This window comes from Flavobacterium gillisiae (genome assembly GCF_900107635.1).
Classification (GTDB): Bacteria; Bacteroidota; Bacteroidia; order Flavobacteriales; family Flavobacteriaceae; genus Flavobacterium; species Flavobacterium gillisiae.
On the sequence record NZ_FNRD01000010.1, the window covers coordinates 1 to 57,671 of the forward strand.

Here is a 57,671-nt window from a genome sequence, read left to right on the forward strand (position 1 = left end):
ACAATGATTTCAGGTAATAATAACTTGATTAGTTCGCTATATGAATCTTGCATTTGGTATAATTTGGAAACACAAATATCTAGATTTTAATATTTTCTCACAACTTTTTGTCTTGATCTCTTTTTAGTCTGTAGTAAAGTCAATGGATTAATTAATCTGTCTTAGGGGAAGTTTTAAATCATTTTTTTTTGTGTGTTGACAATAATATTGTTAATTATATATTAAAATTTTATTGTCTTAACCAAAATAAAACTTTACTTTTATTTTTTTAATTCAACGATTGGTGTTGTAAAATATTAATCTTATCTTATAATCTACTAAAATATATTATATGAAAAATAAATTACTTTTATTTTTATTGTTTTTTTCATTTATGGGAATTAATGCTGGTGCTCAAAATCCCATAAAAATTAAATCTAATACGAGTTTAAATTTGAAGGCGCCAAACACACTTAAAACGGGCAAAGCAAAGGCTTTAATACCACCCCCTTTAGCGACGGCAGGTAGTTCATGTAAGGAAGTGTCGGCTGCTAATACGACAGTTGTAATGGCTGCTTCTGGAGGAAGTGGAGATATTATAGAGTGGTTTAGTGATCAGACCTCATCTACTATTTTACATTCAGGGCCGATATATGGGCCAAGTATTAGTAAGACAACAACCTATTATGTTTGGAGTCATTCAGGAGCTGATTATAGTATTAGGGTGCCTGTAGTAGCATCAGTATTTGTAGCTCCACCAACAGTTACTCTAACAGTTTCTCCTAGTGATAATCCTATCTGTGAAGGGACCTCTGTCACGTTTACTGCCAACGGAGGTGCTGATCTGTTTGAATTTTCAGTTAATGGAATCGTTACGCAAGCCATGTCCTTAGCTAGAACATACACGACAAGTATATTGAAGAGAGGTCAAACTGTAAGTGTTAGAACCAGATATGGTGTAACCTTAGATGGAGTAATAACCGAGACAGCTTGGGGTATAGGATTAGCGGAAGATAATTTTCAATCTGCATCTTTGTCGGCAGGCGCTTTAGATGGCTATGTAAATGGTATTAAAATTAGTCCGACAGAAAAGGAATTAATATTTGGATTACCAGGAAAGTTGCAAAATAATGGTAGTATTTTATTGTTTTTAGATACAAAACCAGGGGGATTCAATTTATCGAACTTTGGAGATGTTGCAAGTTCGTCACCAACTGTGAGAAGCTTTAATTTTTTCAATAACAATCCTAGTACGTTTGATTCTTATTTTGAAGCTGACTATTGTCTTGTCATTGCAAAAGATAATGCGGGCACAAGCTATCTTTCGGATGTTATAGAACTTAAAACAGGAAACTCTATTATTGGTTCTCCAAATCCTATATTTAGTGTTAATGAAGGTAATTCTGGTAGTAATGATTATGATAATGGTTTTGAGGTAGCAGTTCTTAAATCACTGATTGGCTATAAGCAAGGAGATATTAAATTTTTTGCATTTACAATGCAAAACGATATTGTTACAAATTCATTTTTAAGCCCGGAATTAAGTAGTTCGGTTGATTATGGAAATGGCTCTATAGATTATAATTTTAGAAATCCAAATCCTGTAGTTGTTTCTGCTGATGCTTTAAACCCATGTTATAAGGAAGCAAGTTTGGCTATTAATTTAGTAGAGCCGCCAACGACCGCAACTGTAGGAGCAGATCAATTTAATTGTACTTTAAATAGTGGGTCATTTGGAGGGAACACTCCAACCGTTGGTTCGGGGGTTTGGTCATTAAAATCAGGGCCGGGCTTAATTAGTTTTAGTAATGCTGCGAGTGGGTCTTCGACTGCTACAGTTGATAAGGAAGGGAGTTATATATTTACCTGGACGATATCAAATAGTGGTTGTCCTTCTTCTTTTGCTGATATTAAGGTGGAGTTTCTTAATCCTTTGATTGATCCTGTTGTAACAAGTGTAACTCAGCCCACTTGTGCTGTTCCATCAGGAAGTATTTCTGTAACAATGCAACCAGGTGTGTCTTATAGTTTGGATGGTAATACTTATCAATCATCAAATATTTTTGAAGGGTTAGCACCCGGTAGTTATACGTTATATGTTAGGAAAGTAGTAAATAATACTTGTATTTTGAATTCATCATCAGTAACTGTTATCGATGCTGTTCCATTACCTCCTACAGTGCCAACAGCATCAAGTGTAACTCAGCCTACATGTGCTGTCCCGTCAGGAAGCATCACAATAGCTGCCCAGCCAGGTGTAGAATATAGCTTGAATGGTACTACATATCAATCATCAAATACTTTTACAGGATTAGCACCAAATAATTATACATTCTACGTTAGAAAGCTAGCAGATAATACTTGTGTTGCGAATTCAGTAGCAGGAACTACTATCAATGCTATTCCGCTACCTCCGGCAGTGCCAATATCATCAAGTGTAACTCAGCCTACTTGTGCTGTGCCAACGGGGAGTATCATTATAACAGCTCAATCAGGAGTAGAGTATAGCCTAGATGGTGCTGTTTATCAGTCGTCAAATACATTTGCAGGTTTATCACCAAATAATTATACTTTGTTCGTTAGAAAAACAATAGATAATACTTGTGTTGCGAATTCTTCTTCAGCTACGATTATTAATGCAGTTCCATTACCTCCTGCTATTCCTACAGCTTCGAGTATAACTCAGCCTACGTGTGCTGTATCAACAGGAAGTATCACAATAGAAACTCAATCAGGTGTAGAGTATAGTTTGAATGGTTCTACTTATCAATCATCAAGGATCTTTTCAAGTTTAACATCGGGTAATTATACATTATATGTTAGAAAGTTGGCAGATGATACTTGTTCTACGAGTTCTTCATCAACAACTACTATCAATGCTGTTCCGCTACCTCCGGTAGTACCAATATTATCAAGTGTAACTCAGCCTACTTGTGCTTTGCCAACGGGGAGTATCATTATAGCAGCTCAATCAGGAGTAGAGTATAGCTTAGATGGTACTATTTATCAGACGTCAAACACTTTTACAGGTTTAGCACCAAATAATTATACTTTGTATGTTAGGAAAACAGCAGATAATACTTGTGTTGCGAATTCATCGACAGCAGCAACTATCAATGCGGTTCCACCTCCTCCTGCTGTTCCGACTGCATCAAGTGTAGCTCAGCCTACATGTGCTGTACCAACAGGAAGTATCATAATAGTAACTCAGTCAGGTATTGAATATAGTGTGACTGGTACTACTTATCAGTCGTCAAATACTTTTACAGGTTTAGCGCCAGGTACTTATACACTTTATGTCCGAAAATTAGCAGACAATACTTGCGTTGCTAGTTCGTCATCAGTTACTACGATTATTACGGCAACTGCCCCTGCTGTTCCGACAACTTCAAGTGTATCGCAGCCTACATGTGCCGTTTCAACAGGAAGTATCTCTATAACAGCTCAAACAGGCGTAGAATATAGTTTGAATGGTACTACTTATCAGTTATCAAACATATTCTCAGGTTTACTACCAGGTAGTTATTCATTATATGTTAGGAAAATAGCAGATACAACTTGTTTTACGAGTTCTCCATCAGCAACTAGTATTAATATAGTTCCGCTTCCTCCTGCGGTTCCAGCAGCTTTAAGTGTAACTCAGCCTACATGTGCCGTTCCAACAGGAAGTATCACAATAGCAACTCAATCAGGTATAGAGTATAGTTTGGATGGTATTACTTATCAGACGTCAAATATTTTTACAGGTTTAGCGCCAAAGAATTATACTTTGTATGTTAGAAAAGCGGTGGATAGCACATGTGTCACACAAAGTGTATCAACTACTACAATTAATGCTAGACCAAATTTACCAATAGTTCCTACTGCGTCCAAAATAGTTCAGCCAACTTGTTCACAATCAACGGGAGAGATTTCAATTGTAATCCAATCAGGTGTTGAATACAGTGTTGGGTCGGGATTTCAAGCAAGTAATGTTTTTCAAAACTTAATACCAGGAAATTATACTCTTAGTGTGCGATTCGTAACTAGTCCTGCATGTATAAGTACAGGATCGGTCGTAACAATAAATCCAATTCCTCAACAAATTCAATTTGAAATCGTCGGCGACTGCACAAATAAAGAATACGTGGCTATAGCTAGTCCATTGGCAAATTCATACAATCCAAATAATGTAGATTATCAATGGAAAGATAGCTCAGGTTCTCCAATAGGGACAAATTCAAACATTTTAAATGTTTCTGATTTGATTGAATCAACTTCTGCAAAAGAAGTTTTTCCTTTAAACTATACTTTAACAGTAGTGTCAACTGCAACAGGTTGTGAAACAACAAAAATGATTACAGTTGAAACCATTTATTGTAATATACAGAAAGGTATTTCCCCAGATGGTAATGGATCAAATGATTATTTTGATTTAAGATTAATGGATGTGAAAAAACTGGAAATATTTAACAGATATGGAATTAAAGTTTATGAACAATCTAATTATACAGATCATTGGAAAGGACAGTCAGATAAAGGAGATAACCTTCCAAGTGCAACTTATTACTATGTAATAGAACTGAATAAAGGCGTAACAAAAACAGGTTGGATCTATCTAATCAGAGAAAAGTAGTAAATTAATTTATTTTTGAAATCCATGTTAATTTCTGGATGGATAAAACGAAAAACAAATAGATATGAATAAAATATTTTTGACCTCTCTTTTAGTTCTTATTGCCTATATTGACTCAAATGCGCAACAGAACCCTCATTATACGCAATATATGTATAATATGAATATTGTTAATCCCGCTTATGCAGGTTCCAAGGAAAGTATATCTTTTGGAGCTTTATACAGAAAGCAGTGGGTTAATATTGAAGGAGCTCCCACTTCTTTTACTTTTTCTGGACATGCACCAGTGGGTAATAATGTTGGAGCAGGTTTGTCTTTTATCTCAGATAAAGTAGGGCCAGTAACTGAACAGAACGTATTTGGAGACTTTTCATATACTTTACAATTAAATGAGACCAGTCGACTTGCTTTAGGAATAAAAGCTGGCGTGTCGTTTCATCAAGTTGGTTTAAGAGACATTCAATCTTCCTTGCCAGATCCTTCAGAAGGAATTTTTGGCGAAGATATTAATGATGCATCATTGAATTTAGGAGCTGGTGCGTTTTATTATACAGAAAATTATTATGTAGCTTTTTCAATTCCGAATTTAGTAAAGTCTGCACATTTAGATTATAATGGACGTGAATATGGTTCAGATGTATCTCATTATTTTTTAACTGCAGGGTATGTATTTGATGTTAATTATGATTTAAAATTCAAGCCGTCATTTATGCTTAAATCTGCAGCTAATGTGAATCCTTCTTTGGACTTATCTGCAAACTTTTTGTATAAAGAAAAATTTGAGATAGGAGCTACTTATAGATTAGAAGATAGTTTTGGTGGTATGGTAAATTTTGCTGTAACACCAGAATTAAGAATAGGTTATGCGTACGATCATATTATTTCAGATTTGAAAGTAACTAGTCCGTCTTCGCATGAATTTATTCTCTTGTATGATATATTTGTTCCGAAAAAAGTGTCTCGTTCTCCAAGATTTTTCTAATATTAAACTTTACGATTAATGAAAAAAATTACTATACTATTGTTTTTGGTGGTTTCGAGTATCTCACTGACAGCACAAAATAAAGATACAAAGATTGCTGATAAATTGTTTGGACAGTTTGAATATGTTCAAGCAACTAAGGAATATCTGTCGTTAGTTGAAGATGGAAATACAGATTCGTACGTTTATAAACAGCTTGGCGATTGTAATTTCAATATGGCCAATACTGTAGAGGCTGAGAAGTGGTATGCAAAAGCTATACTGGGTAAACAAGACGCGGAAGTATATTATAATTACGCACAAGTGTTGAAATCGAATGGGAAGTATGCGGAGTCTAATATTCAGATGAAGCAATTTGCAAGTATGAAACCAAATGATAAAAGGGCTATTGATTTTATAGCTAATAAGGACTATTTGTCTGAACTTTTGAAGAAGGAGAAGTTATTCATGGTTAATAAATTAGAAATTAACTCTGATAAATCTGATTTTGGAGGAGTAATGCATGGTAATGCCTTGTATTTTACTAGTGCTAGAAACGTAGGGGGTAAAACTTATGGTGTGAATGATGAACCATTTTTAGATATTTATCAATCTACATATAGTAGTGATGGTAACTATTCTGAACCAATTTCTGTTTCAGAATTAAACACAAGGTTTCATGAAGGGCCGGTGTCGCTATCTAAAGATGGAAATACTATATATTTTTCCAGTGAAAGTTTTAATGGTGATTTATATGAAAAAGACAAGGTTAATAAATTAAAAATTGGCCAAGTTAATTTATATAAAGCAACGAAGGAAAATGGAAAGTGGACTAGAGTTACGCCACTATCATTTAACAGTGGTAGTTATTCAACTAGTAATCCGTCAATAGATAACGAAGGAAAGATGCTTTATTTTTCTTCAAATATGCCTGGATCAATAGGTGGTATTGATATATGGAAAGTTAAAGTGAATAGTGATGGGAGTTTTGGAACTCCCGAAAATCTTGGGAGTACTATAAATACTGTCGGTGATGAAAGTTTTCCTTTTATTTCAGATGATAATGTGTTGTATTTTTCCTCAAAAGGATTAGCTGGTTTTGGAGGGTATGATATCTTTTCGGTAGATTTGAATAAAGTGAATCAACCTTATAATATTGGTGAGCCAGTTAATTCAGCGAAGGATGATTTTGCTTTTACTTATAATAAAGATAATAATATTGGATTTTTATCGAGCAACCGTTCTGGTGTTGATAATATATACAGTGCGATTCCAATATGTAAATCACAAATAGTAACAGTAGTTAAAAACTCCAAGACAGGTAATTTATTATCTAATTCTAGAGTGGCTTTGTTAGATAGAAATGATATTGTAGTTGATAGATTATTGTCTAATGAGAGTGGTGAGGTAAAATTTGATGTAGATTGTAGTAAAGAGTATTTTGTTGAAATAAATAAAGATGGTTTTATTTCTCAAAAAAGTGTCGCTATAAAAACTATCAAGGGGAGTTTAGTTGTTAATATTTCTTTGGATCCTATGAAAGAGGTTGTTGTTACGGAAAGAGAAGTCGTTTTGAACCCAATCTATTTTCCTTACGATAAAAGCAATATAACCAAAGAAGGTGCTGCTGAACTTGATAAGTTAGTTTATGTAATGTCTAAAAATGAGGATCTAGTTATTTTTGTAAAATCGCATACTGATTCGCGTGGAGATGATAAATACAACCTTGATCTTTCCGATAGAAGAGCTAAGTCGACTATAAACTATATCGTTTCTAAAGGAATTAGTGCTGATAAAATAGATGGAAAGGGATTCGGTGAATCTGAGCTAAAGATAGATTGTCAACTTAATTGTAGCGATGAAGAGCACGCTACAAACAGACGTTCAGAATTTATGATAGTTAAAAAATAATAGGATGTTTTATAATAAAAAAAAGGATGATCGAAAGACGGGGGCACTGAAAAAGTCCCTGTTTTCGAAAACTCGCTAAAAGATCGATTAAATAAGAGTTTGATTTAATTTGATATCTTTTTTTTAATCAAATTTGATTTTCTGAGTTTACAGAGGTTTATAATAATGAAAAAGAGCATAAACATTACTGTTTATGCTCTTTTTTTGTTTTTTACGATTTTTACATTTTAGGGACTTTTTCAGTGCCCTCCGAAAGACATCCCTTTTTTTTATTTGTTTTTTTTTGATTCACTATCCGTGGATAGTTTCATTTTTTCCGTAGTTGATAATGATGGATGTTTCAAAATCAATCCATTCTTGCCAACGTTTGTCTACATCAACGTTATCGGCATATTTTCTAGCAAAGCCTAAAAATGTAGTGTAATGCCCTGCTTCGGATATCATTAGGTCTCTGTAGAATTTTGCCAACTCAGTATCTTTAATGTTTTCTGAGAGTACCTTGAATCGCTCGCAGCTTCGTGCTTCAATCATAGCTGAAAATAATAATCGTTCGCATAAAGCATCATTGCGACTACCGTCTTTTTTCATGAATTTGAATAGTTCATTTACATAATGGTCTTTACGTTCACGTCCTAAACTTAGTCCTTTGCTTTTTATTAGATCGTGCACCATCTGAAGGTGTTCTAGTTCTTCTCGGGCTATTATCATCAATTCGGTTACCAATTCTTCTTTTTCGGAATTTTGTGTGATAAGGCTAATGGCATTCGAAGCTGCTTTTTGTTCACACCAGGCATGGTCGGTTAAAATTTCTTCAATATTTGACTCTACTATATTTACCCATCTTGGGTCTGTGATTAATTTTAATCCTAACATGGTATATTGTTTAATTAATGCAAAATTAGTGTTTTCTTTCTGATTTCTTGTTTAAATGATGGTTTAGAGCTATAAATTGTATTATTTTGTAAGTGAAATTATTTACAAAGATGGATCAGTTTAAAAAGCTTTTAATAATAGGTAGTGTTTGGCCAGAACCTAATTCTTCGGCTGCGGGGACAAGAATGCTACAGTTGATTTCTCTTTTTAAGGAGGAAGGATTTGTTGTAACATTCGCAAGTCCTGCGATGGACAGTGATTTTATGGTTGACTTGGAGTTAGAAGAAGTAATAAAAAAAACAATAACATTAAATTGTTCGAGTTTTGATGTTTTCGTAAAAGAACTAAATCCGTCGGTGGTGTTGTTTGATCGGTTTATGATGGAAGAGCAGTTTGGCTGGCGTGTAAGTGAAAACAGTCCAGAAGCCTTGCGGTTATTAGATACCGAAGATTTGCATTGCTTACGGGTAGCTCGTCAGAGAGCATTCAAAGAGAAACGAGCTTTTGTGGAGGCTGATTTATTGGTGGAAGAAGTTGCCAAAAGAGAAATAGCTAGTATTTTGCGTTGTGATTTGTCTTTGATGATTTCAGAATATGAAATGCAGCTGCTTACCGAAACATTTAAAATTGATAGTTTACTATTGTTTTATTTGCCTTTTTTATTGGAAGAAATATCTAATGCCGACATAGACAAATTGCCTTCATTTGAAGAAAGAAAGAATTTTGTTTTCATTGGTAATTTTCTCCATGAACCCAATTGGAATGCGGTTCAATATTTAAAAGAAACTATCTGGCCTCTTATAAAAAAGCAGTTGCCTAAGGCTGTTTTAAATGTTTATGGTGCTTATCCATCGCAAAAAGTGTTGCAACTCAATAATGTCAAGGAAGGTTTTATAGTAAAGGGCCGTGCCGCTAATGCGAGTGAAGTTGTGCAAGAAGCTCGAGTAGTGCTAGCTCCTTTGCGTTTTGGCGCTGGAATTAAGGGAAAGCTATTAGAAGCTATGCAATGTGGTACTCCAAGTGGCACTACCTCTATTGGAGCAGAATCGATGTATGGTGATTTGGATTGGAATGGTTTTATAACGGATGATCCAGAAGTTTTTGCAAAGGAAGCGGTGGCGTTATATCAAGATGAAAAGCTTTGGCTGGAAGGTCAAAAAAACGGAGTTGAAATAATTAATCACCGGTATTTAAGAGGATTTTTTGAGGATGATTTTATGAAGAAGATAAAATGGCTACAAGCTAATTTACAAGAACATCGTTTGAATAATTTTATGGGGTCATTACTGCAGCATCATGCTTTAAAAAGTACCAAGTATATGTCGATGTGGATTGAAGCTAAGAATAAAATATAGGTTAATTTTTGTAGCGTGTCGTTTTCGCATGAGGGATGGAAGCGGCATCCTTTTATGGAATGAAATGGAATAAAAGATATAGCGAACAGCCCGACGCCGCTGAAACTTTAGTGGAAGCGGGGACATGCCCAAATAAAAAACCCGTCAAGATTACTCAAGACGGGTTTTGGTTTTATATAAAATCAGTAATTATGCAAGCATCGTCACTGGATTTTCTATATATAGTTTCAATGTTTGTAAGAACTGAGCTCCAGTTGCTCCATCGATAGTACGGTGGTCACAAGCTAGAGATAGCATCATGGTGTTTCCTACTACAATTTGGCCGTTTTTAACCACTGGTTTCTCTACAATTGCTCCTACTGAAAGGATAGCAGAGTTAGGTTGGTTGATTATAGAATTGAATTCTACAATACCAAACATTCCTAGGTTAGAAACAGTAAAAGTACTTCCTTCCATTTCTGTTGGTAGTAGTTTTTTGTTTTTTGCTCTTCCAGCGAGATCTCTTACGCTTCCACCAATTTGAGATAAACTCATTGCATCTGTAAATTTCAAAACAGGAACAACTAATCCATCTTCTACAGCTACAGCAACACCAATATTAACATGATGGTTGATTGTAATTGCATCTTCTTTCCATTGAGAGTTAACTTTTGGATGTTTTTTTAATGCCATAGCACATGCTTTGATGACCATGTCATTGAAAGAAACTTTTGTATCAGGAATACTGTTGATTATAGCTCTAGATTTCATTGCGTCATCCATCGTAACTTCGATAGTTAAGTTATAATGAGGCGCAGTAAATAAAGACTCTGCCAATCGCTTGGCTATAATTTTTCGCATTTGCGAATTCTTAATCTCTTCTGTAAATACTTCTCCTGCAGGAACAAATACTTTTGGAGCTGTTGCAGCAGCAGTAGTTGCTTTTGCAGCAGTAGCAGCAGCGGGTGCTGTGCTAGTTGGTGCAGCAGGAGTGAAATTTTCAATATCACTTTTCACGATACGTCCGTTTTCACCTGAACCTTTTACTTGTGTCAATTGAATTCCTTTGTCACTTGCAATTTTCTTTGCTAATGGCGATGCTAAAATTCGCTGTCCATCAGTTGAAGCTTCTTGAGTAACTGGTGTTGCTGCGTCTGCTGGTACTGATGTAGCTTCTACCGTTGCTACGGTAGATGAAGTTGAACCTTTAGCGCTATAATTTTCAGCAATACCTGTGATGTCTGTTCCTGCAGGTCCAATTATTGCTAGTAAGCTATCAATTGGTGCAGCATTTCCTTCTTCGATACCTATGTACAATAAGGTACCTTCGTTGAAAGATTCAAATTCCATCGTCGCTTTATCTGTTTCGATTTCAGCTAGGATGTCACCTTCACTAACTTTGTCTCCTACCTTTTTTAACCAAGATGCTACTGTGCCCTCTGTCATAGTATCACTTAAACGTGGCATAGTAACTACAACAACTCCTTTTGGTAAAGATGCTGCTGCTGATACTTTTTCTTCTTTTGTAGTTTCAGATGGAGTAGGAGCTTTTTCAGTTTCAGATTTAGCTGCTTCGGTTTCAGGTGCTGATTTTCCTGCAATTAATGCAGCAACGTCTTCTCCTTCTTTTCCTATAATAGCAAGTAAAGAATCTACTGGTGCAGTTTCTCCTTCTGGAATTCCTATATATAGTAGCGTTCCTTCGTTAAAGGATTCAAACTCCATTGTTGCTTTGTCGGTTTCAATTTCAGCTAGGATATCTCCTTCGCTAATTTTATCGCCTACTTTTTTAAGCCAAGTCGCTACCGTTCCTTCCGTCATAGTATCGCTCAAACGAGGCATTGTTATAATTGTTGCCATAATTGATTTATAGTTTATGAGGTATGAATGGATAGTTTTCTTGATCGTATACTACGTCGTAAAGTTGTTGCACTGGAGGGTAATCAGATTCTTCTGCGAATGTTACACATTCTTGGACTAAATCTTTTACTCTTTGGTCAATTGCAGCAATTTCTTCTTCGGTAGCATATTTTTGATCTTTTATCAAGTCTAAAACTTGAGTAATAGGGTCAATTTTTTTATATTCTTCTACTTCGTCTTTAGAACGGTATAGCTGAGCGTCAGACATTGAGTGTCCTCTGTAACGATATGTTTTCATTTCGAGGAATGTAGGTCCGTCTCCACGTCTTGCTCTATCGATCGCTTCTGTCATCGCTTCCGCTACTTTTACAGGATTCATTCCATCAACTGGTCCACAAGGCATTTCGTACCCTAAGCCTAGTTTCCATATATCTGTGTGGTTTGCTGTTCTTTCTACAGAAGTTCCCATTGCGTAACCGTTGTTTTCAACGATAAAGACAACTGGCAATTTCCATAACATAGCCATGTTAAAAGCTTCGTGAAGTGATCCTTGGCGAGCAGCTCCATCTCCAAAATAGGTCATGGTTACTCCGCCTGTTTCAAAATATTTATCTGCAAAAGCTAATCCTGCTCCTACAGGAATTTGTCCTCCTACAATCCCGTGACCACCATAAAAACGGTGTTCTTTAGAGAAAATATGCATAGAACCACCCATTCCTTTTGAAGTTCCGGTAACTTTTCCTAAAAGTTCAGCCATTACACGTCTTGGGTCTACACCCATTCCGATTGGTTGAACGTGATTCCTGTACGCCGTAATCATTTTGTCTTTTGTCAAGTCCATCGCATGCAGAGCACCTGCAAGTACGGCTTCTTGACCATTGTATAAATGTAAAAATCCTCTGACTTTCTGTTGTATGTATAATGCTGCAAGTTTGTCTTCAAACTTTCTCCAAAGGAGCATATCTTCATACCACTTTAAATAAACCTCTTTTGTAACTTCTTTCATCTCAATTGTTCTTTTGCTAAAGTTTTTATTGTGTTATCAACTAGTACCTATAACGCAAAATAGTCTCCTCACACAAATTTGCGAATCGCAAAAATAAGACATTCCATCTAAGAAGTAAAATTAAAAGGCTTCTTTTTAGGTTTTTTACAAGAATTTTTTGTCGAACATAAATGGTAGCAAGTTTTTTAGCGAATCTGATTTGTAAATATCGCCTGTTTCTCCCATGAAATAAATTTCTATCGGAGTCTCTTGTCGGGTTTCATATTCGGCTATTGATTGCCTACAAGCTCCACAAGGTGGGATTGGTGCGATTGTTTTATTTGTATCTGAAGCTGCGGTGATTGCCATCTTTAGAATTTTCGCATTAGGATATACAGCACCTGCGTGAAAAATAGCGACGCGTTCAGCGCATAGGCCTGAAGGATATGCGGCATTTTCTTGGTTTGAGCCTAATACAATTTTTCCATTGTCTAATAAAAGAGCGGCGCCTACCCGAAATTTTGAATAAGGTGCATAGGCGTTTTTTCTAACCGCGACAGCTTGTTCCATCAAATCTTGGATGTCAGTAGGTAATTCTTGAAGTGAGTTATAAGCCGAAAATTGGCTGGTAATAGTAATTTTTTTCATCGGTTTTTAAGGAAAAAAAATCCAAATTTCATGGTGTTGAAATTTGGATTGTTAATTTGATTTTAGATATCGCTAATATACATCATATTTGTCTCCAAAATTAAAGGTAAGAGAGAAACGTAATGTATTTTCTAATGGATTTTTAACTTTTGAAGCTGAAAACAAATAAGAGACGTCTACTTTGACTACATTATATTTAAAGCCTGCACCCATAGAAAAGAATTTTCTAGCGCCTTTTAATGGACTTTCATTAAAATAACCCACGCGCATAGAAAAGGAGTCTTGGTATGAATATTCAGCTCCTACCGCATAAGTTACTTCTTTCACTTCTTCGCTAAAACCGTCCGGAGCATCTCCAAATGATTTAAATACACCGGAAACCCAGCCAATAGAACGATAATTATCTAAATTTTGTGCTCTTTCTTCAGGTGTAATTGTTCCGTCCCCATTTAAATCGGGGTCTTGCGGTGTGGGTACTAATAATTTGTTGAATTCTACATTTAACGCTACTTTGTTGTAATCGTCTAAAATAAAGTCAAATCCTGTTCCTACTTTTAAATTTGCCGGTAAAAAGTTAGTGCTTATTTCGTCATTATCATAACTGATTTTCGGACCTAAATTCTGAATATTAAATCCTGCTCTCCATCTTCCATTGAATTCAGTGTATGCCATTTCTTCTGATTGGTAAAACCCTGCAACATCTATTGCAAACGAATTAGCTGCCGAAGCATCTCCATTATCGGTTACTACTTTTAAATTGGAGTGAATGTATCTACCGGCAACGGCCATAGAGAATTTTTCGCTTAATTTTAAGGAATAAGAGCCATCCATTGCAAACTCATTGGGTGAAACTGTTCTAGGAACCTCAGTTGGATCTCCGGTTTCACGTAATTCGATTTCTCCGAAACCAAAATAACGGATGCTACCTGCAAAAGCACTTCGGTCGCTTATTTTATTGTAATATGTTAATTGCCCTAATGAGATGTCATTTGCTAAGTCCGTAAGATAGGGCGTGTAGCTTATGGAAAATCCTTGCTTGTCAGTTGCAAAGGCATATTTTGCTGGATTCCATTGTTGCGAAAAAGCATCTGCTGATGTAGCAACTCCTATATCTGCCATACCTGCAGCCCTGGCATCAGCCGAGACTAATAAAAAAGGGACAGCGGTTGTAATTACTCTGTCTTGAGCATTTGCAAAAGAAATGGCGAGTAAGCAGCTTGTAAAAAGTATTAGTTTTCTCATTTTTTGTAGGAATTCATTAAACAAATATAGTGTTTTATTAAAGTATCACAAGCTTTTCAAACTTTTCAGCTTTTTGATTGGTTAGGGTTGATTTGACGGTGAGTTTGTATATGTACACTCCTTTTCCTATTCTATTTCCAAAATCATCTTTCCCATCCCATGTAATCTCTTTTGATAAAAAACCTTCGGTTGAAATGATTTGGTTTGTTGTCCAGACCACTTTACCTGTTATTGTCATAATTTGTATTTGCGTCATTAAAGGCTCAAAAGGCCTGTTGTGTGTAAACCAAAATTCAGTGTAATTAACAAATGGATTTGGATAATTTAATACATGTGTCAAAGTTATTGTTTCGTCCCCAACGACCAAAAACTGTATTTCTGTAGTTATTGGATTATTGTAAACGTCCCACGCTTTAAATGTAATGGTATGTAAACCAACCGCTAAATTACGCAAAGGAAATCGGAGGCTTCCTTTGGTGTAATCATCAAGATTTGTTTGATAGTAATCATTTAATATAAATGGATTGCTTACATCTCCGTCTAAAATCGCCACAATATCATGTCCTATGCCGCTAGCAGTATTGATACCGTTTTCATCCTCGAGAAAAGCCAATAGAAATGGGGATGAATTTGTTATACTGCCAGAAACAAAAGTTTCATCATTCATATATAACTTAACTTTTGGGCTAATATTGTCTTCGGTGGCATTTTCATTAATTCCGCCTATCTGGATACTGGTGTCAAATCCAGTTTGGTTTTCTAAGGCTTGGTCTTTTTTAGCATAGAAACTCATTTTTCCGTTTGCCAAGGGAATGCGAATGTCTCTAGGGACAACGAAACTAAATTCAAACAAACCATTTGCAACAGAAGCATTTCCTCTAAAAATAGTTTCGCCTATAGTGTTGAATTTTATTGGCGTGCTATTGCCGTCGTTATTTAATGTTGTCCTTGGGATGGTTTTGTCAAATATTGTAGTAGACACTTCTCCGTTGTAATTGGTTAGGCGCATGTCGTTTTCATCGGTTAATTCTCCGCTTACTTTCATGCGAGCTAATGATTTGAAGTCGTCTGTTGTTTCTGATACTGGAATGTCATTTACTTTTGTAAGCTTTATTTTTGCTTTAGGTATCGCTAGGACTAACGCGGGATCACCTATGTAGAAAACTACATTTGTAGCACTGTTTGGATTACTGTTTTTTGATATTCGAAGCGCTTCAGCAATAGAAGTGTATTGGCTTGAGCCAAAAGAGAACAGTTTTTCAGATAAAATATCATTGAAGTTTTCAGCGCTAAATTGCCCGATAGAACGAATCGTGGTAATCATTGCAATGGCGCCACCTTTTGGATTCCAATACGTGTATTCCCCAGCTGTGGGTCTCGAAGGGTTATCAAAACGGGAGAATTCGCAGGTAATAGTTATAAATAAGGGGTATTTGTATTGGTTATTTAAATTTTGTCCGTCAGATTTTTCCCAAATCCGTTCAGACGATAATCCATCTTCGCCACCATGTCCCAGATAATTGAAAACCAAAGCACCTTTTTCAAATGCATTGAACAAATCTGTTCTGGCCTTTGGATATCTAAAACCTCCCGCAGACGCTTCTTGAATGTAAGAGTCTAAAATAATTTTATTGATATTAAAAAATGGTTTTTGAGTGGTGATTATATCGGCTAATGTATTTTGTCTGCTTTGTAAATTGGCATCGGAGGTCGCGTCTGAATCATCGCTAATCATCACGAAGTTGTTTCTCCAGCTTCCATATGATTTTATGTCATGGTATTCAATTACCTTATTTACCATTTCTTCAGCCTGTTGTGGATTGTTTACAATCATTCTTCCAACTGCAATATCAATACCTCCAAAAAAAGAAATAATATTTCCCTCATTGCTATCCATTAAACCATAAAAATCATCAGATGCAAATGAAGCTTCTCCTGTTGTGCGGCTGTTAAGTGCGTGATATGTGGGTACGATATTAGTGTTGTTCGCGATTCGGTTCTTATAGTCATAAGAAGCATCGCCAAAAAGGTTTACGTATTTTATTCTCTTAGCAGCGGTCGAAGCATTTTCATAAATATATTTTATGCAATTTCTAATTGCCGCGATATCTTGCTTTCCTGAAGAAAATTCAGGGTATATTGATTCTGTTGTAATTACTTTTACATTTAGTTTCGAATAGGATCTATGGAAATTGGCTAGTTTTTCAGCTTGCGTAATTAAAGAATTCGGAGTGATAATTACATAGTCTATATCTTCAAATCGACCTTGATTATTTTTGAAAATGGTTCCTTTTATGTTTTGGTTAAGTACTTTAGGTTTGCTGTCTTTTTTAGGGGTGTAATAGTCAGAGGCGTCAATTGCAACATATTTCCTGAGTTCTCCTAAATTTGCTTTGAATGAAAAACTCGTTTGATTGGTGTTTTCAGATTTACTTACATTATATAGGTCGGTAATATCCCAAACCTGACTAATTCCTCCTGCGTTTGAAATGGTGTAATTAACGATTCCTAAGCTAGCAATTGAAGCGTCGTATTGAAAGTTGAATTGTTTTGCATACCCTTGAAGTTTTCTTTTTGCAATTAATTGGATGTTATCCAGAAAGCCTTTTGAACCGGGAACGCTGTTGTTGTTATAGGTGAGTTTTATTTTTATATTTTCAGATCCATTAAAGGAGGTGTTGCTCGGTAAAGTACCAGTGTTGAATTCAGTTTCTGAATTAGTATTTATCGCAGGAAAGGATATGGTACCAATGTTTTGGCTATTGGAACTTATTTGAAAAGAAGTAGGTGTATAAGCTGCAGAAGCTACGGTAGTTTTAATTTTTATAGGTGTGGTGACGTCTATGTTTGGAAAATTAAATTCAAATTCCTGATCTTGCTTAATGTCAAAAGATTCCCCAAACCATTGTCTACCTAGTTTTGCAATATTTATTAAATCTAATTCATGAAATTGATAGTCGTCAAAAGTGTTTAAGTTGAGTGTGCTGTTGCCGGCGGGTTGGTTTGTTTCTTTAATTCTTTTTCCGTCTTCTGCTGAAGTCGTGATGTAGTAATAGGATTTACTTTCATAAAGATTGCTGTAAGTTTGACTTTCTATATTGTATGTGTCAAGGCCTTCGGCATAGAATAAAATGTAGTCGTCATTGTCGAAGCTTTCGTCATTTTCTCCAATAATTTGGATTGCATTTTCGGTTAAATCAGAAGGGTAATAAATATTGTTTGACAAGGGTAGCATTCTTCCTCCATTTCCATATAGTTTTATTTTTTTTGGATTAACGGTATTAGTGTTAAGGCCCATGTCTTGTAAAAAACTTTTAGAAATTTTATAGACTCCAGATTTTTCAATGTAAAAACGATACCAGTCTCCGCTCCCTAAAATAGAGTTGGAGATTGAATTTATTGTTTTGTTAGACGGCGAGGTCTTTGCGGTTGTATTATTGATATTATATGAAAAAGAGTTGATTCTTTTATAGCCATATTCATCTTTTACTATGGGGGACAAACTGAGAAAGGATTGGGTGATGCCTCGTGATTGTGTGTTTCTTAGTGAAGGCGTTATTTTTTTCGGGATATTTTCAGGGGCTAGATCTCCAAGTTGATCAGTGGTGATTGATTCGTAAACAACATTGGTAATTTGGATGTTATTTTCGTCAAAAAGGACCGCTGTCTTTAATTGAGTCGTAAACATAAGTTTTTGTTCGGATGGATCATAGTGGTAGCTATTTCCTTTGAATTGCGGGATATTAATTTTATAAGTTCCAGGCGAGAATTCAGTTTTTTCTATCCATGTAATAGTTACATCAGCTGTAGTCTGTCCATATGATATATAAGAAAGTAGTAATAAACTATAAAGTAGTAGTTTTTGCATTTTTTGCTTAAATTGCATGAATAGATAATTGTTATATAAAGTAAAAATATATGTTTTAGTATAAAAATAAATAATAAATAGTATAAATTTGCGTTTGATTTGTATAATATGTTTTATATCAATCATCAGAATAAAATTATCAAAAACGGTGTTGCGGGTTAATTGTTAATTATTATATTGCAACACTTAAATTATTACCTTTAAAAGAGTATGAAAGTAAATAAAATTACAGCCTTGCGATTGCTGCTATCGATAACAATGATTATTGGTTTTGCCAGTTGTAGTAAAAAATCGAGTTCAAAAAATGCGTCAAGGGGTACTGGCTGGAATGTCGAAAGTAAAAAAGCTGCTAGTAGTAAAAAACAAGTAGCTGGACCTGGATTGATTTTTGTTGAAGGAGGAACTTTTACGATGGGTAAAGTCCAGGATGATGTTATGCATGATTGGAACAATACTCCAACGCAACAACATGTTCAGTCTTTCTATATGGACGAAACTGAGGTTACTAATTTTATGTATTTAGAATATTTAGATTGGTTGAAAAATGTATTCCCGCCTACCGAAGATAATTACAAATATATATATGAAGGTGCTTCGCCGGATACTTTAGTGTGGAGAAATAGATTGGGTTATAATGAAACTATGACTAATAACTATTTAAGACACCCATCTTATGCAGATTATCCTGTAGTTGGTGTGAATTGGATTCAAGCGGTAGAATTTAGCAAGTGGAGAACAGATCGCGTTAATGAGGCCTTATTAGAAAAAAATGGGTATTTGAAAAAAAATGCTAAAACGCAGGATGTTACTGCTGAGAGTTCGTTTAGTACAGACACGTATTTAGCAGCTCCTAAGATGACTTATGGAGGAAATGAAGAAATTGTTTTACCAAAAGGAGCTAAGAAAAGCCCTAAAGCTGGTAAAGATGGAAAAGTTGTTGAACAAAAAAATGTGTACGCACAACGTTCATCAGGTATTATTTTGCCAGAATACAGACTACCTACTGAGGCTGAATGGGAATATGCAGCCGCTGCTGATGTAGGGCAGAGAGAATATAATATTTATAAGGGACAGAAAAAATATCCTTGGTCTGGTAGTTATACCCGTTCTGGAAAAAGACAAAGTAAAGGAGATCAGTTGGCTAACTTTAAACAAGGTAATGGAGATTACGGTGGAATTGCAGGTTGGTCAGATGATGGAGCTGATATAACTAATGCAGTTAAAAAGTATCCGGCAAATGATTTTGGATTGTATGATATGGCTGGAAATGTGGCCGAATGGGTTGCCGATGTTTACAGACCTATAATAGATAACGAATCAAATGATTTCAATTATTTTAGAGGAAACCGTTATACTAAAAATAAAATTGGAGCAGATGGTAAAGTAGAAATTGTCACTTTAGAGACAATGAAGCATGATACTTTAAGTAATGGGAAAATTATAGTAAGAAGTTTTCCAGGTCAAATTGCGCAAGTTCCAGTTGATGAAAACGAAACGTATTTGAGACAAAATTTTGATAAGAGTAATAATATCAATTATAGAGATGGTGATAAACAGTCGTCTAAATATTATGATTTTGGGTCTTCTGAGTCAGATACTGATAAAGTAAAAGGGGATAAATCAATGTATAATTCACCTAAGCACAATGTAACAACAGATAGCTTAGGATCAATGGTTAGAAAATACGATAGATCTAATAAGAGAACAACTTTGATAAATGATGATGTAAGAGTTTATAAAGGTGGGTCGTGGAGAGACAGAGCCTATTGGTTAGATCCTGCTCAAAGAAGGTATTTTCCACAAGATATGGCTACTGACTATATCGGATTTAGATGTGCAATGTCTAGAGTTGGACCAAAATCTGATAAAAGAAAATCAGCGAGAAATTAAATTTTTATATAAAATAGTAATTAAAGCCCTTTCATTAGGGCTTTTTTTTTAATCGTTTTTAAATGGATATAGCTAGAATTCATAGTTTATTTTTGAAATGTAAATCAGTTTCAATTGACACGCGTAAAATAGAGTCAAATTCATTATTTGTTGCCATAAAAGGAGATCGGTTTGACGCCAATAGATTTGCAAAGGAAGCTTTAGAAAAGGGCGCGTCTTATGTGTTAATTGATAATGAAGCGTACTATCTTGATGAAAGAACAATCTTAGTGGATGACAGTTTATTTGCTTTGCAAAAGTTGGCAAAATTCCATCGAACATATTTAAAGTTGCCTATCATTGCGCTTACGGGTAGTAATGGAAAAACAACTACAAAAGAGTTAATTCAAGTAGTTCTTGCTAAGAAATACAAAACAAAAGCAACCGTTGGTAATCTAAATAATCATATCGGAGTTCCTTTGACTTTGTTGTCTTTTAATGCAGAAACGGAAATAGGAATAGTAGAAATGGGGGCCAATCATAAAAAGGAAATTGAGTTTCTTTGTGAAATTGCAAAACCTGATTATGGTTATATAACGAACTTTGGTAAAGCGCATTTGGAAGGATTTGGTGGCGTTGCTGGTGTTATTGAGGGTAAAAGTGAAATGTATAAGTATTTGTTTCAAAACGATAAATTAGCTTTTGTAAACTTTGAAGATCCTATTCAAATTGAAAAAACAAAAAATATAAAGTCATTTACTTTTGGTGTAAATAGAGATAATACGGATGTGTGTATTACATCAGTGAAGGCGAATCCATTTGTTGAGATAGGTTATGCGGATATTATAATTTCATCTCATTTAATAGGCCTATATAATGCTAATAATTTAAATGCAGCATTGACTATAGGAAAGTTCTTTAAAGTCAATGATTTGTCTATAAAAGAAGCTTTAGAGGGTTATGTCCCTGAAAACAACAGGTCACAACTGTTGACGAAGGGAACAAATCAGATTATTCTAGATGCTTATAATGCTAATCCAAGCAGTATGGCGGTTGCGATTGAGAATTTCCTTCAATTAGACAGTTCTAATAAGATAATGATCTTAGGAGATATGTTTGAATTGGGTGATGAAAGTGAGAGAGAACATCAGGAGCTCGTTAATTTTCTTTTGAATGAGAAAGAAGTACGATGTTTCTTTATTGGCGCGGCATTTTATTTATGCAAGGTTGATAATTCTCAATTTCAATTTCATAAATCATTTGATTCTTTTTCAATTGGATTAAAGAATGAAGCAATCAAAAATAGTACGATACTTATTAAAGGATCAAGAGGAATGGCATTGGAAAGAACATTAGAGTATTTAGTGTAGGCAATTATCCGGTTTTTTTAATAGAGTCGTCTTCGTAGATTGTTTTAGGAGTGTTGTGACAATGTTTTTTAATTATTTGGTTTCTTTGTAGAAGGAGAGTCTATACGAATTTACATTTGGTAAAATAATATAAAAAAATAAGAATGAAAAAAAATTCGATAGTAGCATTGTTAGCAGTTACTCTTTTTGCTTGTTCTTCGCAAAAAAAACAAATTGAAGCGGCGTCGTTTTCTGTCGATGGCAGGAATGTAACTGTTTATACATCGGCAGATAATACAGATTTCCGATTAACAAAAACAGACGTAAACTTACAATTCAAAGATCTAAAACAGCCACTTGAAACACAGCTATGTGTTTTTGTGAACCCAAAGAAAACATTTCAAACCTATTTAGGTATTGGCGGGGCAATTACTGATGCTAGTGCTGAAGTTTTTGCAAAATTATCTAAGAAAAGTCAGGAAGAGTTTTTAAAGGCTTACTACGATAAGGATAAAGGAATTGGGTATTCCATAATTAGAACCAATATACACAGTTGTGATTTTAGCTCAGGAAGTTATACTTATATCAATGAAGGCGATGCTGCGTTAAAAAGTTTTAGTATTGCTCATGATAGAGAATTCAGGATTCCATTAATGAAAAAAGCAATCGCAACCGCAGGTGGTAAGGTAACTGTTTATGCCAGTCCGTGGAGCCCGCCTGCTTTTATGAAAGATACGAAGAACATGCTACAAGGAGGGAAATTATTACCAGAGTTTTACCAGGCATGGGCAAATTATTATGTGAAATTTATCGAAAGTTATGAGAAGGAAGGGATCCCGATATGGGGTTTAACTGTTCAAAACGAACCAATGGCAAAACAAACTTGGGAATCATGTATATATACAGCTGAAGAAGAACGTGATTTTGTAAAAAATTATCTAGGACCCACGCTACAAAAATCTGGATTTGGTGATAAAAAACTAACGGTTTGGGATCACAATAGAGACTTGCTTTCACAAAGAGCAACTACTATTCTGGATGATCCAGAAGCTAGTAAGTATGTTTGGGGAATTGGTTTTCATTGGTACGAAAGCTGGAGTGGAGGAGATTCCATGTTTGAAACTGTTGGGAAAGTTCATGAGATGTACCCAGATAAAAATTTACTTTTTACTGAAGGATGTGTAGAGAAATTTGATTATTCTAAACTACAACGATGGGCTAATGGGGAACGATATGGTGAATCAATGATTCATGATTTTAATAACGGTACTGTAGGATGGACAGATTGGAATGTTCTTTTGGATCAAAATGGTGGGCCTAACCATGTAGGGAATTTTTGTTTTGCACCTCTTCATGGTGATACAAGAACGGGAGGCTTAATTTATACTCCTTCTTATTATGTAATTGGACATTTTTCTAAATTTATTGGTGAAAAGGCTAAAAGAATTAGTAGTGTATCTAGTAGAAGCCAATTGCTAACAACCTCTTTCTTGAACCAAGATGGGAAAGTAGTGACTGTTGTTATGAATAAAACAAATGAAAAGCTGAAGTATAATTTATGCATTGGTGCAAAAGCCACCGAAGTTTTTATTTTACCACACGCTATTCAGACGTTAATTTATTAAGTTAGCTTTTTAGGTTTAAGTACTTTTCATGATAAAGTTAGGATGAAGTTCGAGTAAAAAAACTGATTGTATTTAGAATGATATAATCGGTTTTTTTATAAGTTGTAATTAATTGATTCTTTCAAAAAAAAGCAAAAAAAAACTCCTCAATTTCTTGAGAAGTTTTGTGGGCGATGAGGGGTTCGAACCCCCGACCCCCTCGGTGTAAACGAGGTGCTCTGAACCAGCTGAGCTAATCGCCCTAATGCAATTCGATAATTTTCATTTCCTTATTGCGAGTGCAAATATAAGGCTGTTTTTTGAATAAACAAGCAAAAAATAAAAAAAATTATAAAATTTCTGCAACCACAAAGGTACTGCCGCCAATGTATATCAAGTCAGTGTCTTCGGCTGCTTTCAATGCATTTTGGTAAGCTGTTGTAATTGAATTAAATACTGTTCCTGTTAAGCCATGTTGGCTTGATTTGTCTGCTAAAATTGTCGCATCTAATCCACGTGGATTATTTGGCTTTGCAAAGTAATAAATCGCATTTTTTGGGAACAGAGGTAAGATTTGATCCAAGTCTTTATCATTGACCACACCTAAAACGATGTGTAATTTATTAAATTGTTCTTTTTGAATTTGATTCAAGACAATCTCTAGTCCGTGTTTATTGTGTGCGGTATCGCAAATTACTTTTGGCGATTCGCCCAGTTGCTGCCATCTTCCTTGAAGCCCAGTGTTTTTTACCACGTTTAGAAGTCCAGTTTTAATATTGCCTTCAGTAATGGTGAATTCCGGGAGTGAGTTTAGTATTGCAATAGTCTGCAAAACTGATTTTTTATTGTGAATTTGGTAGTCGCCTATTAAATCTGATGGATAATTTTCTAAAATCAAGTCGGAGGCAAAATAGATTTCTGAGTTGTTTTCTTTGGCTTTAGCCAAAAAAACAGTCTTAGTTTCGGTGGTGTATTCTCCAATGACGACCGGGATATTTGGCTTTATGATTCCCGCTTTTTCGCCAGCTATCGCTTTAATAGTATTTCCAAGGAACTGTGTGTGATCTAAGCCAATATTTGTAATTATTGATACTAAGGGAGTGATGATGTTTGTTGCGTCTAATCGGCCACCCATTCCGACTTCGATAATAGCGATATCTACTTTCTCTTTTGCAAAGTAATCAAACGCCATTCCAACGCTCATTTCGAAAAAACTGATGTCATTCGATTCAAAAAAAGGTTTGTTTTCATTTATAAAAGTACAAACAAATCCTTCTGTTATATCTGCGCCATTTATTTTAATACGTTCCCTGAAATCTTTAAGGTGCGGAGACGTATATAAGCCCACTTTGTAGCCTGCTTCCTGAAGTACCGATGCTAACATATGAGATGTCGAGCCTTTACCATTTGTCCCGGCAACGTGAACGCATTTTAATTCTTTATGGGGATTGCCAAGATGATTGATCAGTAGGTGCGTGTTTGTCAAATCCTTTTTATAGGCAGAGGCACCCTGAAGCTGATACATTGGGAGTTGGTTAAACATCCAATCCGTCGTTTCTTGATAGTTCATTTTATTTTAGTATTGGTTGTATTCGTATGAAGACACTTTTAAAACAGTAAAGAGAAAATGCTTTTTAAAATTATTAAGAGTTTAAGTTTTATGGACTCTTAAAATCGTATTAGATTGCTGTTTTTTTTAATGTAAAAATATTGAAAGTGCTTATGGTGATTTTATAAATTGCTGTTTAAATATCAAAAAAAGCTATTCTCCTAATTTGAAATTAACGGTAATAAAACCAATTTGAGTTTCCGGTGCATTGGAATCGGGTTGCCATTTGTATTTTCTGGCCGTTGCCAATGCTGGTTCTACTAGACAGGGATTAGTATTAGTTGTGCCTTTAGTATATTTGGCAGCAATAACATTTCCGCTTCTATTTACTGTTATTTGCACAACGACAGTGCCAAATTCATTGCATTTCTGTACTTCTTTCCCTCTTGAGGCGATGCTTCGTCCGTTTAAGCCCCATCCGCTACCATTTCCGGTACCGCTTCCGGATCCGTAATAACTGTTAGCATAAGGATCGCCATTTAAGCTTCCTTTGTCTCCCGCAACATTATCATTTCCTTCTCCGCCTTTTGCTTTTCCGTCTGATTTGGGTCCGTTTAAGATACTTGAAAGCGCATCAGAAGTACTTTTTGAGGGTTGTGGGTTTTCTTTCGGTTTTGGTTTAACCTCTTCTTTGGCTGTTTCTTTTGAAGGTTGTATTTTTTTTGTTTGCTTCATCACAACAGCTTCTTCAATATCTTGCGAAAGAATATCGTCGTTACTTGATGCCGCTTGTTTCGCTGCAGTTGCTATTGGTGCTGATTGAATAGGTTCTGTGGGCTGTATCTCTCCGGATCCAAATTCAGTTGTTCCAAAGTTTATTGCAATTCCATTTTCAGGAGGTGGGTCTAAAGACGTTAATCCTAAATAAAAGAACAAAACAAGTAGAATCACAAAAATGATTGATGTGATTGCAAATGATTTTTTTTCTTCTTCTGTTTCTAAATATTTCATGTAGAATAGCTCTTTTTTTAAAGGACGGGTGTTGTTATTTAGGTCTTACTGCTAAAACAACTTTGATTTGATTTCGGTTTGCAATATCCAAAACATTGACGGCTTTCTCAATTGGTACCCCTTCTTCAGCTCTTAAAATGATTGCCTTCTCCTTATCAGCCGTAAATAAGGATAACAATTTTGATTCCAATTCAGCTTCTGAAACTGGTTCTTTATCAATGAAAAACTCTAGTTTTTTATTGATACTTACTGCGATGTTTTTATTACTGTCTGTTTTTCCTTTTGCTTTTGGTAGCACCAAATCTAAAGCATTGGTGGTTACCATAGTTGATGTAAGCATAAAGAATATCAGCAATAGGAAAACAATATCGGTCATAGACGACATATTGAATTCTGCACTAACTTTATTTCTTCCTCTTAAATTCATAATTATGCTGGGTCGTTTAATAAGTCTAAAAAGTCAACTGCATTCGCTTCCATCTGGTGAACAATTTTATCTGTTTTTACAACCAAATGGTTGTATCCTACGTAAGCTATAATTCCAACTACTAAACCAACCACAGTTGTTGTCATTGCAGTGTAAATTCCTTCAGATAGTGCACCAACTTCTATTTGTCCGCCAGAACTTGCCATCTTGTGAAAAGCTTGAATCATCCCTACTACTGTTCCTAAGAAACCAGTCATAGGACCAGCTCCAGAAATGGTAGCTAGCATACTTACATTTTTTTCAAGTTTGTAAATTTCAAGTTTTCCAGCATTTTCAATTGCCGTGTTGATATCATCAAGAGGCTTGCCAATTCTTGAAATTCCTTTCTCAATTAATCTGGCAACAGGAGAATTGGAATGGGCACATGCTATTTTTGCATTGTCAATGCGACCGTTTCTAATATTTTCTCTGATTTGTCCCATGAAATTAGTGTCGATTTTTGAGGCAGCATTAATTGCCATTAAGCGCTCAAAATATAAATAAAGTGCGACAAAAAACATTAGAAATAGCGAGGCCATGATGATGTTACCTGCTAATCCTCCGCTTGTTAGCAATTCGATAATGGATAACGTTTTTTCAACTGGAACCGTATCGGCTAAATTTTCTTGTGCAACAGATAGGGTATCTGCTTGTAACAATATACTCATAGAAGTTTTCTTTATTATGGAAACGCTAATATATTATAAAAATTGTTACTTTTTTAGATTAATATACTAAACAAATATTAAAAAAGTAGGAGGGGAATAGAGCGTTAAAAAAGGGATATGAAGTGTAGTGCAAAAAAAATCAGTTCGACGAATTCGCTTTTGGACGTTTTCATCGAACTGATCTAATAGTATTCTTTCAAACTAAACAGAATGAAAGTTTTTTAATTTATTATGTACTTACACTAACTGTTTCAAAGCGATTTCAAAAGCGGTAGCGCTGATGTTAGTTTTTTCGCTATTTAAAGCATGTGCTTTTTCAATTGCTTTTTTGATAATTTCTGAGGTGTCTTGGAAAATAGCCTCATCGGTCATTTGTACTTTTTTCTCCATGAAGTAAGCAAATACACGAGCCATACCGCAGTTTGAAATAAAGTCAGGAATCAAACTTACTTTGTGATCTACATCTTCCATTATCGGGCCAAAAAAGATTTCTTTGTCGGCAAAAGGAACATTAGCACCACAAGAAATTACTTCAAGTCCATTAGCGATTAGACTGTCAATTTGAGATTGAGCAACTAATCTTGAAGCAGCACAAGGAGTAAAAATTTCAGCACCTATTGTCCATATTTTTTCATTGATTTCTTCAAAAGGAATCATGTTTTCGGCAACCAGTTTGTTTCCGTCTTTGGCAAGGAATAATGCTTTTATTTCTTCGAAAGTAAAACCATCTTCATTTATTAAACCTCCATCTCTGTCGATTATACCAATTACTTTTGCTCCCATTTCAGCCAAATAGAAAGCAGCAGCTGAACCTACATTTCCAAAACCTTGTACAATAGCTTTCTTGCCTTTCACGTCACCTCCATAAATGGCATAATAATGACGCACTGCTTCAGCAACTCCGTAACCGGTAATCATATCTGCAATGGTATATTTTCTAGAAACGTCTGGAGAGAATTTTGGGTTTTCGATTACTTTAACCACACCTTGACGCAATTGACCTATTCGGTTAATTTTGTCTGCTTCTGTAGGTTTGAAGTGACCGTTAAACACTCCTTCTTGCGGGTGCCAAACACCACATTCTTCTGTCATAGGGATAACTTCATGGATTTCATCCACGTTTAAATCACCACCCGTTCCATAATAACTTTTCAATAATGGAGATACCGCTTTGTACCAACGTTGTAAAACGCCTTTTTTCCTAGGATCGTTTGGGTCGAAATTAATTCCAGATTTGGCTCCGCCAATAGCAGGACCAGAAACCGTAAATTTTACTTCCATTGTTTTTGCTAGAGACAAAACTTCGTTCATGTCTAATCCTTTTCTCATTCTTGTTCCACCGCCGGCAGCACCACCACGAAGAGAGTTGATAACGGTCCAGCCTTCAGCGTCAGTTTCAACATCTTTCCAATTAAAAATGATTTCAGGCTCTTTATTTTCGTATTTCTTTAATAAATCTTTCATTTATTGCGATATGTTTAATTTTGACAAATATAAAAAATAGTATAATGAGAATTGTGTATTTCAGATATTATTTTGGTTTATAGATATATCCGCTGCTATGATCAGTTTCAGCGCCTGTTACACTAGACAATACATTGTTTTGGCCACGTAATTTTAGAACGCCCAATAACGCAAAAATAACTGCTTCTTTGAATTCCAGAATTTTGTTTTCAGGAATTATGATTTTGATGGTAGGTAAGTGAAATTGGATTCGCTCGATAAGAAAGTCATTGTATGCTCCGCCGCCAGTTATTAAAATAGTTCCTTCTTTATTAGGTAATGCTATTGCAATTTGCATCGCAACATGTTCTGTAAAGGTTCTCATTTTGTCAGTAATGTCAATTTCGAACCTTTCTATAAGTGGTAAAACTGTTTCTTTTACAAATTCAAAACCCAGAGATTTAGGATATTTTTGTTGGTAAAACTCGAGATTATTCAACTCGTTCAACAAGGAATTATTAATTAGTCCGGTTGCAGAAATTTGACCCTTATCATCATAATCGAATCCCAACTGATTAGAATAGAAATTCAAAACTGTGTTTACCGGTGAAATATCAAAGGCAATGCGGCTCCTTTTTTCTTCGAACGATACATTTGAAAAACCACCTAAATTCATGCAATAATCATATTCCGGAAATAGAATGCGATCACCTATGGGTACTAGTGGAGCGCCTTGTCCTCCTAAATTGACATCCTGTACTCTGAAATCGCATACTACGGTTTGATTAATTAAGTCTGAGATTTCTGGTAAATTCCCAATTTGAAGTGTAATGGCTTTTTCGGGTTGGTGCAATATAGTGTGACCATGCGAGCAAACGGCATCAAGATTCTCTATTTTATGGAGAGATATGAAATCAGAAATAATGGAAGCAAGTAAAGAAGTATAGTCCAGATTTAATTGTTTTAGATCAAATTCAGAAAAGTCTACTGCTGTTTTTAGTGTGTTTACCCAGATTGAACTGTACGGAATAGTCTCACTTTCAAGAATATTGAAGGTCCATTTCTCGCCTTTTATGCTAAATTGAATATGCGCTAAATCAACTCCGTCAAGAGAAGTTCCCGACATCACACCGATAACGTTATAGTATTCTTCTTTCATCGTCCAAAATTACAAATCAAAATTGATAATTTCACAAGAAAAAAGTATCTTTGACTACTTTTTTTAAACAAAAAGCAAGGTAAATTAAGCAACATATAACAATCGTCTATTCTAAAAGCAAAAATGCAATATAAAACAATTCCGGATTTGGATTTTAAATTCGATGTTGTGAACAACGTATTTTGGCGCTAGAATTAACCAAATAAATAAAAAGAAATACAGTTATGGATTTTAATCTAACAGAAGAGCAGTTAATGATTCAACAAGCCGCTAGAGATTTTGCTCAAAGCGAATTGTTGCCTGGAGTAATTGAAAGAGACGAATTCTCAAAATTCCCAACAGAGCAAGTCAAAAAAATGGCTGAGCTTGGGTTTATGGGTATGATGGTTGATCCTAAATATGGTGGTTCTGGATTAGATAGTATTTCTTATGTTTTGGCAATTACTGAAATAGCTAAAATTGATGCTTCTGCAGCAGTTATAATGTCTGTGAATAACTCATTAGTTTGCGCAGGATTAGAAAAGTACTGTAACGAAGAACAAAAAATGAAATATTTAGTTCCTCTTGCTAAAGGAGAAGTAATTGGTGCTTTTTGCTTGTCAGAGCCAGAAGCGGGATCTGATGCAACTTCTCAAAAAACAACAGCTATTGATAAAGGAGACCATTATTTAATGAATGGTACTAAAAACTGGATTACTAACGGTTCTTCAGCGTCTACTTATATCGTAATTGCGCAAACAGATATCGAAAAAGGACATAAAGGAATTAATGCTTTTATTGTTGAAAAAGGTTGGGCTGGTTTTGATATTGGAATAAAAGAAAAGAAAATGGGAATTCGTGGGTCTGACACACATTCTTTAATGTTTTCGGATGTTAAGGTTCCAAAGGAAAATAGAATTGGAGCTGATGGTTTTGGTTTTGCATTTGCTATGGCCGTATTAAATGGTGGTAGAATTGGTATCGCTTCTCAGGCATTAGGGATAGCAACTGGATCTTATGAGTTAGCATTGAAATATTCGCAAGAGCGTAAAGCTTTTGGAAAAGAAATTTTCAAACATCAAGCTATTGCATTTAAATTAGCTGATATGGCGACTCAAATCATGGCTGCCAAAATGTTATGTCTTAAAGCAGCTGCTGAAAAAGATCAAGGAATGGATATTTCTCAATCTGGTGCTATGGCAAAATTATTTGCTTCTCAAACGGCGATGGATACCACAATTGAAGCGGTTCAAATTCATGGTGGTAATGGGTATGTAGCAGAATATCATGTAGAGCGTATGATGCGTGATGCTAAAATCACCCAAATATATGAGGGAACTTCAGAAATACAACGCATTGTGATTTCGAGAACATTGGTTTCCTAGCATTCGAAATAAATATTCAAAATAATTTAAACCATTAAGGGATTAAGAAATTAAGTAGTAAATTACTTAATGACGCTTAACCTCTTAATGGTTTTTTAGTTGTAAAATAACGCTACATTTACCGTAAAGCAGGCTTTCATGGATGAAGATTTAAAATATTGGTATTTACGAGATCATAAATTGTTTAGAACTTTAAGTTTTAAACAAATGAAGCAGTTGTGCATCATCATGGGGTTTAAAGAAGCAAAAAAAGGGGAGATTATTTACTTTTCCTCTTCGGATGTGCCAAGGATTTTTGTGTTGAAAAAAGGGAATATTAAAATCGTGGCTGTTGATGAAGCCGGTAATGAAACAATTAAAGACATTATTAAAAAAGGAGATTTATTTGGGGAACTTACTTTAGAAGCAGATGGCGAAAGCAATGAATATGCTAAAGTACTTTCTGATGATGTTGCTATTTGCAGTTTTCTGCTTTCTGATTTTGAGGATGTATTATTAAAGAATCCTGGTTTAGCGTTGTCCTATACTAAAATTGTAGGACTCAAAATGAAGCGAATCAAGAACAGTTATTCCAATTTAATTTCGAAGGATGCTAAAACTAGATTGGTTTTGTTCCTAAAAGATTGGGCAGAGAAAGAAGGAACGCAAATAGGAAAGAAAGTGATTATTGAAAATTATCTAACACAAAATGATATTGCCCAAATCATTTGTACCTCAAGACAAACTGCGACACAATTGCTCAACGAAATGGAAGCAAAAGGGACGTTGCTCTACAATAGAAAAGAAATAGTTATAGCAGATATTACCGCATTATAATTTTTTTATGGGAATTGTAATCTAGCCGACATTTTAATTCAGAATTCAATAGTAGCTTTGTGATATAAAATTATAGAATCATGAAAAAAATACTAAGCTTCGTTTTATTAGCAATTGGATTAATGGTAAATGCGCAAAATGAGTTGCCAAAATCAGCTACAGATGCAGCTCCATTATTGATTGGAGAAAAGATTCCGAATATCACATTAAAAACAATCGACAATAGTTCCGTTAGTTTAGAAACGCTTTTCAGCAAAAAGAAAACTGTTTTGGTTTTTTATCGCGGAGGCTGGTGTCCGTATTGTAACCTTCACTTGGCAGCATTGGCGGAAGCCGAAAAAGAATTATTGGACTTAAGATATCAGATTATTGCCATTAGTCCAGACTCACCAAAGAACTTAAAAGCAACTGAAGAAAAGGATAAGGTAAACTATCTTTTATTGTCAGACAGTACTGGAGAATTAGCAAAAGCAATGGGTATCGCTTTTCAAGCTCCTGAAAACTATAAGACCATTTTGGCAAAAGGATCAGATGGGTTGAACAGTACTTTTCTACCAATTCCGTCTGTTTTTATCGTGAATCTAGAGGCGGAAATTGATTTTGAACACATTACACCTGATTATAAACACCGAATTTCTAATGATTTATTAGTTGCGGCGGCGAAATCTTTAAATAAAGAGTAATGAAAAAGCTTTTATTTGCCATTTGTATATTGTTTACTTTTTATGGGTTTTCACAGAGTGAAGGTAAAAGAATAGACCAATTTAATTTGGATAGAAAAGTCGCTATACAAGGATATGATCCGGTTGTTTATTTTAAACAAGGTAAAGCTTTAAAGGGTAAAAAGGAATTGACTTCAATATATGAGGGAGTGACTTATTATTTTTCTTCTGCGTCGAATAAAAGCGCTTTTGTAAAATCACCTTTAAGTTATGAACCTCAATACGGAGGTTGGTGTGCTTTTGCCATGGGTGATTCCGGTGAAAAAGTAGAAGTGAATCCAGAGACATTTAAAATTATTGACGGTAAATTGTATTTGTTTTATAATGCCTTTTTTAGGAATACTTTAAAGAGCTGGAACAAAAATCAGTCGGATTTAATATTAAAGGCCGATTCAAATTGGAAAAAAATAATTCAATAAACTAGCATTATGAAATCATCATTGTTTAGTTGGTTATTGCGTATCGTTGTTGCCGCGATTTTAGTGCAAACATTGTATTTTAAATTTACTGGAGCAGCCGAAAGTATTTATATCTTTAAGACTTTAGGAATGGAGCCTTATGGACGCATTGGTTCAGGTATAATTGAATTAGTTGCCTCTATTTTGATACTAATTCCAAGGACCACATTGTTAGGAGCGTTACTTGGTCTTGGAGTTATGTTTGGTGCTATTGTGTCACACGTTTTTGTTCTGGGAATTGAAGTGCAAAACGATGGAGGGACACTTTTTATGCTGGCATTAATTACCTTTCTTTGTTGTTCTATTTTAGTGTATCAAAATAGGAATAAAATGACCGATTTATTAAAATTAAAAATATAAGATGCTTATTCCTTCCATAAAAAATAGTTTGAACGAATTGATTGATCTACTCAAGCAGATGTCAAATACCGAGTTTTCTAAACCTTGTCAACTGTTAAGTAATTCGACCATTGGGGAACATACCAGACATATTGTCGAAATGTTTCAATGTCTCGAAAATAATTATTGCTCTGGGATTGTAAACTATGATAAAAGACCAAGAAATATCCTAATTCAAACAGATCCTGCTTTTGCAATTTCGCAAATTTTAGCTATTCAGAGTTTATTGGAAAAAGAAAATAAAAAAATCGAGTTGCAACAAATTATTGACAACGAAGAAGTCAGAATTGAAAGCAACTACTTTAGAGAATTACTTTATAACTTGGAACATTGTATTCATCATCAGGCGCTCATAAAGGTGGCTGTTTTACAAAGTGAAACTATATTTGTGAATGAAAATTTTGGTGTTGCACGTTCCACTATTGAATATAGAAAGCAATGTGCACAGTAAGTTTTATAAAAACCGATACTAAGATTATCATTACGTCAAATCGGGACGAACAGTTAATTAGACCTAGTGCAATACCTCCAAAAAACTATACGGTAAATGGCAAGAACGTTATTTACCCCAAAGACCCGAAAGCAGGAGGAACTTGGTACGTCGTTGATGAAAATGGTACGGTGCTCGTTTTGTTGAATGGAGCCGATGAAAAGCATGTCATGGGATTGAAATACAGAAAGAGCCGTGGATTGATTGTTTTAGATATTATTGGTAATGTATCGCCACGGGATTATTGGAATACAATTGATCTGGATCGTATAGAACCTTTTACCATAGTGTTATTTCAAGATCAGGAACTTTTTCAACTTCGATGGAATGGAGCTGATAAAGAAGCCATAAAGTTAGATCCAAACGAAAAGCATATTTGGTCTTCGTCTACTTTGTATCCAAAGGAGATTAGAGAAAAACGCACTAGTTTGTTCCAAGCCTTTTTAGGAAGAAACAAGTCGTTATCTGAGATTGAAATGTATAGTTTTCATCGCTATACTGAAGAGGGAAACCAAGAAAATGGCTTGGTTATTAATAGAAATGGTGAATTGAAAACTTTGAGTATTACCCAGTCTATAATCGAAAAAAATAAAGTGACCATATTGCATCATGACTTGATTGCTGAAGAAGATTTCAGTACCTCATTTATCACTATTTAATCTACGACATTGAAATTACTACTACATAAGGTGACGCATTGGGAATATTGGCCTTTTCAGGTTGTCTATATTCCTATTTATTTTCTTTGGGCTTTTTATGCTGTCAAAGCAAAATCCATTTTTTTCTTTAATGCATCTAATCCGACGATCAAAAACGGAGGATTTATTATGGAGTCAAAAAAAGCAATTTATAATTTGATTCCGCAACAATATTACCCAAAAACGGAACTTATAAAAGAAGGTACTGCCGTAGTTGAAATTAAGGCAATAATCGAACAATCGAATATACGATATCCTTTCATTGCAAAGCCAGACGTAGGTTTGCGAGGTTCAGGTGTAAAGAAAATAAATACGATAGAAGATTTAGAACAATATGCATTAAAGGCAAATTTTGATTTTGTAGTGCAAGATTTGATTCCGTTTCAAAATGAAGTGGGCATATTTTATGTTCGGTATCCCAATGAAAAAAAAGGTAAAATAACAGGTATCGTTTCTAAGGAGTTTCTTATTGTTACCGGAAACGGGGTTGCTACAGTTGAAGAATTGATAAAAGCGAATCCACGGTACGAATTACAGTTAAAAGTACTGAAGAAAGAGTATGGCAATACCCTTTTGGAGGTTTTACCAAAAGGAGAAAAATTAAATCTTGTGCCATATGGTAATCATGCTAGAGGAGCAAAATTTATAGATGGAAGCCACTGGATTACTGAAAAGTTGGAAGATACTATCAATGAAATGTGTTTGCAAATTCCTGGCTTCTTTTTTGGGAGAATGGATGTGATGTACAATACTTTTGAAGAATTAGAAAACGGTAAAAACTTCGCCGTAGTAGAATTAAATGGTGCGGCAAGCGAACCTACACATATCTATGACCCAAGACATTCTTTGTTTTTTGCCTGGAAAGAACTAGCGCGGCATATTACTTACATGTATGAAATCAGTGTCGAGAACAATAGGAATGGCGTGCCTTATTTAGAACATAAAGCAGGTATGAAAGAATACCGCATGCATCTCGAACAAAGCAATAAAATTGTAAATTTCTAATAAGATGAAGGCAATAAAGAATATTCTGGTCGGTTTTCTAGTGAGCTTTCTAGGCTCGATTCCGTTAGGATATTTGAATATTATTGGATTTCAAATTTATAGTGAATTCGGAATTGAAAACTTAGTTCAGTATTTGTTAGGTGTTGTTTTTGTTGAAGCTTTCGTAATTTACTTAACGCTTATTTTTGCAAATCGGTTGGTCCGCAATATCAAGTTAATGCGGATAATTGATATTTTCGGTATTTTCTTTTTATTGTTTTTGGCGTATTCATTTTACTCTTATTCAAATCAAACTGCAGCTAGTCCTAATTATCTAGAAAAGTATATGATTTACTCTCCTTTTTTAGTTGGGCTATTATTGAGTGGTATTAATTTTATGCAAGTCCCATTTTGGACGGGATGGAATTTGTACTTGGTCAATGGAAACTACATTAAAACTACAAATACACTCCAGTTTTATTACGTTGGCGGAACATTAACAGGGACTTTTGCCGGAATGATGGGATTTGTCTTCTTTTTACATGCTATTGCTCAAAATGGAGCGCATTTCTCAAAATACTTGTTCGCTATAATACTTCCCTTATTTTTCATAGTTTTGGCTTGTCTTCAAGGATATAAAGTCTTTAAGAAATACATTAGAAAGCCATAAATTTATAATATGAAAAAAGTAATGATGCTACTTCCGTTTATTCTTTTAGGATGTAAACCCAATGCTAGTCTGGTTTCAAGCCCAGTTGCTGAAACAATAGAAAAGCCAATTGAAATTCTATACAAAGTCAAAGAAAGTGAAGTTGCTACAACTTTGAAATACCTTTCTTCTGATGAATTAGAAGGAAGAGATACTGGGACAAAAGGAATGGAAAAAGCTGCAGATTACTTAGAGCAATTTTTTAAGAATAATAATGTAAAGCCCTATTTCTCCTCTTATCGCGATACAATAACTAATTTTAAAGGCAATGCATATAATGTCGTGGGTTATATAGAAGGAACGGATCCTATTCTAAAAAAAGAGTTTTTAGTGATTAGTGGTCATTATGATCATATTGGGTTAGCAAAAGACGGTGTTAATGGAGATTTTATAAATAATGGGGCAAATGATGATGCTTCGGGGACAACGGCCGTAGCCGAAATGGCAAAATACTTTAGCGTTTCCAAATCAAATAAGAGAAGTGTACTCTTCGTTTTCTTTGTAGGCGAAGAAAAAGGATTGTTGGGGTCTAAGCATTTAGCCAAAAAGCTAAAAAAGCAAAATTTCAATCTGTATGCACAATTCAATATTGAGATGATAGGTGTACCAATGAAAAGAAATTACCTCGCGTATCTCACCGGCTTTGAAAAATCAAATATGGGAGAGAAGATTAATCAATATACCGGTAAAAACAGTGTTGGTTTTTTGCCTAAAGCCGCCGAATATAGGTTGTTTTACAGATCTGATAATTATTCTTTTTATGATGTTTTTAAAGTTCCTTGTCAGTCGGTCAGCACTTTTGACTTTGAGAATTTTGACTATTACCATCATGTGTCTGATGAGTTTAAAGCGATGGATATTGGGCATATGACCCTTTTTATTCAGGAAATGTTGCCGGCAGTGACTCAAATGGCAAATTCTCCTAGCCAAGAAATTCGCATGAATTAAATTGTTTTAGGCGATCCAAACTTATATTTTAAAGCTTTTGTTTATTTTTGCTATATGAAAAAGATTATTATAACGGGAACAAGTAGAGGAATAGGATATGAATTAGCATTGAAATTTGCTAATACAGGATATCAAGTGTTGGCCATTTCTAGAAAAACACCAAGAATACTTATAGAACATGAAAATATCAGCTGTATTTCAGTTGATTTATCAAGTGAGTCCGATTTAGCGAAAGTCGAAAATGTACTGTCTACATCATGGAAAACGGTAGATGCCATTGTACATAATGCAGGAAGTTTCTTGTCGAAACCATTTGCGGAGATTACACAACAGGATTTTGAAAATGTCTATAAAGTGAATGTTTTTGCAGTTGCTAATCTAACGCGTATCTGTTTGCCGTACTTGCAAAAAGGAAGTCATGTCGTTACCATAAGCTCTATGGGAGGAATTCAAGGAAGTTTGAAATTTCCCGGACTTGCGGCATATAGTTCTAGCAAAGGAGCGGTGATCACCTTGTCAGAGTTGTTAGCCGAAGAATATAAAGAAAGAGGCATTTCATTTAATGTATTGGCTTTGGGTGCAGTTCAAACGGAAATGTTAGAAGAAGCTTTTCCTGGTTATCAAGCGCCAATCAAAGCAAACGAAATGGCAGACTACATCTATGATTTTACGTTAACGGGGAATAAATATTTCAACGGAAAAGTATTGCAGGTGTCGTCTACAAATCCTTAAAATAGTTATAAGTTATAGTTGCTATTAACGTTATAATTCAATAGAAGTAAATTGCCAAATATCAAACAGATCGTTTGTATTTTCGACAGAGGAGCAATCACATTAAGTACTCTTACTGTGGGATTGCTCCTTCGTCGAAATGACAAGATTGGGGCCAACAGGCTCAATAAAAAAACATAATTCTTAACTCATTTTGAGCGAAACTTTAGCAAGATATATACCAGAACACGCGGTGAAACCCGTTTTTGAACTCATCGTTGTCAATCAAGTCCATCTTAAGATTGTCAATGAGAGGCAAACTCGTCATGGAGATTATCGAAAAGGAATCAACGGAAAACACGAGATAACGGTCAATTCAAGTCTCAATAAATATAAGTTTTTAATTACCTTGATTCATGAGATTGCTCATTTGGTTGCTTTTGAGAAATTTGGAAGAAAGATCAAGCCCCATGGTAATGAATGGAAATATTCTTTTCAACGGTTGATGATTCCTTATATCCGGCCAGAGATTTTTCCAAGTCAATTGTTGCCTTTATTGGCACGACATTTTAAAAATCCAACAGCCAGCAGTGATACGGATGCGACTTTGTCGTTGGCACTAAAGCAGTTTGACGCGCAAAATGATAAAAACTACATATTTGAGATTCCTTACGGTAGCGTTTTCAGGATAGACAACGGAAAGGTCTTTAAGAAAATAGCTATCAGAACCAAACGCTTTGAATGTCTCGAAGTGAGCTCTGGAAAAATGTATCTTTTTAATCCAAATGCTGAGGTAGAACTTTTGCTAGGTTAGTTTAAAGTAAAAATGTTATTATAACATAATACTCTTACCGCTGATTCTATTATAAGATAGAAACTTACTCCTTCAAATACGCTTCTCTTACTTTCTTGAATAAATTAGAAGAATACACAAAGTCTACGACCGCTTGATTGTCTGTTCTGAAAATTTCTTCTTTGGTTCCTTCCCAGGCCTTTAGTCCATCTTTAAGAAATAAGATCCGCTCGCCAATTTCCATCACGGAGTTCATATCGTGGGTGTTAATTACGGTAGTGATATCATATTCTTCGGTGATTTCTTTAATCAAATTATCGATTAATATAGCGGTATTTGGGTCTAACCCAGAGTTAGGTTCGTCACAAAACAAGTATTTAGGCTTGTTGACAATCGCTCGGGCAATCGCGACACGTTTTTGCATTCCTCCAGATATTTGTGAAGGCAATTTATTATGAGCGTCCGTTAATGCCACTCTTTCTAATACAAAGTCAACTCGTTCTTTGATTTTAGCTTTGTTGTCATTAGTGAACATCTTTAATGGGAATGCCACGTTTTCTTCAACAGTCATGGAATCGAATAAGGCGCTTCCTTGAAAAACCATTCCGATTTCAGTTCGCAGTTCTCTTTTTTCATCCGGTTCCAGTTCAGAATATACTCTGCCATCAAAACAAATTTTACCTGATTCTGGAGTATGGATTCCTAAAAGACTTTTTAGTAGGACCGTTTTACCGGAACCACTTTGCCCAATGATTAGATTCGTTTTTCCAGTTTCAAAAACAGTGGAAATGCCTTTGAGAATCATAACGCCTCCAAATGATTTTTTTATATCTTTTATTTCTATCATGATCCCAGTAACAATTGCGTTAGTATATAATTGAATAATATTATAGAAACCGATGTCCAAACAAAGGAAACGGTACTGGCTTTACCTACTTCCAGCGCACCACCTTTCATGTAATATCCGTGAAAAGAGGGTATGGTTGCCAATAACATTGCGAAAATTAAGGTTTTCAGGAAAGCATAAACAATATGAAAGGGAATGAAATCCATTTGGGCTCCATTAATAAATTCTGCACTGGAAGTAAAACCACCATAAACTCCTGCCATCCAGCCTCCTAAAATCCCTAAAAACATACTGATTCCTATTACAAACGGATACAGCAACAAGGCGATGATTTTTGGGAAAACCAAGTAATTTAATGAGTTAACTCCCATCACTTCCAGGGCGTCGATTTGTTCTGTAACGCGCATCGTACCGATGCTCGAAGTGATAAAAGACCCCATCTTTCCTGCCATAATCACGGAGATAAAAGTAGGAGCAAACTCCAATATTACCGATTGACGTGTGGCAAAACCAATAAGGTACTTCGGGATTAAGGGATTGGTAAGATTTAGTGCGGTTTGAATCGCGACAACTCCTCCAACAAAGAAAGAAATGAAGGCTACGATTCCAAGGGAATCTATGATTAAGTCGTCTATTTCTTTGAAGATTAATTTTTTCATAACAGACCATTTGGTTTGTTTGATGAAAATTTCTCTAAGCATCAGGCAGTATCTGCCTATTTGCGTTATGTATCTAATGAGCATCATATGTTTACAAATATGGGCTAAATTAAGAATTAGTAGCCGGTTTTCAGTTTAGAGTTTGGAGTTTTTTAATAAAAAGGAAAATTCAAATTATTTAAAAAGCTTTTCTTTCATTTTTTCAATGCGATAATCTCGTATGAATTTTGCTTGTACTTGAGTTACTAATAAAGGGGTTTTGGCTGATTTAGCTCGTAGAAAACCGCGGATGTAGTCAAAAAACAACAAGGGTTTCTTTTTCATAAAAGCTAATTTAGCCGAAGCTATTGCCGTAATTAGAAATCCATAACCTAGCGTGTAAAAAGCTTCACCTTGTTTGTACCTTGCCGTTTTGTTGTAATTAGCTCCAGTTGGTTTTAAATGCTTCACAATTAGTGTAGCGTCAGTAACGACTTTCCATCCGTAGTACTTAGTTAACAATTCGTCGACAGTATCCCAGCCCATTGCTGGTTTTAATCCGCCTATTTGTTTAAAACAGGCTTTGCGATACGCTTTAAAGGCGCCACGAATATGGTCTTTGTCAGTTAAGTTTTCTAAAATCCACTCTCCGTTTTTCTCGATGTAAGCAAATCCACCAGCCATTCCTGTTGTTGGATTTTCTTCGAAATGTTGAACAATAGTCTCAAAATAATTGTTTGGTAAAATTAGATCTGCATCTAGTTTTACAATGATGTCGTAATTATCGTCTACTGTTTCAAAACCTTTTTGAAAAGCCTGAATGACTTTGCTACCAGGTAAATGAATAGCACTTGATTTCTTTTCTACTAAGGAGATAAACGGATTGTCTTTGGCGAAAGCCAGAACAATTTCGGCAGTTTTATCAGTAGAGTTATCATTGACCACAACCACTTTTGAAGGTAAATGGGTCTGTGAAATCAAAGATTGTAAGGTTAGTGAAATAAATGCCTCTTCATTGTGTGCGGGTATAACTATGTAGTAGTTCATTGTAATAATTATGAATTATAAATTATGAATTCCAATATCATAATTTGCTTAAATATTTTTTTAAATATTTAAATTCTTTAATCTTTTAATTTCTCAGCATAAACGATATAATACCTATTTGTAAAGTAACGCAATAAAGGACGAATACCAATTTTCTTAACGGGATTAGTCCATTTTTGACGATCAATTATTTTCCATCCTGCTTTTTCCAATAGCCAATCTAATTGCCAATCTTCAAATTCATGGTAATGTCTGTCCCACATATCTGTTTTGCTTCTATACGCTGGTGAAAACCACAAACGCATCGGAATAGATATTAATAGCTTATCCGATTTTATTTCACTTAAAATAGTATATGGGTTTAGTAAATGTTCGAAAATTTCGAAAGCGGTTACTACGTCTTGTTTTTCTTTTGAAAACACTGATTGGTCTAGATCTAAGTCTTCACCAGTGGTATTCTTAACCTTGTATCCATCCTCTTTCATAATCTTCGAAAATGGATTTTCGACACCTAAGTCTAAAATGCTTTCTGAAGTTGAGATATGTTTATTTAAAAATTCTAAGGTGTGTTTGAATCTTTTATTAGGAAACGTTTTTTCGTACATAGTCATTGCGAGGAACGAAGTGCGCCCTCGTTCATTATGGTTTATAAAGTTACAAAGATACAAACATATCGTTCTTGTTTTACAGATTTTTAGAGTATGTAGAAACGAAAAAACCACAGTTTAAAAAGTAATTTTTAAACTGTGGTTTTGTGTTGTATGACTAGATTAGTTGCTATGAAAACTTAATATCTATAAACAAACGCATTTACATTCATTCCTGCTCCAACAGAAGCAAACAGTAGAATGTCACCTTTGTTGATTTGTTGGTCTTTTATTTCGCCTCTAATTAGTAAGTCAAATAAAGTAGGTACAGTGGCAACGCTGCTATTCCCTAATTCATGAATACTCATAGGCATGATATCTTGAGGAACCGGGCGGTCATACAATTTATAGAAACGTTGTATAATTGCTTCATCCATTTTCTCATTAGCTTGATGAATAAGAATCTTCTTAACATCATCAATAGCAATTCCACTTTTGTCTAAACAACTTTTCATAGCCGCAGGAACCGTTGTTAATGCAAATTCGTAAATTTTACGACCGTGCATTTTTATATAACGAGTATCAGGATCTAAGTCTGTATTGTATGATTTTCCAAAAAACAAATAATTAGCTTCATCCATGGCATAAGTGCCACTTTCATAAGAAATTAATCCAGTTTCATCATCATCAGAAGCTTCGATAATGGAAGCGCCTGCACCATCAGAATAAATCATAGAATCTCTATCGTGGTCATCCACGACTCTTGATAAGGTTTCAGAACCAATAACCAAACAACGTTTAGCCATTCCTGATTTTATATAAGCATTTGCTTGAAGTACACCTTCAATCCAACCCGGGCATCCAAAAAGGATATCGTAGGCAACACATTTTGGGTTCTTTATTTGTAATTTATTCTTGACACGAGTAGCTAAACTTGGAAGCATATCAGATTGCGAAGTTCCACACTTCACATCGCCAAAATTGTGTGCAAAGATGATGTAATCTATCGTTTCTGGATCGATTCCTGCATTTTCAATTGCTTTTTTAGAAGCTAAATAGGCAAGGTCTGATGAGTTTTGATCCGTTTTAGCATAACGCCTATGTTCAATTCCTGTTATTCCTTTAAATTTATTAATGATGACATCGTTTGGTCGTCCAAATGGAGTTCCATCTTCATTCAAAAAAACGTGATTGCTAAAGTCTGTATTGCTTACTTTTTTCTCAGGAATGTAACTTCCTATTCCAGTTATTTTTATTTTCATCGGTTTGTTTTCCAAAAAATTTATGCTAATTTAATGATAAAAAAATGATTATAGCCATGTTATTTACTATGCGTGCATATAATTATAGAATAATAATTTTTTAGCTAAAATACTGATGATTTTTTAATAAATATTAGAAAATGCCTTAGTATTTTTAGTATTGATTATTGTCGATTGATTCTTGCTTTTTTTAACAGAAAAATTACCTAATGTTCTTGTGCTGAGAAATAAACTAAAAAAAATGCCTCGATAGTTTCGAGGCATTTTATAGTTATTAGTAATGCTAAATATTACATGTAAGCTTCAATAGGCGCACAGCTGCAAATTAAATTTCTATCTCCGTAGGTTTCGTCGACGCGACGAACACTTGGCCAGAATTTATTATCGGCAACATAGTCTAAAGGATAAGCTGCTTTTTCTCTTGAATAAGGTAATGTCCAAGAATCAGCAGTTAACATCGCTAAAGTATGAGGTGCATTTTTCAATACATTATTTGGTTCGTCAGTTGACGCTGCTTCAATCTCTTTACGAATTGAAATCATCGCATCACAAAAACGATCTAATTCAGCTACATCTTCAGATTCTGTTGGCTCAATCATTAAGGTTCCGGCTACTGGGAAAGAAACTGTTGGCGCATGGAAACCATAATCCATTAAACGTTTCGCGATATCCGACACTTCAATGCCTTTTTCTTTGAAACCTCTACAGTCTAATATCATTTCGTGAGCTGCTCTTCCTTTTTCTCCAGAATACAAAATTGGATAATGCTCTTCTAAACGTGCTTTCATATAATTTGCATTTAGAATAGCATATTTGGTAGCATTTGTGATTCCTTCAGAACCTAGCATACATATATATCCGTACGATATAAGACAAACTAATGCAGAACCATAAGGAGCGCCAGAAATAGCGGTAATTGCTTTTTCACCACCTACCTGAACTAATGGATTGCTTGGTAAAAACGGAACTAATTTTTCGTTTACACAAATTGGTCCTACACCGGGTCCGCCACCACCATGAGGGATAGCGAAAGTTTTGTGTAAGTTTAAGTGACAAACATCAGCACCAATAGTTGCTGGATTTGTTAATCCCACTTGTGCATTCATGTTTGCACCATCCATATAGACTAAACCGCCATTGTCATGAATGATTTGTGTGATTTCTCTAATAGCACTTTCAAAAACACCATGTGTAGATGGGTAGGTTACCATTAAACAAGATAATTCGTCTTTATATTGAAGGGCTTTTTCTCTTACATCTTCTACATCGATATTACCGTTTTCCATTGTTTTGGTTACGATAATTTTCATTCCAGCCATCGCAGCCGAAGCAGGGTTTGTTCCATGTGCCGAAGCAGGAATTAAACATACCGTTCTTTGATCGTCACCTCTTGATTGGTGATACGCACGAATAGTCATTAATCCAGCATATTCACCTTGTGCACCAGAGTTTGGTTGTAATGTAGTACCGGCAAAGCCAGTAATTACATTCAATTGGTGCTCTAGTTTTTTAAGCATTTTAGTATATCCTTGCACTTGGTCTAAAGGAGCAAATGGGTGAATCGTATTCCAGTACGGCATACTCAAAGGCAGCATTTCGGCAGCTGCATTCAACTTCATCGTACAAGATCCTAAGGCGATCATCGAATGAGTCAACGATAAATCTTTACGTTCTAATTTTTTCATGTAACGCATCAAACTAGTTTCAGAATGGTGGTTATTGAAAACATCGTGTTTTAAAAATTCAGTTGTTCTGTTTAAAGTCGTTGGATAGTTATTTTCTAATGTGTATTCACTTACTTTAAAAGTGTCTTTTCCTAATGCCTCCGCAAAAACAGCAATTACTTCATTAACATCTTCAAACAAGATCGTTTCGTTTAACGAAATTGAAATCGTTTCGTCGTCGATATAGAAGAAATTGATTTCATTTCTTTCTGCAATAGCTCTTACTTTTTTAGCATCGCCTTTTACTACAATGGTGTCAAAGAAAGAAGTGTTTGTTTGCTGAACGCCTAATTTATTTAAAGCATCTGCCAAAGTCACTGCCATCGAGTGCACTTTATTTGCAATGTATCGCAATCCTTTTGGTCCGTGATAGACAGCAAACATTCCGGCCATTACAGATAGTAAAACCTGAGCAGTACAAATGTTAGACGTTGCTTTTTCACGTTTGATGTGCTGCTCACGCGTTTGTAACGCCATACGCAAGGCGCGGTTTCCATTAGCATCTTGTGAAACACCAATGATTCTTCCTGGCATAGAACGTTTGTACTCTTCTTTTGTAGCAAAATAAGCAGCGTGTGGTCCACCGTAACCCATTGGGATTCCAAAACGTTGTGTAGTTCCAACAACTACTGCAGCTCCCATTTCACCAGGAGGCGTTAATTTTACTAATGATAAAATATCAGCAGCAACAGCCACTTTTATTTCGTTTTCAGCTCCTTTTTTGATAAAGTCAGCATAATCATAAACTTGACCGTATTTTCCAGGATATTGAAGTATCGCTCCAAAAAAGTCTTTTGAAAAATCAAATTCTTGGTGATTTCCAACAACTAATTCTACTCCGATAGGCGCAGAACGTGTTTGTAAAACCGATAAAGTTTGGGGTAATATTTCTTCAGAAACGAAGAACTTATTGACATTGTTTTTCTTTTGATCTCTTGTACGAACATCAAACAATAAAGCCATTGCTTCAGCAGCGGCAGTACTCTCGTCTAATAATGATGCATTAGCAATTTCCATTCCGGTTAACTCGATAACCATCGTTTGGAAATTCAAAATTGCTTCTAATCTTCCTTGAGCAATTTCTGCTTGATAAGGTGTGTAAGCAGTATACCAACCTGGGTTTTCAAAAATGTTTCTTTGAATTGCTGGTGGAACAATTGTTGGGTGGTACCCTAAACCAATATATGATTTGTAAACTTTGTTCGTGCGACCTAATAATCGAATGTGATTTGCATATTCGTATTCAGTCATAATATGCTCCAATTCTAAAGGTTTTTTCAAACGAATGTCAGTTGGAATAGTTTCGTATATTAGTTGATCTAAAGTTTCAACACCTATGGTTTCTAACATTTTAGGCAAATCGTGATCTCTTGGTCCTAAGTGTCTTAAAGCAAATGAGTCTGTTTTCATGTAAGTGTAGTAATGTTGTGTTTTTTGAGTGCTGCAAAAATAAGTATTATAAACAATCTAATCCGTGTTTTGGCATTGATTTTTTATCAATTTATCAACTAAATGATGTATTTGCTCACAATTGATTAATTTTGTTTAATGATTAGTTTTAAAAGAATTTTTGATTTTTATCTCAGGAGTAGTATTCACGTGGCTTTGTCCGTGTATGCACTAGTGCGAATGACGCATTTCATGTTCCACATTTCTGCTGATCAAGCGATGGCTAATTTTGCTTTTTTTGGAACAATTGTGGGATATAATTTTGTAAAGTATGATGCTTTGGCAAGAGCCCAAAAAAAACAAATGCGAAATGAGTTAAAAATCATTGCTGTATTGAGTTTCTTTTCTTTAACGGCTGTAGGGTATTATTTTTTCCAATTGCAACTAATAACACAATTGGTTTCCGTAGGCGTTTTAGTGTTGACACTGCTGTATACGCTGCCTTTTTTTCCAAATAGAAGGAACGCCCGCAACTGGGCAGGAGTGAAGATTTATATTGTGGCTTTATGCTGGGTAGGGGTTACATTGGTATTGCCTTTGGTTAATGCACATATTGATTTGGGACTCGATTTTTATCTCAAATGCATACAGCGTTTTATTCTCGTTTTTGTACTGATTCTGATTTTTGAAATTCTTGATTTAGCTAATGATGATCCACATTTACAAACAGTACCACAGCAAATAGGGGTAAAGCAAACTAAAATTGTTGGTTTGTTATTACTAATTCCTTTCTATTTTTTAGAGTTTTTAAAAACTAATTTTATAGAAGAGCAATTAATCGTAAACGGAATTCTAGTGCTGATACTTGCTTTGTTTTTGGCTTTCGCCAATGAGAAACGATCCAAATATTACACTTCTTTTTGGGTCGAAAGTATTCCCATTTTTTGGTGGTTGATGGTGGCGTTTTTTTAAGAAATTCAATTTGGTAAAGCATTGTATTTTTGAAATAAATAAACCGAAGTATTTCTACTTCGGTTTGTATTTAAAAATGTTAACCTACTTTCTTTAATCTAAAGTAATCCCGCTCTTTTCAACAAAGCATCTGGACTTGGTTCATGTCCTCTAAAGCGTTTGTATAAAATCATAGGATGTTCAGTTCCTCCTTTAGAAAGAATATTGTCTTTAAATTTATCAGCAACTTCTTTATTGAAAATTCCTTTTTCTTGGAAAAACTCAAAAGCATCAGCATCAAGAACTTCAGCCCATTTGTAGCTATAATATCCAGCAGAATAGCCTCCTTGGAAAATATGAGAAAATGAGGTACTCATCACATTTTCTTTTACCTCAGGATATAATTTAGTGTCTGCAAATTGTTTAGTTTCAAAAGCTTTAATATCTGTAATAGCCGAAGGATCTTGTCCATGCCATCCCATGTCTAGTAAGCCAAAACTCAACTGACGCATGGTTGCCATCCCTTCTTGAAAATTGGAGCTTTCCTTGATTTTTTGAACTAACTCAATAGGTATGATTTCGCCTGTTTGGTAATGTGTAGCAAACAAAGCCAAAGCTTCTGGTTCGTAACACCAGTTTTCCATTACTTGACTTGGTAGTTCTACAAAATCCCAATAAACAGATGTTCCGGATAGACTTGGATAGATCGTATTGGCTAACATACCGTGTAATCCATGTCCAAATTCATGAAACAAAGTCAGGACCTCATTAAAAGTCAATAAGGAAGGCTTCGTTTCTGTAGGTTTCGTGAAATTACATACGTTTGAAATGTGGGGTCTTTCGTTGATTCCGTTTTTTACAAATTGTGATTTGTACGAAGTCATCCAAGCACCATTTCGTTTTCCTTTTCGAGGGAAAAAATCGGCATAGAAAATAGCAACTAATTCGCTTTTTTCATCCGTTACTTCATAAGTAGTCACCTCTTCGTGGTACTTGTCAATATCAAAAACTTCGGTAAACGTTAAGCCATATAATTTACCAGCGATAGTAAAAGCACCATTCAGCACTTTTTCCAGTTGAAAATAAGGTTTTAATTTTTCATCATCTAAACTGAACAGTTCTTGTTTTAGTTTTTCAGAGTAATACGCGCCGTCCCATTTCTCTAGCTTCTCTAGACCATCTCGTTTTTTGGCGAAAGCCGTTAAGTCTGCAAATTCTTTTAGGGCAGCCGGTTTTGCTTTTTCCAACAAATCCAAAGAGAATTTTTTTACTTTCTCTGGACTCTCAGCCATTCTTTCTTCAAGTACAAAATGGGCATGAGTCGCATATCCTAAAAGCTGTGCTCTGTCGAAACGCAATTTGGCAATTTTAAAAACATTTTGTTGGTTGTCCAATTCATTGTTTTGAAAACCTTTGGCTCCAAAAGCAATTGCCATCTTTTTACGTAACTCCCTGTTATCAGAATAAGTTACAAACGGAACATAGCTAGGGTAGTCTAGAGTAAAAATCCAACCTTCCTTTTCTTGGCTTTTCGCCAAAGAACGAGCGGCTTCGATAGTGCCTTCTGGTAAACCTGATAAGTCTTTTTCATCTGTAAGATGCATTTGAAAAGCTTGGGTTTCGGCTAATACATTTTCACCAAACTGCAAACTTACCTTAGATAATTCCTTGTCAATTTCACGTAGTTTGATTTTTTTGTCTTCGGTTAGATTCGCACCATTTCGAGAAAAACTTTTATATTTTTCGTCCAATAAAGTAGTTTGCTCTGGGTTGAGGTTCAAAGTTGCTTTTTGTTCGTGTACAGCTTTAACTTTAGCAAACAACTCCGCATTCAATCGGATGTCGTTCCCGAAATCGGATAACAATGGAGAAACTTCCTGAGCAATTTTTTGGATCTCATCATTGGTTTCTGCTGAATTCAAATTGAAGAATATGCTCGAAAGACGATCTAGTGTGTAGCCACTAAAATCTAAAGCTTCAATGGTGTTTGTAAAAGTAGGTGTCTCTTCGTTTTTTACAATCGCGTCGATTTCGGCTTGTGCCAATGCTATTCCTTCGATAAAAGCAGGAAGAAAATCCTCGTTTTTTATTTTCGAAAAAGGAGCTGTATCGTATTTGGTATTAAATTTCGTCGTTAGTATTTTCATTAGGTAGTCATTAATTTAATTCGTTGAAACGGAATGTTTCTAATTGCAAAGGTAGCGATTTATTAAAAAAAGGAGATTACAAAGCAGCAGTGATTTCGCGCTTTAAGCCATAAGGGTTATGTTATATAAATGTTATTTATTCTTCTTGCTTCTTTAAAAAGCCTAAATTGTACGATTAGATTAGATTTTAAATGAGCTAATTAGTAACAATAATAAATAAGAAATGAATTACCAAATTATAATAAAGCGCATTGATACTGTAAACGAAGTGGAAGGGTATTGGTCAGATGAAGATTATATCCAGTTATTAGAGAAATTTAATTTTCCAGATGCAGCTACAGCTGAAAAAAAGAATTTGCCAGAATTGCTAGAAATGGCTATATCTGATTATGAGCCGAATGAAGCTGCAGAAATTGTACTTACTTACAAACTGGGTGAAGAATTAAATGAAGGGCAAATTGAGCAAATTTCGCATAATATGTTAATTGATAAAGTATGTGAAGAATATCCTGAAATTCATATGCAAGCAAGATTGTTTCATGTCAATCAATTGCTTTATAAAGCCTATAACGGAAAGTTTCCAAATACCAAAGCGTCTGTTGTTCATTTCTCAATGACACCAACTGATTGTGAAGTGAAAGAACTAACGGCTGAAAGCGTGTTGAAATTACTGAATAATGGATTGTCTGATAGAAATTTGATCAAAAGATTATTTGAAGATCAGATGACTAAAAACATTCCTTTTCCTACTGCCGAAGGTATTGTTTGGGAATTAAACACAGCCGATAACGTAAATTTTAGCTTGGTTACCTCAGAGAATTGGATTAATAATGAAGATGTAATTGCATCTGAATTTGAGAGTGTTCTTGAAGAAATTGAAGAAGAGGACTAATTTGAGGCAAAATATAAAAAGCTTTAAAAACAACAAAGGCTTCCGTAATAGGAAGCCTTTGTTTATATAAGGAAGTGTTATTTTTTAAGTAAACTTTCGGATGCAATAATTACGGATTCCTTGAGTCCTAACTTATATTGGATGACTTTTTCTAAGATTGCTTTATCATGGCTTCCAATTATTTGGGCGGCTAATATTCCGGCATTTTTAGCACCATTTAAAGCTACAGTGGCTACAGGCACTCCTCCAGGCATTTGAAGAATCGACAAAATACTGTCCCAACCATCAATAGAGTTGCTTGATTTTACAGGAACTCCAATTACGGGTAATGGTGACATGGAGGCTACCATTCCAGGTAAATGAGCTGCTCCTCCAGCACCAGCAATCACTACCGAAATCCCACGAAGATGTGCGTTTTGACTAAAATCAAATAATTTTTCAGGGGTTCTATGTGCCGAAACAATATCTACTTCGATTTCGATTCCGAAGCCTTTTAATACTTCGATGGCTTCTTGCATTACGGGCATATCAGAGATGCTTCCCATTATTATAGCTACTTTGCTCATTATTATTGTTTTTTTTTAACACCAGTTATCACTAATTCAATTTGTGATAATTTGTGAAATTTGTGTTTATTTTATTTCGCTTATCACTCTAATTGTATTTTTAACGTCTTCGGCAATTCTTCGTGCTTCTTCGATGTCGCTATTTACGATGGTTACATGTCCCATTTTTCTAAAAGGACGCGTTTGTTTTTTACCGTATATATGTGGTGTAACACCATTCCAGCCTAATATTTTTTCGATGTTTTCGTAAATAACGTTTCCAGAAAAACCTTCAGCACCTACTAAATTAACCATAATTCCGGCTACTTTACTTTCCGTATTACCCAATGGTAAATCAAGAATGGCTCTTAGGTGATTTTCAAACTGTGAAGTATAGCTAGCTTCAATAGAATAATGGCCTGAATTATGAGGCCTTGGCGCTACTTCGTTTATTAGAATTTCATCGTCTTCTGTTTGAAACATTTCAACAGCCAATAAACCTACATGGTTGAACTTTTCAGAAACATGCAATGCGATTGCTCTTGCTTTTTCAGCTACTTTGTTATCAATTCGTGCTGGACAAATCACATATTCGACTTGATTAGCTTCTGGGTGAAATTCCATTTCGACTACCGGATACGTTCTGATTTCCCCGGAAGGATTTCGACAAACAATAACAGCCAATTCGTTTTTGAACGGAACCATATCTTCGGCAATACATTCTACATTGGGAAGGTGATCTAAATCTGAGATCTGTCGGATCACTTTTACCCCGTTTCCGTCATAGCCAAATTCAGTACATTTCCATACGAAAGGCATTTTTAATTTAGAATCAAGAATGTCTACAATTAAACTTTTAAGATTTTCGAAGCGTTTGAAATCGGCGGTTGGGATATTATGCTCTGAATAAAAGGTTTTTTGAACGCCTTTATTCTGAATGAGTTTTAGTGTTTTTGGAGAAGGATATACTTTCAATCCTTCATTTTCTAATTTTACCAAAGCGTCAAGATTAACGAGTTCAATTTCGAACGTTAAAACATCGACTTTTTTTCCAAAATTGTAAACGGTATCAAAATCCATCAAATCTCCTTTGAAGAATTGATCACAGGCAATTTTGCAAGGCGCTTCATCGCTTGGATCCAAAACATAGGTTTGTATGTCAAATTTTCGAGTGTCAAACAAAAGCATTTTGCCCAGTTGACCACCACCTAATATTCCTAGTTTAAAATCAGAAGAAAAATAATTCATTTGTTTTAGTTATTGTTTGTTAACGGTCAAATGCAGTCGCTACGCTCGTGTCATTGTGTAGTTGTTTGTTACTGGCAAAGATACTTTATATACACCAAATGCGAAAACCCTATTTTATTTTCTTCAAAATTTCTCTAGCAACGGCTTTGTAAGCGGCAGTATGTTTGTGGTAGTCGTCAGTAAGAATGCGTTGTAGTTCCGGATAAATCCAATCGTATTTTTTACCTAGTTCATACAAAGCTCGTATTGCGTAGGCTTTTGTAGCTACTTTTCGGTCTTCGCTAATAAGCCAGTCAAAGCAGCTTTCGGTAATTTGTTGTTCTTGTACGTTAGTTAAAGTAAGGTGTTTACATGAGAACATGCAAATTTTTGAAATAGCACGCATGGCGCTTTCGTTTGTGAACTCTGAAAGGCTAATGCAAAATACAGGAAGATGATCCGTCAGTAAGTGGAGTTGTTTTTCCAGAACTAATTCTAGAACCCAACAGGCTTTGTGGTGGTTCTTGTCGGCTACGTTTAAAGCTAGTGCAAGTAAATCAGGAAATAAGGCCGCATTGGCTAAAATAAGTTGGGTGTTTTCGTCTCTACTTATTCTATAGGCAGAGCTGTTGGCTATATTTTTATAAAGTTCACTATTCATCTTGGGCTAAAAAACATATTATTTTCAAATGTACGGTATTCTTATGGTTCTAAATCTGGATTCTCAATTCAGAAATTCCTATCTTTGCGAATTATTTTAAATAGGATAATAATGATTCAACTTCACGATAAACAATTTGTTCCGTTTATTTCTGCTAAAGAAATAGAGTTTGCAATAACAAAAATGGCAGCACAAGTAGAAGCCGATTTTGCCGATGAAATCCCTGTATTTGTAGGAGTTTTAAATGGTGCTTTTATGGTTGTTTCTGACTTTATGAAAGCCTATAAAAAGCCATGCGAAGTCAGTTTTTTAAAAATGGCTTCTTATGAAGGTACCTCGTCTACAAATGAAGTAAAACAATTAATTGGTTTGAACCAAGATTTGACTGGTCGTTCTGTTGTTGTTCTCGAAGATATCGTGGATACAGGGAATACCTTGGTGGAATTAAAAGCATTGTTTAAAGCACAAAATGTAAAACATTTTAAAATAGCTACTCTTTTCTTTAAACCAGAAGCGTACAAAAAAGATATCAAAATCGATTATGTTGGAATTAGAATTCCAAATAAATTTATAGTAGGTTTTGGTCTTGATTATGATGGATTAGGAAGAAATTTACCAGAAGTATATAAACTAAAAGAATAACTACAACTACTCAACACACATTATGATCAACATTGTTTTATTTGGAAAACCAGGAGCAGGAAAGGGTACTCAAGCAGAATTTTTGAAAGAAAAATATAAATTAACTCACATCTCTACAGGTGATGTTTTTCGTTTTAATTTAAAAAACGATACGGAGTTAGGGAAACAAGCCCGAGTTTATATGGACGCAGGAGATTTAGTACCTGACGAATTGACAACTAAAATGCTTATTGATGAGGTGAATAAACACCCGGATACAAACGGGATTTTATTTGATGGTTATCCAAGAACGATTTCACAAGCTGAAGCTTTAGATGCTTTTTTGACGTCAATAGAGTCGAAAGTTGCTGCAACAATTGCCTTAGAAGCTGATGATGAGATTCTGGTAAAACGTTTGCTTGAAAGAGGTAAAACAAGTGGAAGAATTGATGATCAGGACGAAGATAAAATTCGTAATAGATACCAAGAATACAATGAAAAAACAGCGCCTTTAATGCAGTATTACAATGATCAAGGGAAGTTTTATGCTGTAAACGGAATTGGGTCTATTGAGGAAATTACGGAGCGAGTAAGTACCGTTATTGATAATTTGTAAGAAGCAATTTCCAGCTGTACGCTACAAGTACTTGCTTGTAAAACTATTTTCTAAGTTATAAAAGGAGCTTCCGCTGGTCGCTCTTTTCTATCAAGAAAATTAAAGTTTTATAATCTACGTGCTTTTCACTGCCATCTGGGCTATAAAAATATGGAGATACTAATAATACTTTTTCTTATTCTATTGAATGGAGTTTTCTCCATGTCTGAGATAGCATTGATATCTGCCAGAAAAAATAGATTAGAAACATCAGCAAAAAAAGGGAATAAAAGTGCTCAAGCCGCATTGGATTTAGCTAATTCACCCAATAAATTTCTATCTACTGTACAAATAGGAATAACTTTAATAGGGATTCTTACCGGTATTTATAGTGGAGATAAAATAACAACAGATGTACAAACATTTGTTGCTGGTTTTGCAATATTGAAACCGTATGCCGCTACTATTGCAGTAGGAGTTGTAGTAGTAGTATTAACGTTTTTTTCATTGGTGTTAGGTGAGTTGTTACCTAAAAGAATTGGACTAAACCATCCGGAAGCGATTGCTAAGAAAGTAGCAATGCCTATGAAGTTTGTTTCAATTGTTACGGCACCGTTTATCTGGTTATTGACACACTCAACAGAGTTCTTATTAAGTGTATTGCAAATAAGACCTACTGCAGATGGTAAAGTAACCGAAGAGGAAATTAAAGCGATCATTAAAGAAGGTACTGAAGGTGGAGAAGTTCAGGAAATAGAACAAGATATAGTAGAGCGTGTTTTTCATATTGGCGACCGAAAAATAAATTCATTGATGACTCACAGGAAATCAGTTGTTTTTATACCGTTGCATTCTGGGAAAAGCGAAGTAAAGAAAGCCATGCTTGAGGAGTTACACTCGATATACCCTGTATATGATAAGGATGATGATGATATTGTAGGGGTTGTAAACTTAAAAAATATCTTTGCTCGTATAGATGACGAAAATTTTAATTTAAAAGATATTATGACTGATGCTCCTTTTATGATGGAGTATACCACTGCTTATAAAGCTTTGGAGAAGTTTAAGAAAACGGGTATTCATTATGCTTTTGTATCTGATGAATATGGTGTTTTTCAAGGAGTAATCACTTTAAACGATATTCTAGAAGCACTAGTAGGGAATGCCTCTGATTTTTATAAAGATGATTATCAGTTGGTGGAAAGAGAAGACGGAACTTGGTTAGTAGACGGACATTATTCGCTACATGATTTTCTTACTTACTTTGAATTGGATGATTTAGTAGGGGATTATGATGTCACTACCGTTAGTGGTTTAATCATGACGGAGCTTTCTCATATTCCAAAACAAGGAGAGAAGCTAATCTGGCAAAAATTTGAGTTAGAAGTCATTGATATGGACGGCATAAAGATTGACAAAGTAATGGTGAAATCATTACGAATATAAAGAAATTGTTCAGTATTTGGTGTTCAGTTAATCTGTTAACTTAATAAGGTTCATTTATAATAATAAATTGTTGTTTGTTTTAGGACTAGTTTTGCAGTATTTGCTGTAAATTGAAAACGGATGACTGAATACTAAAAAAATGACAGAGGATTTGAAATTAAAAGGAGGACAGCCAGTGGCTGTCAGGTATTTTAAATCAATGTTGAAATAAAAAAAAAGTTATGACTGAAGGGAATTTCGTAGATTACGTAAAAATATTTGTTTCATCCGGTAAAGGAGGAAAAGGATCTACGCATTTACATAGAGAAAAATTTATTGAAAAAGGTGGTCCTGATGGAGGTGATGGAGGTCGTGGAGGACACGTATATCTAGTAGGAAATAAAGGACTTTGGACTTTGTTTCACCTTAAGTTTGCACGTCATATCAAAGCTGGAAGCGGCGGTGATGGAAGCGGAGACAGAAGTACAGGAGCTGATGGTGACGATAAATTCATTGAAGTACCCTTAGGAACTGTTGTAAAAGACAAAGAAACTGGTGAAACCTTGTTTGAAATCACTGATGATGGCGAGAAACAAGTGTTGTCCAGAGGTGGTAAAGGTGGTTTAGGAAACTGGCACTTTAGAAGTTCTACAAACCAAACGCCAAGATATTCTCAACCTGGATTACCTGGAACGGAGATGGATGTAATTCTGGAGCTTAAAGTTTTAGCAGATGTAGGTTTAGTAGGTTTCCCAAATGCTGGAAAATCAACGCTATTGTCTGTTCTAACATCAGCTAAACCAAAAATTGCTGATTACCCGTTTACAACTTTAAAACCAAACCTTGGAATTGTAGCGTACAGGGATTTTCAATCTTTTGTAATTGCAGATATTCCGGGTATTATAGAAGGTGCTGCAGAGGGAAAAGGATTAGGACATTATTTCTTGAGACATATCGAAAGAAATTCAACACTATTATTCTTAGTTCCTGTGGATACACCAGATATTAAAGGAGAATATGATATTTTGGTAAACGAACTAACAAAATACAATCCAGAAATGCTGGACAAGGAACGCATGGTTGTTATTTCTAAATGTGATATGCTGGATGATGATCTAAAAGCAGAACTGAAAGAAGAATTAGACGTTTCCTTCAAAGGTATTCCTTATATGTTTATTTCCTCTGTTGCCCAACAAGGATTGACAGAATTGAAAGACAAACTATGGAAAATGTTGAATGATTAATTAATCATTTTTCACTTATAAAAAAACCGTTTCAAGAAATTGAAACGGTTTTTAGCTTTCTGTGTTAATTTGCGACTTGCACCTTAATTCCTTTGGTATGACTAGAAAATTCTGGAGCATACATGCTTTGGATTGTGCTAATTCCATTAGAAAAGTTTCCTTTGTTATTCACTCTAACATCATATTCTAAAACGTAGGTTCCTTTGTCGATTTTGTCAAAAAAGAAATGAGTTGCAGCGTCTTTAGTGCTTTTATAAAATCCTAAATTGTCTTTGTACTGGTAATTGGATAAAACATCGATAGGCTCAAAACAAGAGGCTCTCATGTCTTTCAAATGTACAAATTCCATATCTTCTTTGGTAGAGATAATTAAACGGACAGTAACTAAATCGCCTATATTTAATGGATTGTTAGTGATTATTTTTTGTAACACTGTGCCTTTATCTGTGTTTTTCTTTAAATACAGCTCTTTAGAAACAGATAAACTAGTATCCGAATTGGTTTTTATTTTGTCTAAATCTTCAAAATACTGCCAGTAAACACCTCCGTAACCTGGAACTTTGGATTTGTTTTCGATTTTAATAGATGCCATTTCTTTTGTGATTTCAGAGGCTTTCCAATTCAGTTTTAAGTAGCCTGTTTCTGCTTCTTTTTCGTTTGTATTCAATTTCTTCGTTAGGATTTTTTCGTCTCCTATCTTGATAATTGTATTGTCTTTTACGCTCAACCAATCGGTACCTTGCATTAGTAAGGCATATACAGCTTCAGTTGTGGCTTTTGTCGTAGGCCAGTTTTTAGCTTGTTTATTTTTTAATAACCAAACTTTCATAGCATCCACTGACTTGGTGTCATTGCTAACTTCCGTAAAAGCTTCGATCAGTAAAGCTTGAGTTTCTATAGGTGCTTGATACCAATACCAACCTGATTTATTAGCAATCCAATACATACCACAATCTTCGTTATTGGAAGCCGTTTCTTTTAGACTTTCGATTATTATTTTGGCGGCAGCCGGTTCTCCAAAACGATTCAGGACTAATGCTGCCATCCCTTTTTCGTATAAAGAATAACTTAGCCAATTTTCTTTGGCACTGTCAACATATATTTTTGTTGCTTTTTTCAATGTATCCGAAAGCGGATAGTTTTTCAAATAGAAAGTACGAGTATAGAGATAATGCAAATTGGAGTAGGGATGCATCCAAATCAGTTTTTCGCCATTTTTTAGATTGTTCGTTCTTTGTTTATGGTTTTCTAAGAATTTGATATCAAGGAACGGGATTCCACTTTTTGAAATTTCATCTATTTTGGCGTTGGTCGCATCATCTGTATTTATTTTTTTTAAATGACCTAATCCTGCTAGAATATGTCGTGTGATGTATTCGTTTT

The 57,671-nt window shown here is 35.0% G+C and carries 48 protein-coding genes and 1 tRNA gene (1 of these 49 running past the window's edge); 25 read left to right on the plus strand and 24 right to left on the minus strand.

Translation table 11 applies throughout. The features are described 5' to 3' along the window. Positions 1 to 331 precede the first annotated feature (331 nt). The 3 genes from BLV35_RS13655 (at position 332) to BLV35_RS13665 (ending at position 7,466) form a co-directional block, all read left to right on the plus strand. A complete protein-coding gene (locus BLV35_RS13655; RefSeq protein WP_091091371.1) occupies positions 332 to 4,594 on the plus strand; it encodes a T9SS type B sorting domain-containing protein in 4,263 nt (1,420 codons plus the stop codon). Positions 4,595 to 4,658: 64 nt separating this feature from the next. After that, on the plus strand, positions 4,659 to 5,576 hold the full coding sequence (locus BLV35_RS13660; RefSeq protein WP_091091375.1) for a PorP/SprF family type IX secretion system membrane protein: 918 nt from the start codon (positions 4,659 to 4,661) through the stop codon (positions 5,574 to 5,576). A gap of 18 nt (positions 5,577 to 5,594) precedes the next feature. Then, positions 5,595 to 7,466 (plus strand): OmpA family protein, encoded by a 1,872-nt coding sequence (locus tag BLV35_RS13665; RefSeq protein WP_091091379.1) that lies wholly within the window; start codon positions 5,595 to 5,597, stop codon positions 7,464 to 7,466. Positions 7,467 to 7,757: 291 nt separating this feature from the next. Here BLV35_RS13665 and miaE read toward each other — a convergent pair whose 3' ends face one another. Continuing rightward, positions 7,758 to 8,339 carry a MiaE family protein gene (miaE, locus tag BLV35_RS13670; RefSeq protein WP_091091383.1) on the minus strand — a complete coding sequence of 194 codons (582 nt, stop codon included), beginning with the start codon at positions 8,337 to 8,339 and terminating at the stop codon, positions 7,758 to 7,760. A gap of 110 nt (positions 8,340 to 8,449) precedes the next feature. Here miaE and BLV35_RS13675 point away from each other — a divergent pair, with 110 nt between their 5' ends. After that, a complete protein-coding gene (locus BLV35_RS13675) occupies positions 8,450 to 9,694 on the plus strand; it encodes a glycosyltransferase (RefSeq protein ID WP_091091386.1) in 1,245 nt (414 codons plus the stop codon). Positions 9,695 to 9,883: 189 nt separating this feature from the next. Here the strand turns inward: BLV35_RS13675 and BLV35_RS13680 are convergent, their stop codons facing one another. The 5 genes from BLV35_RS13680 to porU form a co-directional block, all read right to left on the minus strand. Further along, the gene (locus BLV35_RS13680) at positions 9,884 to 11,533 is read right to left on the minus strand and encodes a pyruvate dehydrogenase complex dihydrolipoamide acetyltransferase (protein ID WP_091091389.1); all 1,650 of its coding nucleotides are present in this window, start codon (positions 11,531 to 11,533) and stop codon (positions 9,884 to 9,886) included. A gap of 7 nt (positions 11,534 to 11,540) precedes the next feature. Beyond that, entirely contained in the window at positions 11,541 to 12,539 is a 999-nt protein-coding gene (pdhA, locus tag BLV35_RS13685; RefSeq protein ID WP_091091392.1) for a pyruvate dehydrogenase (acetyl-transferring) E1 component subunit alpha, read from the minus strand. A 144-nt stretch (positions 12,540 to 12,683) separates the two neighbouring features. After that, complete coding sequence (cdd, locus tag BLV35_RS13690; RefSeq protein WP_091091396.1) at positions 12,684 to 13,166, minus strand: cytidine deaminase; 483 nt, start codon at positions 13,164 to 13,166, stop codon at positions 12,684 to 12,686. Between the two features lie 72 nt (positions 13,167 to 13,238). Further along, on the minus strand, positions 13,239 to 14,408 hold the full coding sequence (gene porV / locus BLV35_RS13695) for a type IX secretion system outer membrane channel protein PorV (RefSeq protein WP_091091400.1): 1,170 nt from the start codon (positions 14,406 to 14,408) through the stop codon (positions 13,239 to 13,241). A 37-nt stretch (positions 14,409 to 14,445) separates the two neighbouring features. After that, the gene (gene porU / locus BLV35_RS13700; RefSeq protein ID WP_091091811.1) at positions 14,446 to 18,276 is read right to left on the minus strand and encodes a type IX secretion system sortase PorU; all 3,831 of its coding nucleotides are present in this window, start codon (positions 18,274 to 18,276) and stop codon (positions 14,446 to 14,448) included. 210 nt (positions 18,277 to 18,486) lie between these two features. Here porU and gldJ point away from each other — a divergent pair, with 210 nt between their 5' ends. The 3 genes from gldJ to BLV35_RS13715 all read left to right on the plus strand — a co-directional run bounded on the left by gldJ (position 18,487) and on the right by BLV35_RS13715 (position 23,119). Beyond that, a complete protein-coding gene (gldJ, locus tag BLV35_RS13705; protein WP_091091404.1) occupies positions 18,487 to 20,166 on the plus strand; it encodes a gliding motility lipoprotein GldJ in 1,680 nt (559 codons plus the stop codon). A gap of 62 nt (positions 20,167 to 20,228) precedes the next feature. Continuing rightward, positions 20,229 to 21,515 (plus strand): UDP-N-acetylmuramoyl-tripeptide--D-alanyl-D-alanine ligase, encoded by a 1,287-nt coding sequence (locus BLV35_RS13710; protein ID WP_091091406.1) that lies wholly within the window; start codon positions 20,229 to 20,231, stop codon positions 21,513 to 21,515. A 143-nt stretch (positions 21,516 to 21,658) separates the two neighbouring features. After that, a complete protein-coding gene (locus BLV35_RS13715) occupies positions 21,659 to 23,119 on the plus strand; it encodes a glycoside hydrolase family 30 protein (RefSeq protein WP_091091409.1) in 1,461 nt (486 codons plus the stop codon). 167 nt (positions 23,120 to 23,286) lie between these two features. Here the strand turns inward: BLV35_RS13715 and BLV35_RS13720 are convergent. From BLV35_RS13720 to BLV35_RS13750, 7 genes are all read right to left on the minus strand, one after another. Continuing rightward, positions 23,287 to 23,361: transfer RNA gene (locus BLV35_RS13720), tRNA-Val, on the minus strand. Positions 23,362 to 23,447: 86 nt separating this feature from the next. Further along, complete coding sequence (locus BLV35_RS13725; RefSeq protein WP_091091413.1) at positions 23,448 to 24,668, minus strand: bifunctional folylpolyglutamate synthase/dihydrofolate synthase; 1,221 nt, start codon at positions 24,666 to 24,668, stop codon at positions 23,448 to 23,450. Between the two features lie 192 nt (positions 24,669 to 24,860). Further along, positions 24,861 to 25,658: an energy transducer TonB gene (locus BLV35_RS13730; RefSeq protein ID WP_091091417.1), complete on the minus strand. Its 798-nt coding sequence runs from the start codon at positions 25,656 to 25,658 to the stop codon at positions 24,861 to 24,863. A 34-nt stretch (positions 25,659 to 25,692) separates the two neighbouring features. Then, positions 25,693 to 26,085, minus strand: a complete 393-nt coding sequence (locus BLV35_RS13735) for an ExbD/TolR family protein (protein ID WP_091091420.1) — start codon at positions 26,083 to 26,085, stop codon at positions 25,693 to 25,695. 2 nt (positions 26,086 to 26,087) lie between these two features. After that, the gene (locus BLV35_RS13740; RefSeq protein ID WP_091091423.1) at positions 26,088 to 26,792 is read right to left on the minus strand and encodes a MotA/TolQ/ExbB proton channel family protein; all 705 of its coding nucleotides are present in this window, start codon (positions 26,790 to 26,792) and stop codon (positions 26,088 to 26,090) included. A gap of 237 nt (positions 26,793 to 27,029) precedes the next feature. Beyond that, entirely contained in the window at positions 27,030 to 28,256 is a 1,227-nt protein-coding gene (locus tag BLV35_RS13745; RefSeq protein ID WP_091091426.1) for a Glu/Leu/Phe/Val dehydrogenase dimerization domain-containing protein, read from the minus strand. Positions 28,257 to 28,323: 67 nt separating this feature from the next. Then, entirely contained in the window at positions 28,324 to 29,394 is a 1,071-nt protein-coding gene (locus BLV35_RS13750) for an anhydro-N-acetylmuramic acid kinase (RefSeq protein WP_091091430.1), read from the minus strand. 224 nt (positions 29,395 to 29,618) lie between these two features. Here BLV35_RS13750 and BLV35_RS13755 point away from each other — a divergent pair, with 224 nt between their 5' ends. The 12 genes from BLV35_RS13755 (at position 29,619) to BLV35_RS13810 (ending at position 38,507) form a co-directional block, all read left to right on the plus strand. After that, on the plus strand, positions 29,619 to 30,758 hold the full coding sequence (locus BLV35_RS13755; protein WP_091091436.1) for an acyl-CoA dehydrogenase family protein: 1,140 nt from the start codon (positions 29,619 to 29,621) through the stop codon (positions 30,756 to 30,758). Positions 30,759 to 30,896: 138 nt separating this feature from the next. Then, entirely contained in the window at positions 30,897 to 31,574 is a 678-nt protein-coding gene (locus tag BLV35_RS13760) for a Crp/Fnr family transcriptional regulator (protein WP_091091439.1), read from the plus strand. Positions 31,575 to 31,654: 80 nt separating this feature from the next. After that, positions 31,655 to 32,257, plus strand: a complete 603-nt coding sequence (locus BLV35_RS13765; protein ID WP_091091442.1) for a peroxiredoxin-like family protein — start codon at positions 31,655 to 31,657, stop codon at positions 32,255 to 32,257. Further along, positions 32,257 to 32,715, plus strand: a complete 459-nt coding sequence (locus BLV35_RS13770) for a YHS domain-containing (seleno)protein (RefSeq protein WP_091091446.1) — start codon at positions 32,257 to 32,259, stop codon at positions 32,713 to 32,715. Before BLV35_RS13765 ends, BLV35_RS13770 begins: the two co-directional genes overlap by 1 nt. 9 nt (positions 32,716 to 32,724) lie before the next feature. Next, entirely contained in the window at positions 32,725 to 33,114 is a 390-nt protein-coding gene (locus BLV35_RS13775) for a DoxX family protein (RefSeq protein ID WP_091091450.1), read from the plus strand. A 1-nt stretch (position 33,115) separates the two neighbouring features. Then, entirely contained in the window at positions 33,116 to 33,604 is a 489-nt protein-coding gene (locus BLV35_RS13780; RefSeq protein WP_091091454.1) for a hypothetical protein, read from the plus strand. Beyond that, the gene (locus tag BLV35_RS13785) at positions 33,592 to 34,302 is read left to right on the plus strand and encodes an NRDE family protein (RefSeq protein WP_091091457.1); all 711 of its coding nucleotides are present in this window, start codon (positions 33,592 to 33,594) and stop codon (positions 34,300 to 34,302) included. The genes BLV35_RS13780 and BLV35_RS13785 overlap by 13 nt, the downstream gene beginning before the upstream one ends. A 9-nt stretch (positions 34,303 to 34,311) precedes the next feature. Further along, positions 34,312 to 35,346 (plus strand): ATP-grasp domain-containing protein, encoded by a 1,035-nt coding sequence (locus BLV35_RS13790; protein WP_176980626.1) that lies wholly within the window; start codon positions 34,312 to 34,314, stop codon positions 35,344 to 35,346. A gap of 4 nt (positions 35,347 to 35,350) precedes the next feature. Further along, complete coding sequence (locus tag BLV35_RS13795; protein WP_091091466.1) at positions 35,351 to 35,995, plus strand: hypothetical protein; 645 nt, start codon at positions 35,351 to 35,353, stop codon at positions 35,993 to 35,995. A gap of 9 nt (positions 35,996 to 36,004) precedes the next feature. Then, entirely contained in the window at positions 36,005 to 36,982 is a 978-nt protein-coding gene (locus BLV35_RS13800; RefSeq protein WP_091091469.1) for a M28 family peptidase, read from the plus strand. A gap of 54 nt (positions 36,983 to 37,036) precedes the next feature. Further along, positions 37,037 to 37,714 (plus strand): SDR family NAD(P)-dependent oxidoreductase, encoded by a 678-nt coding sequence (locus BLV35_RS13805; RefSeq protein ID WP_091091472.1) that lies wholly within the window; start codon positions 37,037 to 37,039, stop codon positions 37,712 to 37,714. 193 nt (positions 37,715 to 37,907) lie between these two features. Beyond that, a complete protein-coding gene (locus BLV35_RS13810; protein WP_091091475.1) occupies positions 37,908 to 38,507 on the plus strand; it encodes a SprT-like domain-containing protein in 600 nt (199 codons plus the stop codon). Between the two features lie 64 nt (positions 38,508 to 38,571). Here BLV35_RS13810 and BLV35_RS13815 read toward each other — a convergent pair whose 3' ends face one another. The 6 genes from BLV35_RS13815 to gcvP all read right to left on the minus strand — a co-directional run bounded on the left by BLV35_RS13815 (position 38,572) and on the right by gcvP (position 46,001). After that, positions 38,572 to 39,333 carry an ABC transporter ATP-binding protein gene (locus tag BLV35_RS13815; RefSeq protein WP_091091478.1) on the minus strand — a complete coding sequence of 254 codons (762 nt, stop codon included), beginning with the start codon at positions 39,331 to 39,333 and terminating at the stop codon, positions 38,572 to 38,574. Continuing rightward, positions 39,330 to 40,079, minus strand: coding sequence for an MlaE family ABC transporter permease (locus BLV35_RS13820; protein WP_091091481.1), 750 nt, complete (start codon positions 40,077 to 40,079; stop codon positions 39,330 to 39,332). The genes BLV35_RS13815 and BLV35_RS13820 overlap by 4 nt, the downstream gene beginning before the upstream one ends. An 87-nt stretch (positions 40,080 to 40,166) precedes the next feature. Further along, positions 40,167 to 41,018, minus strand: coding sequence for a glycosyltransferase family 2 protein (locus BLV35_RS13825; RefSeq protein WP_091091485.1), 852 nt, complete (start codon positions 41,016 to 41,018; stop codon positions 40,167 to 40,169). 77 nt (positions 41,019 to 41,095) lie between these two features. Continuing rightward, entirely contained in the window at positions 41,096 to 41,623 is a 528-nt protein-coding gene (locus BLV35_RS13830) for a class I SAM-dependent methyltransferase (protein ID WP_091091488.1), read from the minus strand. 182 nt (positions 41,624 to 41,805) lie between these two features. Beyond that, complete coding sequence (locus BLV35_RS13835) at positions 41,806 to 42,867, minus strand: 3-oxoacyl-ACP synthase III family protein (protein ID WP_091091492.1); 1,062 nt, start codon at positions 42,865 to 42,867, stop codon at positions 41,806 to 41,808. Between the two features lie 290 nt (positions 42,868 to 43,157). After that, positions 43,158 to 46,001 (minus strand): aminomethyl-transferring glycine dehydrogenase, encoded by a 2,844-nt coding sequence (gene gcvP, locus BLV35_RS13840; protein ID WP_091091495.1) that lies wholly within the window; start codon positions 45,999 to 46,001, stop codon positions 43,158 to 43,160. 138 nt (positions 46,002 to 46,139) lie between these two features. Between gcvP and BLV35_RS13845 the strand changes: the two genes are divergently transcribed. Continuing rightward, positions 46,140 to 46,952, plus strand: a complete 813-nt coding sequence (locus BLV35_RS13845; protein ID WP_091091498.1) for a hypothetical protein — start codon at positions 46,140 to 46,142, stop codon at positions 46,950 to 46,952. A 98-nt stretch (positions 46,953 to 47,050) separates the two neighbouring features. Here the strand turns inward: BLV35_RS13845 and BLV35_RS13850 are convergent, their stop codons facing one another. Continuing rightward, positions 47,051 to 49,078: a M3 family metallopeptidase gene (locus BLV35_RS13850; protein WP_091091502.1), complete on the minus strand. Its 2,028-nt coding sequence runs from the start codon at positions 49,076 to 49,078 to the stop codon at positions 47,051 to 47,053. A gap of 223 nt (positions 49,079 to 49,301) precedes the next feature. Between BLV35_RS13850 and BLV35_RS13855 the strand changes: the two genes are divergently transcribed. Then, on the plus strand, positions 49,302 to 49,970 hold the full coding sequence (locus BLV35_RS13855) for a hypothetical protein (protein ID WP_091091507.1): 669 nt from the start codon (positions 49,302 to 49,304) through the stop codon (positions 49,968 to 49,970). Positions 49,971 to 50,047: 77 nt separating this feature from the next. Here the strand turns inward: BLV35_RS13855 and purE are convergent, their stop codons facing one another. From purE to BLV35_RS13870, 3 genes are all read right to left on the minus strand, one after another. After that, positions 50,048 to 50,536, minus strand: a complete 489-nt coding sequence (gene purE / locus BLV35_RS13860) for a 5-(carboxyamino)imidazole ribonucleotide mutase (protein WP_091091511.1) — start codon at positions 50,534 to 50,536, stop codon at positions 50,048 to 50,050. Positions 50,537 to 50,602: 66 nt separating this feature from the next. Then, positions 50,603 to 51,763 (minus strand): 5-(carboxyamino)imidazole ribonucleotide synthase, encoded by a 1,161-nt coding sequence (locus BLV35_RS13865; RefSeq protein WP_091091513.1) that lies wholly within the window; start codon positions 51,761 to 51,763, stop codon positions 50,603 to 50,605. A gap of 109 nt (positions 51,764 to 51,872) precedes the next feature. Next, on the minus strand, positions 51,873 to 52,403 hold the full coding sequence (locus BLV35_RS13870; protein ID WP_091091516.1) for a hypothetical protein: 531 nt from the start codon (positions 52,401 to 52,403) through the stop codon (positions 51,873 to 51,875). A gap of 111 nt (positions 52,404 to 52,514) precedes the next feature. On the opposite strand from BLV35_RS13870, the gene hpt reads away from it, so the two are divergent. From hpt to obgE, 4 genes are all read left to right on the plus strand, one after another. Further along, positions 52,515 to 53,045: a hypoxanthine phosphoribosyltransferase gene (gene hpt, locus BLV35_RS13875; protein WP_091091520.1), complete on the plus strand. Its 531-nt coding sequence runs from the start codon at positions 52,515 to 52,517 to the stop codon at positions 53,043 to 53,045. Positions 53,046 to 53,067: 22 nt separating this feature from the next. Continuing rightward, positions 53,068 to 53,640 (plus strand): adenylate kinase, encoded by a 573-nt coding sequence (locus BLV35_RS13880; protein ID WP_091091525.1) that lies wholly within the window; start codon positions 53,068 to 53,070, stop codon positions 53,638 to 53,640. A 201-nt stretch (positions 53,641 to 53,841) separates the two neighbouring features. Beyond that, the gene (locus tag BLV35_RS13885) at positions 53,842 to 55,065 is read left to right on the plus strand and encodes a hemolysin family protein (RefSeq protein WP_245712067.1); all 1,224 of its coding nucleotides are present in this window, start codon (positions 53,842 to 53,844) and stop codon (positions 55,063 to 55,065) included. 221 nt (positions 55,066 to 55,286) lie between these two features. Continuing rightward, positions 55,287 to 56,288: a GTPase ObgE gene (gene obgE / locus BLV35_RS13890; RefSeq protein ID WP_091091531.1), complete on the plus strand. Its 1,002-nt coding sequence runs from the start codon at positions 55,287 to 55,289 to the stop codon at positions 56,286 to 56,288. 64 nt (positions 56,289 to 56,352) lie between these two features. Here the strand turns inward: obgE and BLV35_RS13895 are convergent, their stop codons facing one another. Then, on the minus strand, positions 56,353 to 57,671 hold the 3' end of the coding sequence (locus BLV35_RS13895) for an alpha-2-macroglobulin family protein (protein WP_091091533.1). Its footprint extends 5,194 nt past the window's final position; the window shows 1,319 of its 6,513 coding nt (coding positions 5,195-6,513); the start codon falls outside the window, past its right edge; the stop codon is at positions 56,353 to 56,355.

Bases quoted from the DNA above. Each gene is read 5' to 3' on its own strand.
- BLV35_RS13655 (WP_091091371.1), top strand. From the start codon at position 332: ATGAAAAATAAATTACTTTTATTTTTATTGTTTTTTTCATTTATGGGA.
- BLV35_RS13660 (WP_091091375.1), top strand. From the start codon at position 4,659: ATGAATAAAATATTTTTGACCTCTCTTTTAGTTCTTATTGCCTATATT.
- BLV35_RS13665 (WP_091091379.1), top strand. From the start codon at position 5,595: ATGAAAAAAATTACTATACTATTGTTTTTGGTGGTTTCGAGTATCTCA.
- miaE (WP_091091383.1), bottom strand. From the start codon at position 8,339: ATGTTAGGATTAAAATTAATCACAGACCCAAGATGGGTAAATATAGTA.
- BLV35_RS13675 (WP_091091386.1), top strand. From the start codon at position 8,450: ATGGATCAGTTTAAAAAGCTTTTAATAATAGGTAGTGTTTGGCCAGAA.
- BLV35_RS13680 (WP_091091389.1), bottom strand. From the start codon at position 11,533: ATGGCAACAATTATAACAATGCCTCGTTTGAGCGATACTATGACGGAA.
- pdhA (WP_091091392.1), bottom strand. From the start codon at position 12,539: ATGAAAGAAGTTACAAAAGAGGTTTATTTAAAGTGGTATGAAGATATG.
- cdd (WP_091091396.1), bottom strand. From the start codon at position 13,166: ATGAAAAAAATTACTATTACCAGCCAATTTTCGGCTTATAACTCACTT.
- porV (WP_091091400.1), bottom strand. From the start codon at position 14,408: ATGAGAAAACTAATACTTTTTACAAGCTGCTTACTCGCCATTTCTTTT.
- porU (WP_091091811.1), bottom strand. From the start codon at position 18,276: ATGCAAAAACTACTACTTTATAGTTTATTACTACTTTCTTATATATCA.
- gldJ (WP_091091404.1), top strand. From the start codon at position 18,487: ATGAAAGTAAATAAAATTACAGCCTTGCGATTGCTGCTATCGATAACA.
- BLV35_RS13710 (WP_091091406.1), top strand. From the start codon at position 20,229: ATGGATATAGCTAGAATTCATAGTTTATTTTTGAAATGTAAATCAGTT.
- BLV35_RS13715 (WP_091091409.1), top strand. From the start codon at position 21,659: ATGAAAAAAAATTCGATAGTAGCATTGTTAGCAGTTACTCTTTTTGCT.
- BLV35_RS13725 (WP_091091413.1), bottom strand. From the start codon at position 24,668: ATGAACTATCAAGAAACGACGGATTGGATGTTTAACCAACTCCCAATG.
- BLV35_RS13730 (WP_091091417.1), bottom strand. From the start codon at position 25,658: ATGAAATATTTAGAAACAGAAGAAGAAAAAAAATCATTTGCAATCACA.
- BLV35_RS13735 (WP_091091420.1), bottom strand. From the start codon at position 26,085: ATGAATTTAAGAGGAAGAAATAAAGTTAGTGCAGAATTCAATATGTCG.
- BLV35_RS13740 (WP_091091423.1), bottom strand. From the start codon at position 26,792: ATGAGTATATTGTTACAAGCAGATACCCTATCTGTTGCACAAGAAAAT.
- BLV35_RS13745 (WP_091091426.1), bottom strand. From the start codon at position 28,256: ATGAAAGATTTATTAAAGAAATACGAAAATAAAGAGCCTGAAATCATT.
- BLV35_RS13750 (WP_091091430.1), bottom strand. From the start codon at position 29,394: ATGAAAGAAGAATACTATAACGTTATCGGTGTGATGTCGGGAACTTCT.
- BLV35_RS13755 (WP_091091436.1), top strand. From the start codon at position 29,619: ATGGATTTTAATCTAACAGAAGAGCAGTTAATGATTCAACAAGCCGCT.
- BLV35_RS13760 (WP_091091439.1), top strand. From the start codon at position 30,897: ATGGATGAAGATTTAAAATATTGGTATTTACGAGATCATAAATTGTTT.
- BLV35_RS13765 (WP_091091442.1), top strand. From the start codon at position 31,655: ATGAAAAAAATACTAAGCTTCGTTTTATTAGCAATTGGATTAATGGTA.
- BLV35_RS13770 (WP_091091446.1), top strand. From the start codon at position 32,257: ATGAAAAAGCTTTTATTTGCCATTTGTATATTGTTTACTTTTTATGGG.
- BLV35_RS13775 (WP_091091450.1), top strand. From the start codon at position 32,725: ATGAAATCATCATTGTTTAGTTGGTTATTGCGTATCGTTGTTGCCGCG.
- BLV35_RS13780 (WP_091091454.1), top strand. From the start codon at position 33,116: ATGCTTATTCCTTCCATAAAAAATAGTTTGAACGAATTGATTGATCTA.
- BLV35_RS13785 (WP_091091457.1), top strand. From the start codon at position 33,592: ATGTGCACAGTAAGTTTTATAAAAACCGATACTAAGATTATCATTACG.
- BLV35_RS13795 (WP_091091466.1), top strand. From the start codon at position 35,351: ATGAAGGCAATAAAGAATATTCTGGTCGGTTTTCTAGTGAGCTTTCTA.
- BLV35_RS13800 (WP_091091469.1), top strand. From the start codon at position 36,005: ATGAAAAAAGTAATGATGCTACTTCCGTTTATTCTTTTAGGATGTAAA.
- BLV35_RS13805 (WP_091091472.1), top strand. From the start codon at position 37,037: ATGAAAAAGATTATTATAACGGGAACAAGTAGAGGAATAGGATATGAA.
- BLV35_RS13815 (WP_091091478.1), bottom strand. From the start codon at position 39,333: ATGATAGAAATAAAAGATATAAAAAAATCATTTGGAGGCGTTATGATT.
- BLV35_RS13820 (WP_091091481.1), bottom strand. From the start codon at position 40,079: ATGATGCTCATTAGATACATAACGCAAATAGGCAGATACTGCCTGATG.
- BLV35_RS13825 (WP_091091485.1), bottom strand. From the start codon at position 41,018: ATGAACTACTACATAGTTATACCCGCACACAATGAAGAGGCATTTATT.
- BLV35_RS13830 (WP_091091488.1), bottom strand. From the start codon at position 41,623: ATGTACGAAAAAACGTTTCCTAATAAAAGATTCAAACACACCTTAGAA.
- BLV35_RS13835 (WP_091091492.1), bottom strand. From the start codon at position 42,867: ATGAAAATAAAAATAACTGGAATAGGAAGTTACATTCCTGAGAAAAAA.
- gcvP (WP_091091495.1), bottom strand. From the start codon at position 46,001: ATGAAAACAGACTCATTTGCTTTAAGACACTTAGGACCAAGAGATCAC.
- BLV35_RS13845 (WP_091091498.1), top strand. From the start codon at position 46,140: ATGATTAGTTTTAAAAGAATTTTTGATTTTTATCTCAGGAGTAGTATT.
- BLV35_RS13850 (WP_091091502.1), bottom strand. From the start codon at position 49,078: ATGAAAATACTAACGACGAAATTTAATACCAAATACGATACAGCTCCT.
- BLV35_RS13855 (WP_091091507.1), top strand. From the start codon at position 49,302: ATGAATTACCAAATTATAATAAAGCGCATTGATACTGTAAACGAAGTG.
- purE (WP_091091511.1), bottom strand. From the start codon at position 50,536: ATGAGCAAAGTAGCTATAATAATGGGAAGCATCTCTGATATGCCCGTA.
- BLV35_RS13865 (WP_091091513.1), bottom strand. From the start codon at position 51,763: ATGAATTATTTTTCTTCTGATTTTAAACTAGGAATATTAGGTGGTGGT.
- BLV35_RS13870 (WP_091091516.1), bottom strand. From the start codon at position 52,403: ATGAATAGTGAACTTTATAAAAATATAGCCAACAGCTCTGCCTATAGA.
- hpt (WP_091091520.1), top strand. From the start codon at position 52,515: ATGATTCAACTTCACGATAAACAATTTGTTCCGTTTATTTCTGCTAAA.
- BLV35_RS13880 (WP_091091525.1), top strand. From the start codon at position 53,068: ATGATCAACATTGTTTTATTTGGAAAACCAGGAGCAGGAAAGGGTACT.
- BLV35_RS13885 (WP_245712067.1), top strand. From the start codon at position 53,842: ATGTCTGAGATAGCATTGATATCTGCCAGAAAAAATAGATTAGAAACA.
- obgE (WP_091091531.1), top strand. From the start codon at position 55,287: ATGACTGAAGGGAATTTCGTAGATTACGTAAAAATATTTGTTTCATCC.